This window comes from Streptomyces musisoli, assembly GCF_016741855.1.
In the GTDB taxonomy this organism is placed as follows: domain Bacteria; phylum Actinomycetota; class Actinomycetes; order Streptomycetales; family Streptomycetaceae; genus Streptomyces; species Streptomyces musisoli.
The window spans coordinates 1-57,671 of sequence record NZ_JAERRH010000024.1 but is presented as its reverse complement, the minus strand read 5'-3'; the positions used below and the strand labels follow the sequence as shown (position 1 = coordinate 57,671).

Here is a 57,671-nt window from a genome sequence, read left to right as displayed (position 1 = left end):
GCTGAGTCGGCGGGGTCGGCGGAGTCGTCGGCGTCGGCGGGGTCCGCCGCGCGGGCCTGGTCGAGGCGGGCGGCGAGGGAGGTGACGGTGGGGTGGCGGAACAGGTCGACCAGGGTGAGCCCGCCGTCCGCACCGGCCTCGCGCAGCGCCGCCAGCACGCGCAGCAGGCGCACCGAGTTGCCGCCGAGGTCGAAGAAGTTGTCGTGGACGCCGACCCGGTCCGTGGCCAGGAGGCGTGCCCACAGGTCCGCGACCAGCCGCTCGGTGGCGGTCCCGCCGGACGCCGCACCGGTGTCCGGGGTGCGGCGGGTGACGTCCGGCTCCGGCAGCCGGGAGCGGTCGATCTTGCCGTTGCCGTTGAGCGGCAGCGCCTCGAGGTGGACGAACAGCTCGGGGAGCATGAAGGCCGGCAGCCGCTCGGCGAGGTGGGCGCGGAGGGCGTCGTCGGCTGGTGGGGCGGCTCCCTCGCGGCACACCACGTAGGCGGCGAGCCGCTGTTCGTCGCCGGTGCCGCGGACGGCCGCCGCCGCGATCCGCACGTCCGGGTGGGCGGCCAGCAGCGACTCGATCTCGCCCAGCTCGATGCGCACCCCGCGCAGCTTGACCTGGAGGTCGCTGCGGCCCAGGTAGGTCAGCGCGCCGTGCGCGTCGACGCGTCCGAGGTCGCCGCTGCGGTACATGCGGGTGCCGGGGGCGCCGTAGGGGTCGGCGACGAACCGCTCGGCGGTCAGGCCGGGTTGCTCGATGTAGCCGCGGGCGAGACCGGCGCCGGTGATGTAGATCTCGCCGGTGACGCCGACGGGGACGGGGCGCAGCCACTCGTCCAGGACGTAGAAACGGCTGCCCGCGACCGAGCGGCCGAGCACGACGGGTTCGCCGGGGGTCAGGTCGGCCGTGTGGGAGTAGACGGAGACCTCGCTCGGGCCGTAGGCGTTCACGATGCGCCGGCCGGGTTCGTGCAGCCGCTCGACGAGTTCGGCGGGGCAGGACTCGCCGCCGACCGCGACGGTGCGCAGGTCGGGCAGCTGTCCCCGGACGTCGGGCAGCAGCATGGCGGCGGACGGCGGCAGGAAGACGTAGGTGATGCGGGAGTCGCGCAGCCGGTGCAGCAGTCCCTCGCCGATCCGTTCGTCCTCGGTCGGGACATGCAGTTCGGCGCCCGCGACCCAGGGGAAGAACAGGTCGGAGACGGCCACGTCGAAGCCGAACGCGACGAACTGGAGGACCCGGTCGTCGGCCGTCACCGGGAACGAGTGGCGGACGGCCGTGGTCAGGTTGACCAGGGAGCGGTGCTCGACGGCCACGCCCTTGGGGCGGCCGGTGGAGCCGGAGGTGAACAGGACGTAGGCGAGGTCGCGGGCGCCGGGGGCCGGGCCGTCGGTGACGGGCGCCGGCTCGGCCGGGCCGGTGCGGTCGACGCGCAGACAGGGCACGCCGAGTTCCGCGGCCCGCTCGGCGGTGGCCTCTGCGGTCAGCAGCAGGCCGGCGCCGGAGCAGTCGAGCATGTAGCGCAGGCGGTCGTCCGGGTGGGCGCGGTCGAGGGGCACGTAGGCGCCGCCCGCCCGCAGCACCGCGAGCGCGGCGATGCCCTGGTCCGCCGAGCGGGGCAGGAGCAGTCCGACCCGGCTGCCCGGGCGTACTCCGGCGGCCCGCAGCCGGGCCGCCAGCGTGTCGGCACGCTCCAGGAGCCGGCGGTAGCTCAGCCTCTCCTCGCCGTGCACCAGCGCGGTGGCGTCCGGGCGGGCCGCCGCGACCTCGGCGATCAGGTCGGGGACCAGACGGTCGGCGGGGGCGGCTTCGCGGAGCCGGTCGCTCTGGGCGACGAGCAGCCGCCGCTCGTCCTCGGCGACCGGGGCGAGGGTGGAGAGCGGGGCGTCGGGGTCGGTGAGGAGGGCGTCCAGGAGGACCGTGAAGGTGCGGGTCCAGCGGCGCACGGTCGCCGTCTCGAACAGGTCGCCGCGGTGGATGAACTGGGCGGCCAGGTCCTCGCCCCAGCGCTCCACGTGCAGATGGAAGTCGAACTTCGCGGTGTCCAGGTCGACTGCGAGCCGTCGCGTGCCGGCCCCGGCGAGGTCCAGGGTGAGGGCGGTGTCGTCGTCGTAGGAGAAGACGACCTGGACCACCGGGTCGTGGCCGGTCTCGCGGACCGGGGCGAGGGCGTCCACCACCGCCTCGAACGGGGCGTCCTGGTGCGCGGCGGCGGCCCGCAGGGCGGTGCGGACACGGGCGGTCAGCTCGTGGAAGGAAGGGTCGCCGCTCACGTCGACGCGCAGGGCCAGGGTGCCGGCGAGCATGCCGACGGTGTGCTGGAGGTCGGGGTGCTCGCGGCCGGACACCGGGTAGCCGATGACGAGGTCGTCGCGGCCGGAGAGCCGGGCGAGGAAGGCGGCGTAGGCGGCGAACAGCGCCATGAAGGGCGTCGCCCCGCGGGCACCGGCCGCCTCGGCGAGGCGGGCCCGGGTGGCGGCCGGCAGCGGGAAGCGCGCGGTGCCGCCGTCCGCGGAGCGCACGGCGGGCCGCGGACGGTCCGTGGGCAGCTCCAGGGTGGCGGGCGCGCCGCGCAGCGCCTCCACCCAGTGCCGCACGGCCGTGTCGTACTCCCCCGCCGCCCGGCGTTCGCGCTGCCAGACCGCGAAGTCCGGGAACTGGAGGGGCCGGCCCGGTGGGCTGTGTGGCCGTCCGGCCGCTTCGTCCCGGTAGGCGGCGCCCAACTCGTCCAGCATGATGCCGAGCGACCAGCCGTCGCAGACCAGGTGGTGGGCTACGAGCAGCACGCGGTGGGTGCCGTCGTCGACGGCGTACACGGTGCAGCGCAGCAGGGGCCCGGTGGCCGGGTCGAAGGGGCGGGCGGCCTCCTGCCGCAGCAGCATGTCCACCCGGCCGGCCGGGACCGCGTCCTCGACGGTGAGCGCGGCGCCGCCGGCGGCCCGCACGAGCTGGCTCTGCGTGCCGTCCGGTGCGGTGCGGAAGACGGTGCGCAGCGACTCGTGCCGGGCCACCAGCGTGTCCAGGGCACGGCCGAACGCGGCGACGTCGAAGGGGCCGGTCACGGCGAAGGCGGCCGGCACGTTGTACTGCGCGGTGCCCGGGTTCAGCTGGTCGAGGACGAGCAGCCGGCTCTGTGCGTCGGAGACGGGGAACTCGTACTCCTCGTCGGCGGCCGGCTGGTCGAGGGCAAGGGTGTCGCTGGTCATGGGTCACTCCCCCCGGAGGGTGGTTTCGAGGACCGCGGCGACGCGTGCCGCCTGGTCCGGCTGGAGTACTCCGCTGTGTGTGCAGGCGAGTTCGTGCACGTCGAGGGAGGCGGTGACGGGCCGCCAGGCCGCTGCCTTCTCCGCGGTGGTGGCGGGGGCCTGGCGGGTGGCGGAGAAGAGGGTGACGGGGCCGTCGTAGGGGGACGGGCGCCAGGCGCGGGCGAGGTGGATGTGGTGGACGCCCGCGTCGGTCATCGCGTGCATGACCCCGTCGTCGAGTGCGGCGAGCGGGCTGTCGGCGGTCCGGACCACCGCGAACGCCTCGGCGCGGCCGAATCGGCCGGGTGGTGCGGGCCGGTCCGGGGCGTGGCTGTTGAGCAGGAGCCGCAGCGCCTCCCGCTCGACCACGTCCCCTGGCAGCCGGGGGGTACCGGGCGGCCGGGGCATCGCGTCCAGCACGGCCAGCAGCCGCACCTCCTGCCCGGCCCCGCGCAGGCGTACGGCGATCTCGTGGGCGACGGGACCGCCGAAGGAGCGGCCGAGCAGGGCGTACGGGCCGTCCGGCACGAGTGCGCGGATGCGTTCGGTGTACGCCTCGGCCAGCGCGGCGACGCTCGCCGGGAGTCCGGCCGCCCCCTCGGTGAGCGCCGGGCTCTGGAGGGCGTGCACCGGGCGGTCCGGGTGGAGGTGCGGGAGGAGGGCGGCGAAGGACCAGCCGAGGCCGAGGCCGGGGTGGACGCAGAAGAGGGGGACGCGGTCGCCGCCCGGGCGGAGGGTGAGGAGGGGGGACAGGTCGGTGTCGGGGGCGGGGGCGGTGCGGGCGGCGAGGCGGGCCGGGGTCGGGGCCGCGAACAGGGCGGTCAGCGGAATCCGGGCCTTGGACGCCAGGCGCAGTGCGGTCAGGGAGTGGCCGCCGGCGGTGAAGAAGTCGGTGTCGGGGTGGACGTCGGGCAGGCCGAGCACCTCGGCGAACAGCGCGCACAGCCACCGTTCGCGGTCGTCGCGCGGGGCGCGCGTGCCCCGGACGCCGATCGCGTCGCCCGTCGGCTCGGGCAGGGCGGCCCGGTCCGTCTTGCCGTGGCGGGTGAGCGGTACGTGGTCGATGCGGGCCCAGACGGAGGGGACGAGGTGGGCGGGCAGCCGTCGGGCGGCGAACTCCTTGGCTCCGGCCAGGATCTCGGGCCAGCGGGCGTCCGTGGTCTCGGCCGGCACCAGCCATGCCGCCAGCCGCTTGCCGCCGGTGGCGTCCGGGCGGGCGGCGACGACGGCCCGCCGTACGCCGGGGCAGGCCGCGAGCGCGGTCTCCACCTCGGCGGGTTCGATCCGCACGCCGCGCACCTTGATCTGGTCGTCGACGCGGCCGCGGAAGTCGAGGACGCGGTCGCCGGTCCAGCCGGCCAGGTCGCCGGTGCGGTACATGCGGCTGCCCGGCGGGCCGTACGGATCGGCGACGAACCGCTCCGCCGTCTGCCCGGGCCTGGCGAGGTAGCCGTGCGCCAGGCCGGTCCCGGCCAGGTAGAGCTCGCCGGTGCCGCCCTCGGGCACCGGGCGCAGGAGGCCGTCCAGGACGTAGGCGCGGGTGTTGTCCAGGGGGCGGCCGACGGGGACCGGGCCGGGGCCGCCGCCGGTGGTGTGGGCGGTGGCGAAGACGGTCGCCTCGGTGGGGCCGTACCCGTTGACGACGGTGATGCCCGGGCAGTGTTCCCGGAGACGGGCCACGGTCGCGGGGGCGAGCACGTCGCCGCCCGCCCAGATCTCCGTCAGCCCGGCCGCCGACTCCGGCGCGATCTCGGCGACCGTGCGCAGGAGTTCGGGCGTCAGGAGCAGCGCGGTGATCCCTCGCCGGGGTATCACACCGCGCAGGACGTCCGGGGTGACGGGGCCGGGCGGCGCGACGACGACCGTCCCGCCGTTCAGGAGCGGGACCCACACCTCGTACGTCGCCGAGTCGAAGGTGTACGGGGCGTGCATGAGCACACGGCGGTGTCCGCCGCCCTGGAAGCGGGCGTCGGCGGCGAGTTCGACGATGCCGCGGTGCGGGACGACGACACCCTTGGGTTCACCGGTGGAACCGGAGGTGTAGAGGATGCAGGCGGGCGAGCCGGGGTGGGGTTCCGGGAGGGGCGCGGCGGTGGCCGGGGCGGGCTCCGGGGCGGGTGTGACGGTGTCCGGGCCGGGTTCCGGCAGGGAGGTGGCGGTGGCCGGGCCGGGTTCCGGGAGAGGTGTGGCCGTGGCCGGGCCGGGTTCCGGGAGGGGCGCGGCGGTGGCCGGGGCGGGTTCGTGGAGGGGCAGGGTGCGTATGCCGTCGGGCAGTTCGGCGTGTGTGGTGGTCAGGGCCAGCCGGACTCCCGCCGCTTCCGTCAGCCGGGCCAGGCGTGCGGCCGGCTGGGCCGGGTCGAGCGGGAGCCAGCAGGCGCCGGCCTTGAGGACGGCCAGCTGGGCCACGACGACGGCCGGGGAGCGGGTCGCCAGGAGGGCGACCGTGTCGCCGGGGGCCGTGCCCGCCCGGATCAGCCGGGCGGCCAGGGCGTCGGAGGCGGCGTCCAGGCCGGCGTAGGTGAGGGTCCCGTCGTCCGACTCGACGGCGGGGGCGTCGGGGGTCCGGGCGACGTGCGCGGCGAACCGGCCGGTGACGGTGGCGGGCCGGGCCTCGGGGCGCACCGGTCCGGCGGCGAGTCCGGTCAGCCGCAGCCGCTCTGCGGGCGGCAGCACCTCGATGCGGTCCGCCGGCCGGCCGAGGCCGTCCGCCAGCCGGTCCAGGGCATGGGCCATGCGGCCGGCCGTCGCGGACGCCGACAGGCCCCGGCGGCAGCCGACCGACAGCCCCAGCCGCTCGCCGGCGGTCACGGCCAGCGTCACCGGGTAGTGGGTGGCGTCCGTGACCTCCAGGAGGGTCAGCTCGTCCGGGCCTGCGTCGTCCTCGCCGCGCTGCGGGAAGTTCTCGAAGGCGAGCACGGAGTCGAACAACTCCCCCACTCCGGCGGCCCGTTGCACGTCGGCGAGCCGCGCGTGCTGATGGGCGACGAGCCGGGACTGCTCGTCCTGGAGTCGGGCCAGCAGCTCGGCCGCGGTCTCGCCGGTGCGCAGCCGGACCCGTACCGGGAGCGTGTTGACGAACAGGCCCACCATGCTCTCGACGCCGGGCAGGTCGTGCGGACGGCCGGAGACGACCGCGCCGAAGACCACGTCCCGGGCGCCGGTGGTCCGGGCGAGGACGAGTGCCCAGGCCGCCTGGACGAGGGTGTTGAGGGTGACGCCGGCCTCCGCGGCGCGGCGGGCGAGGGTGGCGGTCAGGCCGGCGGGCAGGTCGATCCGGGCACGGTCGCAGGAGGTGTCGCCGGCCGCGGCCGGCGGCGCGAGCGGCGCGGACCGGTCGAGGCCCTCCAGCGCCTCGGCCCAGGCCGTCTCCGCCTTGTACCGGTCCTGTCGCGCCAGCCACTCCAGGTAGTCGCGGTAGGGAGCGGCGGGCGGCAGCGGGCGGCCCGCGACCAGGGCGGCCAGATCCGCCTCCAGGACCGGCATGGACCAGCCGTCGAGCAGGATGTGGTGGAAGGACAGCAGCAGTTCGGCGCCCGTGTCGTGGCGGGCGAGGGTGGCCCGCAGGAGGGGCGGCCGTGCGGGGTCGAAGCGCCGGGCGGCGTCCGCCTCCAGCAGCCGTCGCATCCGTGCGGCCGTCTCGTCGGGGCCGAGCCCGGTGAGGTCGGTCTCCCGCCACGGCACCCGTACCGCGCGCGGAACGATCTGCACGGGCCGGTCGAGGCGCTCGTGGCGGAAGCAGGCGCGCAGGTTGGGGTGGCGCCGGAGCAGTTCCGTCACCGCGGCCCGTACCCGCCCCGGGTCGGTGCCGGGGCCGATCCGGAAGCGGGCCTGGACGAGGTAGGGGTCGGGTCCCGCCGTGTCCCGCAGGGTGTGGAAGAGGAGTCCTTCCTGGGCCGGGGACAGCGGCAGGACGTCCTGGACGTTTCCGCTCACCGGTCGGTCACCTCGCCGTCGAGCCGGTCGAGGCGGTCGAGCCGCTCAGAGCCGTCGAGCCGCTCAGAGCCGTCGAGCCGCTCAGAGCCGTCGCCGCGATCGAAGCGGTCGAAGCCGTCGGTGCGATCGAAGCCGTCGAGCCGGTCGAGGCCGTCGAGCCGGTCAGAGCCGTCGAGGCCGTCGCCGCGATCGGAGCCGTCGAGGTGGTCGAGGCCGTCGAAGTCGTCGCCGTCGTCCTCGAACTCCAGGTCGTCCTCGTACTCCATGAGCTGGTCGACGGTCAGGTCGACCAGCGGGAAGTCGGACGGAGTGTGGCCGGCGGCCGAGCCGTCCGCCGTGGCCGCCACGAGGGCCGTGAGTTCCTCGGTCCACAGCCGGGCCAGCTCGCGCACGTCGTCCCCGGTGAGCACACCCTCCGCGTACGAGAACGTGGCCTCCAGCCGCGGTTCGCCCTCCGCGCCCCGCGCCAGTACGTCGATCTCCAGGGCGTGGGCGACCGGCACCGCCTCCGGCCCGGAGTCCAGCAGCCGCCCGCCGGCCGCGTCGTCACCGGCGAAACGGCCCAGGTAGGCGAAGCGGACGTCGGGAGCGGGCAGCCCGGCCAGGACCGGACCGGCCCCGGGGTGGAGGTAGCGCAGCAGGCCCCAGCCGAGCCCGGCGGACGGCACCGCCCGCAGCTGCTCCTTGACCCGCTTGAGCGCCGCGGCACCGGTGTCCTCGCCGGGGTCGAGACGGACCGGGTACTGGGTGACGAACCAGCCGACGGTGCGCGAGACGTCGACGGGTGCCGACAGCGCCTCGCGCCCGTGCCCCTCCAGGTGCAGGAGGAGACCGGTGCCGGTGCCGCGCCGGCGGACGGCCGCCCGGACCAGGGCGGTGAGCAGGACGGCGTCGGTGCCGCAGTGGAACGCACCGGGGAGGGTGACCAGGGCGTCCCGGGTCAGTCCGGCGTCCAGCTCCACGGTGACGGCGGCGCGGCGCGGGGCGGGGGCCGACCCGGCGGACCGGCTCGTCCAGTCGTCCGGCCCGTCCGTCAGCCGGGCCTTCCCGGCGTCGGTCAGCTGGTCCGTCCACCAGTCCAGCTCGCCCACCGCACGCTCCGCCTCGGCGGGCAGCAGCCGCGCCCACCGTGCGAACGAGGCGCCCGGATCCGTCGTGGGCTCGCCGCCGTCCGCCAGCAGCCGCGCCAGCTCCTGCCCCAGCACCCGCCAGGACACCCCGTCGACCGCCAGGTGGTGCACGAGGAGCAGCAGCAGACCGGGCCGGTCGGGGCCGGCGTCGAACCAGACGGCCCGCAGCATCTCCCCCTGCTCCGGATCGAGCACGGCCGAGCGCGCCGACTCCTCCGCGAGGCCGTCCGGGAGGGTGCCGGCGGGTACGGCGATCCGTTCCGTGCGTACGGTGGCGGGGCCTGCCTCCAGTTCCCAGTCGGCGAAGTCGTCGTGCCGTATCAGCCGCATGCGGAGGGCGGCGTGCCGTTCGGCCAGGGCCGTGACGGCCGCGCGGATGCGGTCCGGGCCGACGCCGTGCGGGACGGGGAACGCCATGGACTGGATGAACGTGCCCAGCGGGGAGCCCTGTTCACGCCACCAGTGCATGATCGGGGTGAGGGGGAGGCGGCCCTCCGCCAGGTCGGGGCCGGCGGGCCGCTCGGGAGTCGCCGGGCGGGCCGACAGGGCCAGGCGGGCCGGGGTGCGCGCGGTGAAGACGTCCCTCGGGGCGAGGAGCAGACCGGCGGCCGCGGCGCGGGCGGCGAGCTGGATCGCCATGATGCTGTCGCCGCCGAGCCGGAAGAAGTCCGCGTCCACCTCCACGCCCGCGGGTCCGGTGCCGAGGACCTCGGAGTACAGGGCGCACAGGGTCTGTTCGGCGGGGGACAGGGCGCGGGCCGGGGCGGCGGACGCGACCGGGCCGCGGGGGGCGGGGGCCGGCAGTGCGGCCTTGTCGATCTTCCCGTTGGCGGTCAGCGGGAACGCGTCGAGGACGACCACGTCGGCCGGGACCAGGCCGGCGGGCAGACGTTCGGCCGCGTGGGTGAGCAGGGCGTCCGGGTCCGGGCGGTGGCCGGGGGCCGGGACGACGTAGCCGACCAGCTGCGGGCGGCCGGCCCCGCCCTCCCGGACCAGGGCCACCGACCGGCCGACGGCGGGGTGTTCGGCGAGGACGGCCGCGATCTCGGCGGGTTCCGCGCGCAGGCCGCGGAGCTTCACCTGGTCGTCGGTGCGGCCCAGGTAGTGGAAGGTGCCGTCGTCGTCCTGCCAGGCGAGGTCGCCGGTGCGGTACATGCGGGAGCCCGGGGGGCCGTAGGGGTCGGCGGTGAAGCGGGCGGCCGTCTGCCCGGGGCGGTGCAGATAGCCGTGGGCCAGGGGGCCCGCGAGGTAGAGCTCGCCCTGGGTGCCCGGGGCCGCCGGGCGGAGCCTGCCGTCGAGCAGGCGTACGTGCGTGCCGGCGAGGGGGCGGCCCAGGGGCGGGCGGGCCTGCCCGCGGGCGAGGGGCTCGGAGAGCGTCACCGCCACCGTCGCCTCGGTGGGGCCGTACACGTTCTGGAAGCGGCGGCCGTCCGTCGCCCAGCGCTCCACCAGCTCCGGCGGGCAGACCTCCGCGCCGACCGCCAGCACCCTCAGGTGGGGGTAGGCACCGGCGGGGACCGTCGCCAGCACGGACGGTGTCGTCATGACCGCGGACACCCGGCGGTGCGTCAGCACCCGCCCCAGGTCCTCCCCCACCAGCAGCCCGGCCGGCGGCAGCACCAGCGTCGCGCCGGAGCCGAAGGCCATGCACAGGTCGGCGACCGATATGTCGAAGGTCGGGGGGCCCAGCTGGAGCACCCGGTCCCCGGGGCCCAGGCCCAGCCCGCCCGCCAGGGACTCCGCGAGCGCGGCCAGTCCCGAGTGCGGGACGACGACCCCCTTGGGGGTGCCGGTGGAGCCGGAGGTGTGGATGACGTAGGCGGGGCCGGACGGGTCCGGGCAGGGGCCGGTCAGCGGCTCGCCCTCGTACGCCTCCGGGCCCAGGACGAGCACCGGCACGTCGCCGGCCGCCGGCACCTCGTCGTCCGCGACGACCAGCACCGGGCCCGCGTCGGCCAGCGTGCGCCGCAGGCGTTCCGCGGGGTACTCGGGATCGAGGGGGAGATACGCGGCGCCCGTCCGCTGGACGGCCAGCGCGGTCACCGGCCAGTCCGTGCCGCGGCCTCGAAGAACCGCCACGATGCTCCCGGGACCGGCCCCGCGCCGGGCCAGCGCACCGGCCAGCCGGTCGACCCGGTCGGCGAGTTGGCCGTACGACCAGACCCGCGCGCCGGTGTCGAGCGCGGGCGCGTCCGGGGTGCGGGCGGCGTGGCGGGCCACCAGCCCGGGCAGCGAGACCGGCTCCACCGCACCGGAGCCGGACGCCAGGCCGAGCAGGCGCTCGCGCAGGCCCGGAGGCACGATGGAGATGTCGCCCACCCGCAGTGCCGGGTCCGCGGTGACCTGCTTGAGCAGTTCGACGTAGCACTCGGCCCACCGCTGCACCGCCGCCGGCGAGAACGTGTCCGTGCGGATCTCGAAACTGCCGATCATCGCGTCGCCGCTGTCCTTCACCACGCCGACGAGGTCGTGCTCGCCGCCGGTGTGAATGCGTTCCGGTTCGGCGAACTCGCGTACGGCGGAGACGCTCGGCTGCTGGGTGAGGTGCATGAAGACCCACTGGAACAGCGGGGACCGGCCGATGCTGCGCTCGGGTGCGGCTGCCGCGACGATCCGGCCGACCGGCAGGTCCGCGTTGGCGACGAGGTCGGGGAAGTCGGCCGCGAACACGGCGACGAGGTCGGCGAAGGAGCCGTCGGGGCGCACCCGCCAGCGGGTGGGGACGGCGTTCATGACGTAGCCGATGACCCGCTCCAGGCCCTTGGCGGACCGGTTGGCGACGGGCGTGCCCAGGACCATGTCCTCGGCGCCGGTGACCCGGTGGGCGAGGACCGCGAACGCGGCCATCAGGACGCCGTAGACGGTGGTGCCGGAGCGGCGGGCCAGGGCGCGGACGGCGGCGGCGGTGGGCGGGTCGAGGTCGAAGCCGATGTGGACGACGGCGTCGGGGTCGCGGTCGGGCTCGTCGGCGGCGGACCCGTAGCCCGGGGCCGTGAGCGGGCCGGGCGGGTCGGCCAGGTAGCGGCGCCAGAAGGCGAGGCGCTCACCGAAGACGCCGGCCTCCTCCAGTTCGCCCTGCCAGGCGGAGAAGTCGGCGTACTGGATGGCGGGGCGCGTCGACCGGGGCTCCGTGCCCTCGCGGACGGCGAGGTAGGCCTCGGCGAACTCGGTCTGGAGGACGTCGAAGGACCACCAGTCGGCGATGGCGTGGTGCACGCTCAGCATCAGGGTCGTACGGCGGTCGTCGACGCGTACGAAGCGGCCGCGTATCAGCCTGCCCCCAGCCAGGTCGAAGGGGCGGCGGCGGAAGGCGTCGAAGGCCTGGTGGACGGTGGTTCCGGTGCCGCGCAGGTCGTCGTGCTCCAGGACGAAGGGTCCGGTGTCGGGGAAGTCGACGTGGGGTTCGCCGCCGGGGCCCTCGGTGATCCGGGTGCGCAGGATGTCGTGGTGCTCCTGGACGAGGGTGAGCGCGGCCTCCAGGTGGGCGGTGTCCACGGGGTCGTCGAAGTGGTAGGCGCAGCACAGGTTGAGGGCGGGGGTGCCGGGATACAGCGACTCGTACGCCCACAGGTCCTGCTGCGCGGGGCTGAGCCGGACCGGCCGGGCGGGGTCCCTCGGCGGGACGACGGCGGGCACGTCCCGCACACGTCCGCTCTCCACCAGTTTGCGCAGCAGCTTTACGCGCTGCTCGCCGCCGAGCGCGCTGAAGCGGTCGGCGAGGGAGGCGGCGGGCCGCGCCCCCTGACGGACGGGGGCGGTCATGACAGGCTCTCCTTCAGTTCGGCCAGCCGGTTCAGGCTGGTGAGCACGTCGTCGAGTCCGAGGCCGAAGTCGACGAAGCAGGCGACCTCGTCCACGCCCAGTTCCGCCAGATCGGCGAGCATCTTGGCGCAGTGGCCGGGCGAGCCCAGCAGGCTGCCCCAGCTCAGATAGCGCTCGAACGCGAACTCGGCGAGCAGCGCGGTCTTCTCCTCGGTGAGCGTGGCGGTACCGGCGTCGGCGGTGCGGTTGGCGGCGGTCTGCCGGAGGTAGGAGGCGAGGTACGTCTTCAGCGGGGCGGCGGCGAGGCGCCGTACCTCCGCGTCGTCCGCGCCGACGTAGGTGTGCGCCATGAGCGTCACGCGGCCGTGCGCGTCGGTGCCCCGCTGGTCGGGGGCGGCCGCGCAGGCGGCGCGGTAGCGGGCGATGCGGTCGGCGAGGTCGTCCCGGCTCTGTCCGACGGTCGCGCCGAGCACTCCGCAGCGCAGCCGGCCGGCCGCCTCCCACGTCTCCGGGTTGCCGGAGGTGGTGATCCACAGCGGCAGCGACTCCTGCACGGGCCGCGGCTGGGGCAGCACGCTCACCGGCTTGCCCGTGCCGTCCGGGAACTCGGCGCTCTCGCCCGCCCACAGCGCGCGCAGGACGGGGACGGTGTCCAGGGTGCGGGCGCGGCGGTCGGCGTAGTTGCCGGGCGCGAGCGCGAAGTCGGCGGAGTGCCAGCCGGTGGCGACGGACAGGCCCGCCCGGCCGTGCGAGAGGTTGTCCACGACCGCCCAGTCCTCCGCGACCTTCAGCGGGTGGTGCAGCGGCAGTACGACGCTGCCGGCCCGGATCCCGATCCGCTCGGTGGCCACGGCGAGCGCCGCGCTGAGCACCGGCGGGCTGGAGAACACCTGACCGACCTGCTGGAAGTGGCGTTCGGGCGTCCACAGGGCGTGGAAGCCGAGGCGGTCGGCGGCGCGGGCGACGGTGAGGATGTCCTCGTACGTGCGCTCGTGCCGCACCTGCCCGGTGGCGGTGCTGTCCGCACCGAAGAACATCACGCTGAGGTCCACTGCCTGTCCTCCTGCTTCCTGCCGCCGCGGTGGGGTGCGGCCGGCTCGGGTGTCTGGGGTCGCTGCGGTACGCGCGCCCTGCGGGGAATGGGTGCCATGGCGGGCTGCGGGCGGTCCGCGGCCTCCTCCAGTTCGGCGGCGAGGGCGGCGACGGTGGGGGTGGCGAACAGCTGTGCCGCGGTCACCGGCCGGTCGGGGGTGCTGAGCCGGGCGGCGACCCGTACGGCGCGCAGCGAGTTGCCGCCGAGGGCGAAGAAGTCGTCGTGGCGGCCGACGTGGGGCAGGCCGAGGACATCGCGCCAGACCGCGGCGACGCGCTCCTCGGACGGTGTGCCGAGGGCGGCCGTGCCGACGGCGGGCGCGGTGGCACGGGCCGGTGCCGCGAGGCGGTCGGCGGTGCCCGCCCGGCGGGGCGGTCGCGGCAGGTCGAGCGCGGAGAGGCGGGTTCCCGGGGCGGCCGCGGCGGCCTCCAGGGCCTTGGGGAGCGCCTCGGCCAGCCAGGCGACGAAGGACTCCTCCAGGGCCTCGGCCCGGTACTCGAGGGTGAGGGTGAGGCCGCCGGGTGTGCCGTTGGGGGCGGTCGTCTCGGACACGTCGACGAGCAGCTCGAACCGGGCGGACCCGGTGCGGACCAGCTCCACGCCGTCCTGGGCGCCGGGCAGCGTGACCTCGGCACGCGCGTTGTTCTGGAGCGCCAGGACCACCTCGGTGAACGGTTGCCGGCCGGGCCTGCGGGCCGGGTTGAGCGCGCCGACGACCTGCTCGAACGGGACGTCCTGGTGGGCGAAGGCCGCGAGGTCGGTGTCCCGGACGCGGGCCAGCAGTTCGGCCGCGGTGGGGTCGCCGGACGCGTCGGTGCGCAGGACCAGCAGGTTCACGAAGAACCCGACGACGTCCTCGACGTCGCTGTCCGACGCCCGTGCGGCCACGGGCGCGCCGACCGCCGTGTCGGGTCCGGCGCCGGCCCGCAGCAGCGCGGTGACCAGGGCCGCGTGCAGGGCCATGAAGAGGGTGGCGCCCTGGGCGTGCGCGGAGTCGACGAGCCGGGCGTGGGCCGCCGGATCCAGCCGCCGTACGACGACGCCGGCGGCCGGACCGGGTACGGCCGGCGCCTCCGGGCGGCGCGGCAGCAGCGGGCCGTCGGCGTCCAGGCCCGCCAGCCGCTCCGTCCAGTAGGCGAGCTGTGCGGCCGCCGGGGACTCGGGGTCGGCCGGGGAGCCCAGCCGGTCGAGGCGGCGGCGGGCGTGCTCGGCGTACGGGACGGCGAGCGGGCCGAAGCCGGGCGGGCGGCCCTGGACGCGGGCGGCGTAGGCCTGCGACAGATCGCGGAACAGCGGGCGCAGCGACCAGCCGTCACCGGCGATGTGGTGCACCAGCACGAGCAGCGCGTGCTCCTGCGGCCGCTCGCGAAGGGTGAACAGCACGGCCCGGACGGGAAGTTCGGCGCTCAGATCGAAGCGGTGCCGCGCCGCCCGCGCGATACGGGACGCCAGCTCCCGCTCCCCGGCGTGCTCGTGCGTGAAGGGCGGCCTGGCCCGTGTCCCGCGCACCACCCGCCGCACGGGGACGCCGTCGGTCTCGCCGAACAGTGTCCGCAGCACCTCGTGCCGGTCGGCCACGTCGGCCAGCGCGTCGGCGAGCGCGTCCGGATCGACGGTTCCGCGCAGCCGGACCAGCATGGGGAGGTTGTAGGCGGCGCCCGCGCCGGTCCGGTCGAGGAACCACAGGCGTTGCTGGGCGTCGGACACGGGCAGCGCGCCCGACGCGGCGACGGGCTCGGGCGGCGTTGCGGCGGCGGGGGCGCGGTCGACGAGCGGGGCGAGCCCGGCCGGGGTCGGCGCCTCGAAGAGCGTCCGGAGGTCCAGCTCCACACCGAGCGCGGAGCGGACACGGCCCGTCAGGCGGGCGGCGAGGAGGGAGTTGCCGCCGTGGCGGAAGAAGTCGTCGTCGGGGCCGAGGGGGACCGAGAGGACCTGGGAGAACAGGGCGCAGAGGGTGCCGACGGTCCCCTCGGCCGCGGCGCCGGTCCCACCGGCCGCCGCGTCGGTCCGCGCGGGGGCGGGGCCCGGCTCGGGCAGTGCCTGCCGGTCCAGCTTGCCGCTCGGGGTGAGGGGCAGCGCGTCCAGGGTCACGAAGGCGGCCGGTACCAGGTGGTCGGGGAGGGTGGTGCGGGCGTGGTCGCGCAGGTCGTCGGCCGAGGGCGCCGGCGCTCCGCGGGGGACGACGTACGCGACCAGCTGCCGGTCCCCCGCCGGATGGGCGTGGGCGACCACGGCGGCCCGGTCGACGCCCGGGTGCGCGGTGAGGACCGTCTCTATCTCGCCGGGTTCCACCCGGAAGCCCCGGATCTTGAGCTGGCTGTCGGCGCGGCCGAGGTGCTCCAGGACGCCGTCGGGGCGGCGGCGGACCAGGTCACCGGTGCGGTAGAGGCGCTCGCCCGAGGGGGCGGCGACGAACCGTTCGGCGGTGAGGGCGGGCCGGCCGGTGTACTCGCGGGCCAGGCCGGCACCGGCCGCGTACAGCTCTCCGGTGCCGCCGTCGGGGACCGGTCGCAGCCGTTCGTCGAGGACGTACAGGCGTTTCCCGGCGAGCGGGCGGCCGATCGGGAGGGGGCCGCCGGTGCGCAGGTCCTCGGGGGTGACCGGGTGGGTGGTGAGGAAGACCATGCACTCGACGGGGCCGTAGCCGTTGCTCAGCCGGAGGCCGGGCCGGCGTGCGAGGGCGCGGGCGACGTGCGGGGGCGACAGCGCCTCGCCGCCCACGAGGAGTTCGCGCAGGCCGTCGAGGGCGTCGGGGTACTCGTCGACGACGACGTTGAACAGGGATGCCGACAGGTACATCGACGTGACGCCGTGTTCGGCGATCAGGCGTGCCATCGCGAGGGGTTCGGGGCGGCCCGGGGGGTGCAGCACGCAGGTGCCGCCGTTGACGAGCGGGCCCCACAGTTCGAGGGCGAACGCGTCCCAGGACAGCGGCGCGCACTGGAGCCAGACCGAGCCTTGGCCGAAGGAGGCGAAGTCCTGGCCGGTGAGGGTGGCCGTGACCGCCTCGTGCGGGGCGGCGACGCCCTTGGGGCGGCCGGTGGAGCCGGAGGTGAACATCACGCAGGCGCGGTCGGCGGGGCGTACGGGAACCGTGCCGTGCGGCAGCGGGACCTCGGCCTCGGCGTCCTCGGGGTGGACCACGGGCGCCCGGAGAGCGGTGAGGGGCCGGCCGCGGGGTGCGACCACGGCGGTGACGGCCGCGTCCGCCGCCATCGTGCCGAGGCGGGCCGCCGGGAAGCCGGGGTCGAGGATCAGATAGGCGGCGCCGGCCTTGAGGACGCCGAGGACGGTCACGACCAGCTCGGCCGACCGCTCCAGATGGACGCCGACCGTGTCGCCGTGCCGTACGCCGTGCCGGGCGAGCAGTGCGGCCGACCGGGCGGCGCGCGCGTCGAGCTGGGCGTACGTCAGCCGGTCCGTGCCGTCGATCAGCGCGATGGCGTCGGGTGCCGACCGCGCCTGCTCCTCGACGAGTTCATGCACGCACTTCATCCCGGACCCCTTCGTCTTCCCGGACGTCCCGCGTGTCGTCCGCGTCGGGCATCACCAGGTCGATCTCGCGGATGTTCCGGCTGGCCAGCCCCCACAGGGAGACTCCGATGCCCGCCAGGCCGGCGAGGAGGAACATCCCGGCCATGCCGCTGCCGGGCCGGTCGCCGAAGAGCGGACCGAGGACGGTGAACAGGCCCGTGCCGTGGGCGGCCTGCGGTTCGAAGACGTGGTCGGCGAGCGGGCCGGACAGGACGGTGGCCAGCGGGACGGAGATGTAGCCCAGGAACATCACCGCGCCGAAGACGCGGCCCTGCCACTCCTGGGGGACCTTGGTCTGCACGATGGCGTGCATCTGGGAGTTGACGACCGTCATCAGCAGGGCGCCGATCAGCACGGCCACCGACCAGCCGGCCACCCCGTCGGCGAACGCCATGCCCACCAGCGCGGACAGGCACATGCCGATGACGCCGAGCATCATGCCGCGGCCCCGGTCGCGCGGCCCGCCCCAGGCGGCCATCAGCAGGCCGCCGGTGACCCCGCCGACGCCGATCGCGGTGTTGACCGCGGCCAGCGCGGTGCTGTCGGCCCGCAGCAGCACCATGGGCTGGATCAGGGCGAACCCGAAGACCATGACCAGGTTGACGACACAGAAGTTGACGATCAGGTCGCGCAGGCCGGGCGTGCGGAACAGATAGCGCAGGCCCTCCGCGGACTCCGCGGTGATCCTGCGGCGCGGCCCGGACGGCGGCGCGGGCCGGTCCCCGGTCAGCCGCACCAGACGTACGCCGACCAGGGCGACGGCGTAACTCGCCAGGTCCACCAGGAGGGTCGGACCGATGCCGAAGAGGGTGAGCAGGATCCCGCCAAGGGCCGGCCCGCCGATGCCGGCCGCGCTCTTGGCGCCGCTCAGCAGGCCGTTGGCGCGGCCGAGCTGGTCCTTGCGGACGAGCAGCGGCACGGCCGAGGACAGGGCCGGGAACTGGAAGGCCGAGCAGGCTCCGAGCAGCGCGGTGGCCACGTAGATCTGCCAGGAGTGGAGCTGGCCGAGGTAGTGCAGCAGTGCCAGGCAGCCCACGACCAGCAGTCCGCCGGCGTCCGCCAGCTGGAGCGCGTTCCGCTTGCGCATCCGGTCGACGATTGCGCCCGCAATGGGACTGAGGAGTGCTTGTGGGAGCAGCGCGCACAGTGAGAGCGCGGTGACGGCGCTCGCCCGCTGCCCGGTCGACCAGACGTCGACGACGAAGGCGAACCGGACCGCCGCGCTGCCGACGAGCGAGACGGCCTGGCCCGACCAGACCAGCATGAGCGGGCCCAGGCCGGTGAAACGGCCGGGGCCCGAGTCGGTTGGAGTTGCTGTCACTGCGCTGCCCCCAGGACGGTCGCGTGCGGTCAGGGCACCGGTTTCGTGGGTCCGGGTCCGCTGTCGAATGCCCGTCATGGTGCGGGGGCCGATTACCGCCGCGTTCCCATCGCGAACGTTCGGGCAGGACCGGGACGGGAACGGATCGGGAGCCGTCCGCGCGACGGTCCCGTGGTCGTTGTCTGCACAACCCGCAGAAGGAGTACTGCCGTGAGAGAGCCGCGGGACCGATCTCCGGACAGGACGGAACTGGCCCACGCGTTGCAGGACCTGTCCTCCGTGGAGCGATGGGCGGAGCGGGCGGCCGCCGACGGCAAGGCATCGCCGTACGCCGTCCACGGCCCCGTGGACGGACCCAGGTTCAGCGTCGACACGGAGACGGTGGACGGGATGCACAACGTGGCGCGGATCGCCCCGTCCCCCTCGGACGAGGCCGAGCGGGCCGCCATGCGCTCGCTCGTGCGGTCCCTGCTCGACCTGGCCGGCCACGAGTCGGGACCGGCCCGCACCCAGGTGGTGCTGACTCCCGCGGGACTTCGGGTGGTGGCGTGCAGTCTGAGTGAGTAATCACAGGTCAAAGGCGTGCCCCGGGTGTTCCCGGGGCCGTTCCCCATGCGTTCCCGCGGGCCGGTAACGCACGAGGAACCCACTGGGAACGGCCCCCAGGAAAGTCAGTGGCGTCAGGAAGCGGAAAACACCGCGAACCGCACAGACACCACAAAAGGGGCAGACAATGGGACGCAAGGTTGCTAGGTTCTTCGCTGTGATCGCCGCCACGCTGGTCCTCGGTTACGGTGCTCAGGCCGTCGAGTCCGGCGTGTCGCAGGCGGACAGCCAGGACCGCACCGGCGTCTCCTCCGTCCTCGCGGACAACCAGAAGCCGACCAAGACCACCGTCCTGCTGGCCGACAACCAGAAGCCCACGGTCATCGTCGCCGACTGAGCCCACGCCCCAGGCTGTACGTCTCGCGACAGCGCCCCGCCCGGAACCTCCGGGCGGGGCACTGCGCCGTTCCCGCGCCCGTTCCCGCTTTCCGGGCCGTTCAGCTGCGGAAACCTTTTTGCAGAGGTGCTCGGACGTTCAGCGCCGCCGCCGGTCCTCCGGGACCCCCATCCGCGCGAACAACTCCTCGGCCGCGGCCCGGTGCCGCGCGGCGGCCCGGGCCTCGTCCTCGGCGTCCGCCAGCCCGGACAGCGCGTACGCCTCCTCTATGCGATAGCTCATCGCGACGGCCAGTTCGAGCGCGTCGGCATGCAGTTCACGGGCGGCCCGCCGCTCGCCCTGCCGCCGGCGCAGCCGGCCCACGATGTTCTCCACCTTGGCCCGGCGCAGCGGCGAGACGTGGGAGGCCACCAGTTCCAGGGCCTGCTCCGCCAGGTCGGGACTGCGCACCGGCCGGCCCAGGTGCTGGTCGACGTCGGCCGACAGGGCCAGGGCCAGGGCCACGTTCCCCTGGTCCGCCCGGTCGTCGACGAGGCCGCGGGCCTGTTCCAGGCTGCGGGCCGCCTCCTCGTACTCACCGAGACCGGCCTGGGCGAAGGCGAGGTCGGTCAGCGCGGTGAACTGCTCCTCCAGCAGGCCCGGTCCGCTCTGGAGCTCCACCGCGCGCTGGGCCGCCGCCTTGGCCTCCTCGTGGCGTCCCCACTGCTCGTAGAGCGTGCTGATCAGGGTGAGGCTGTCGCACTCCGACCAGGGGGTGCCCAGCTCCCGCTCGTAGGCGGTCGCGCGCTCCAGGTGGACCAGCGCCTCGGGGAAGTTGCCGAGCAGGCTGTTGAACTGGCCGAGCGTGGCCTCGCTGTGCGCCTCGGTGTGCCGGTCACCGAGCTGCGCGGCGACGTCCCGTCCCTCCCGGGCGGCCTCCAGTCCCTCCTCGAACCGGCCCAGCCGCCAGCACGCGACCCCCAGGTTGGACAGGCTCACGCCCAGCAGGGCGAGGTCGCCGAGTCGTTTCGCGGCGGCGACCGAGGCCCGCCCCAGCGATCCGAACTCCTCCAGCTGCCCACGCGCACTGAGCTGGAAGACGAGGTTGCGGCTCAGGCAGACGACATACCGGTCCAGGCCCCGCCGTTCGGCCAGGGTGACCGCGGCGAGCAGCGCGTCCTGTTCCCGGGTGAACCACGCCTGGGCCCGCCCGGCGTCACCGAGGGCGGGCAGGTCGGCCGTGGACTTCTCGATGCCGGTGGGGCGGTGGCGGCGGCCGGGGTAGAGGACGTCGCAGGCCGCCTCGGTCGCCGTGAGGTAGTAGCAGAGCAGGCGTTCCACGGCGGCCGCCGCCTCGTCACCGTTCTGGTCGGCGGCGTCGAAGAGACTCTGGGCGAAGCTGCGCACCAGGTCGTGGAAGGAGTACAGCCCGATCTCCGGCTGCTGCACGAGGTGCACGTCGAGCAGGCGTTCCAGCACGTCCTCGGCATCCCACAGGCCGGAGCCGAGCAGCGCGGCCGCCGCATGGACGTTGATGTCGCCGCCCGGGTGCAGGGAGAGGATCCGGAAGGCCGTGCGGCTCTCCTCGTCCAGGGCCTGGTACGACAGGCGCAGGGTGGCGGAGACGCTGCGGGCGCCGGAACTCAGCTCGTCGAGCCGGCGGGTCTCGTCCCGCAGCCGTTCGGCCAGGTACTGAAGGGTCCAGCGGGGCCGGTTGCGCAGCCGGGCGGTGGCGATGCGCAGGGCCAGCGGGAGGTGGTCGCACAGCCGGGCCAGTTCGGCGGCGGCCTCGGGCTCGGCGGCGACGCGTTCGGTGCCGAGGGTCTCGGCGACCAGGGCGGCGCTCTCGCGTGGCGACATCACGCCGAGGGAGATCCACTGCGCGCCGTCCAGGTCGACGAGGCGGCCCCGGCTGGTGAGCAGGACCAGGCAGCCGGAGGTGGTGGGCAGCAGCGGGCGGATGCCGGCGGCGTCGGCCGCGTTGTCGAGCAGGATCAGCAGCCGCTTGCCGCCGAGCGTGGCCCGCCACAGGGCGGTGCGGCCGGCCGTGTCGTCGGGTATTCGGTCGCCGGGGATGCCGAGTGCCCGCAGCAGGCTGTCCAGCGCGGTGCCGGCGGACACCGGCTGGTCACCGGGGGTGTATCCACGCAGGTCGATGTGGAGCTGGCCGTCCGGGTACTCGGGTACGAGCTGGTAGGCGGCGCGCACCGCGAGGGAGGTCTTGCCGCTGCCGCCCATGCCGTCGAGGGCGACGATTTTCGGCCCCTGCTCCCCCTTCTGCGTCGCGCAGCGCAGCAGTTCGGCCATCTCGACCTCGCGGCCGGTGAAGTCGGCGAGGTCGTAGGGCAGGGTGCAGGGCGGCTCGGCCGGGAGCGGGACGGGAACGGGCGCCGGGGCGGCGGGCTCCGGGCCGGCCAGTTCGGGGCTCTCGCGCAGGATGCCCTCGTACAGCCTGGTCAGCTGTGGTCCCGGGTCGACGCCGAGTTCCTCGACGAGCAGTTCACGGACCTTACCGTACTCCTCCAGCGCCTCGGCCTGCCGTCCGGAGCGGTACAGGGCGAGCATCAGCTGGCCGCGCAGGGTCTCGCGCAGCGGATGCTGGGCGGCCAACTCCCGGAGATCAGGAATGAGTTCCCCGGACTCACCCAGGCCGAGACGGAGGGCCAGGTGCTCTTCCCATACCGCCAGCCGGCGTTCCTCAATACTGGTGGCCGCCGCCTCGATGACCGGCCCCCCCAGGCCGGACAGTACCGGGCCGCGCCACAATGCCAGGGCCGCCCGCAGGACTTCGGCGGCCTCGGAGAGTCGGCTTTCGGCCACGGCCGCTTTTGCAGTGCGTACCAACATTCCGAATTCGGACAGGTCATTCTGGGACTCGTCGATCAGGATCCGGTAGCCGGGCCCCTCCGTGAGGAGCACGTCGGCACCGCCCGGTATCCGTCTGCGCAGGTCGGCAACCGCCTTGCGGACCTGGTGGGACGCGGTCGCCGGCGGGTCCTCGTCCCAGGCGGCCTCGACCAGCCGGGAAACCGGCAGTACCTTTCCCGCTTCCAGTAGCAAAGTGGCCAGAACTCGCTCGTGAATGACTCCACCGAGTTTCAGCCGTACTCCATTCGACCACCCTTCCATCGGGCCGAGGACATTGAACCGAAGCTGATCTCCTGACGCCGCCGTCACCGACAGCCTCCCCCCTGGGTCACCGCTGCCCTTAAGCAGTCCGCTTCGCGCGGAGAAGATCGTAACGGTATGCGGAACGCTGCGGTACTGCGACGGGAATCGTTCGGGAAGCAGTTCATGCAGTCTCTTCCCCGTAGGCAGGCAGCTCGTCGACTCGGGTCGCCAACCTGGCACGTGGCAAAGAATCCGAGGATAAGGGGGAACACCGATGAATTCCGAGTCCACACCCGGTCTCGATGTGCTGCTGCAGAATGCACGGCGGCGGGCGGGGCTCACCCAGGCACAGCTCGCCGGGCTTGCCACGGTGAGCGTGCGCGCCATCCGGGACCTGGAGCAGGGACGCGTACGGAACCCCCGCAAAGAAACACTCAAATTGCTGGCCAATGCCATGCGTATGAGCGACGCCCGGCGCGTGGAGCTCGAATTGGCCGCCGACGCCCACGCGGCGGGCCGGGTCCTTCAGTCCCTCTACAGCGCCGACCTGGCCGCGCCGCCCACCCCGTTGCGCCCGCTGATCGGCCGCCGCGGTGAACTGGAGGCCCTCACGGACCGGCTGGACAACCGGCACGACCGGCTGCTGACCCTGGTCGGCCTCCCCGGAGTGGGCAAGTCCCGGCTGGCCCAGGAGGCCGCGCTGGTGCTGCACGCCCGGGACCGGATGCCGGTGCTGTGGGTCCCCATGGACCGCGCCCCGGACGCCGGCCCGGAGCTGGGCCCGCAGGCACCGCTGGCCGAGTGGGTCCGCTCGCTGATCCGCGACGGCGACCGCTTCGAGGAGCTGACCTCGGTCATCGGGTCCAAGCCGACCCTGATCGTGCTGGACGGCCTCGACGACTCGGCGCCCGCGGTGCCGGTCCTGCTGAACCTGCTGCGCTCCTGCGAGCGGCTGAAGACCGTCGTCACCTCGCGGCGGGTGACCCAGCCCCCGGCCGGACGGCTGCTGCCGCTGGCCCCGCTGCCGGCACCGGCCGAGCACCCCGCCGGCTCCGTGCTGCCGGGCGACTCGCTGGTCGCGGGCCGGCCCGCCGTCGAGCTGATGCTGTCGTTCGTCAGCCACATGCGTCCCGACCTGCTGCCCACCGACGCGGTCACGACCGCCCTCGCCCACATCTGCCACCGCCTGGACGGCATCCCGCAGGCCCTGGAGGCCGCCGCCTCCTGGCTGCTTCTGTACTCGCCGGACCAGCTCCTCGAGATCGCCCGCTCGACCCCGCTGCTCCTCGTCGACGGCGTCACGCCGGCGACCTCGGCCCCGGGCGCCACGCTCGGCGAGCGGCTGGGCGACGCCCTGACCGAGCTGGACGCCCGCACCGCCGACCTGCTCACCGCGCTGGCGGCCCTGCCCGAGCCGTGGACGGTGGACGCCGCCGCCCACGCGGTCGGCAGGCCGCTGACCGAGACCGCGCGGGACGTGCACGGCCTGCTGCTGCGGGGCCTGATCCGCCAGCACGCGACGGAGCCGGGCGGGCCCGTGGGGTTCACCGTGCTGAACCTGGTCCGCGAGCTGATGGCCGCGCGGCGGCCGACGGCGGACCTGGTCGGCGCCGCCGACTGAGGCACCCGCCCCGCCCGCGGCCACATCCGGCCGGGGGAGCACCCGCCCCTCCGGATCCGGGAACCATCCTCTCCACGAAAGGCACCCCACCCATGCGCAACCTCATCTCCCTCGCCGACCTGACGCCCGCCGAACTGGACCGGATCGTGCGGCGGGCCGTGTTCTTCGGCCGCGAGGGTGTCGACCGCAGGTCGCTCGACGGCAAGCAGGTCGGCGTCTACTTCCGCAAGTCCTCGACGCGTACCCGTACGTCGTTCTGGAGCGCGGCGACCCGGCTGGGCGCCGACGTCGTCACGTACGGCCCGGACGAGCTCCAGCTGTCCACCGGCGAGACCGTCGAGGACACCTCGCGCGTGCTCGGGCAGTACCTGGACGCGCTGGTGGTGCGCACCAACGGGGACGTGGAGGAGATACGGCGGCTCGGCAGCAGCCCGGACCTGGCCGTCGTCAACGCGCTGAGCCTGGACGAGCACCCCACCCAGGCGATCGCGGACCTCGCCACGCTCACCGAGCGGTTCGGCTCGCTGGACGGGCTGCACCTCCTCGCCGTCGGCGAGGGCAACAGCTCCGGCGCCGCCCTCGCGCTGGCCGCGGCGCTCAGCCCGGGTCTGCGGCTGACCCTGCTGTGCCCGAGCGGCTACGAGGTGCCGAAGGACAAGCTGGACCTCGCCGACGAACTCGCCGGCGGCAAGGCCCCGGTCACGCAGGTCACGAGCCTGGACGAGGTCGACGGGCCGGTCGACGCGGTGTACACCAGCCGCTGGCAGACGATGGGCGTGCCCAAGGCCGACCCGGACTGGCTGAAGGACTTCGAGGGCTTCCGGATCGACGACGCGTTCCTCGACCGGTTCGGCGGCCCGGACGTCGTGTTCCTGCACGACCTGCCGGCCGTACGCGGCCAGGAGGTCACGGACGAGGTGCTGGACGGGCCGCGCAGCGTCGCCTGGCGGCAGGCGTACCACAAGATGACGGCCGCGATGGCGGTGCTGGAGTGGTGCGTGGTCTCCTCCGGGAACTGAGCGCACCGAAAAGGGGCCGGGCGGGCTGGAGAATTCCAGCCCGCCCGGCCCCTTTTCCGGGCTTCAGCCCGCCAGCGCCGCCACGACCGATCGCGGGCGCATGTCCGTCCAGCTGGCCTCGATGAATTCCATGCATTCCTGCTTCCCGCTCTCTTCCTTCACGAGTTCCCAGCCGGCCGGCTGCTCGATACGGGCGGGCCAGAGCGAGTGCTGCCCCTCGTCGTTGACCAGCACGACATAGCGGCCGTCGGCGTCCTCGAACGGATTCGTTGCCATGGTGTCCACCTCTGCGAAGTCGGGTTGTGGAAAAGACGCTAGATGTGCACGGCCGCCCTGCCAGGCAGCAGACCGGGCAGTTGGGCGGCAACCGGGCTCCGGTGTGCGCTCGTGACCGCGATCCCGGTGGCGACGGTGGCCGCGCGCACCGAGGCGAGCGCCTCGCGCAGCAGCTCCGCGCGCTCCGAGGGAGCCTCCGCGAGCCGTGGCCGGCTCGCCCGCACCAAACTCAACGCGGCTTCGAAAACGGCCACTTGGGCTTCACCGAGAGCCTCGCTGCGGTCGATGCCCGCGCGTGCCCGGTCCAGCACGTCCTCCAGCGCGTCCGTCATGTCCTCACTCCTCACTCGGCGTGTCGTGCACCCAGTGTCGGGCCGCGGGGAGACCGGCGGCGGCAGACGTCCGCCAACTGCTGCCGGGCTGCCTGTCGGTTGCCGCCGGGGACGCCGGAAACAGCCACGGCTCGAATCTACGGTGATGTCCGAAAGGGAGTTCCGGGACCACCGGAGCCTCTTTCTCCCCTGTCACCCCATGATGTGGACGAAGCGAACAATGAAGCCTGTGGAACGGGCGGATCGCCCTCGATCCGGGCCGCTGGACGTCGTCGTTACCGGACTGCCGTCCGATGCGCACACCTGGAATCTGGTATTCATCCAGCTGTTGCTCGAAGACCTCGGGCACAAGGTCGTCAACCTGGGTTCGTGCGTTCCCCAGGACGAAATCGTGGAATCCTGCTGCAAATTCGAGCCGGACCTGCTGGTCGTCAGCAGTGTCAACGGGCACGGCTTCAACGACGCCCGGCCGCTCATCGAGGCGGTCAGGTCCCGCTGGGAGCTGGCGTCCCTGCCGGCCGTCATCGGCGGCAAGCTCGGCGTCGGCGGCGGTGAGCAGGAGCAGGCCACCGAGCTGATGCGGGCCGGCTTCGACGCGGTGTTCCAGGACGGGTCCGGCGACCGGCCCGGCTTCGCCGCCTTCACGTCCTTCGTCGGTTCCCTGGCGGTGACACGGTGACCGCACTGCACCGGCGGCCGCGCTCCTTCGGCCGGTTCGTCGCCGAGGCGCAGGCCCGCGGGGCACTCGTGGTGCAGCCGCGGATGGGATTCTCGGACCCGGCGCTGATGCGGGCCGGTCTCCAGGCCACCAAGGGGGCGGCGGACGCGGTCGTCGGCACCGTCACCATCGACAGCTACACGCGGGTGGGCGACGAGCCCTCGGCGGTGCGGGCGCTGCACGAGCGGGTCCCGCTCAACGGCTTCCCGATCACCTCCTACAGCCCGCACACCTCGGCCTGGGTGCTGGACGGCGTGCGCGACGCCGCCTTCCCGGTGCAGGTGCGGCACGGCTCGGCCCGGCCCCAGGGCATCATCGCCGCGCTCGCCCGGCTCGGCCTGGACGCCACCGAGGGCGGCCCGGTGTCGTACTGCCTGCCCTACGGCCGCACCCCGCTGCTGGACTCGGTGCGCAACTGGCAGGAGAGCTGCGAGGCGCTGGCGGCGCTCCGGGCGACCGGCGCGGAGCCGCACCTGGAGACGTTCGGCGGCTGCATGCTCGGCCAGCTGTGCCCGCCCGGGCTTCTGGTGGCGCTCAGCGCGCTGGAGGCACTGTTCTTCCACCGCGCGGGCCTGCGCAGCATCTCGCTCAGCTACGCCCAGCAGACCAGCCACGCCCAGGACCGCGAGGCGGTGCACGCGCTGCGCCGGCTGGCCGGCGACCTGCTGCCCGGCACCGACTGGCACATCGTCCTCTACACCTACATGGGCCTGTACCCACGCACCCCGCGCGGCGCCCTGGACCTCCTCGAGCGTTCCGCCGAGCTGGCCGTGGAGACGGGCGCGGCCCGGCTGATCGTGAAGACGACGGCCGAGTCGCACCGGATCCCGACGGTGGAGGAGAACGTCGAGGCGCTGCGCGTCGCGTCCCGGGCGGCCGCCCGGCACGTCACGGCGGCCGCACCCCGCGCCGACCTCGCCGACAACCCCGTCTACGCGGAGGCCCGCGCCCTCGTGGACGCCGTGCTCGAACTGGACGCGGATCCCGGCCGGGCGCTGCTGAAGGCGTTCGCCCGCGGACTGCTCGACGTCCCCTACTGCCTGCACCCCGACAACGCGGGCCGCTCCCGCAGCGCCATCGACCACGACGGCCGGCTCGTGTGGACGGAGATCGGGGCGATGCCCATCGGCCACGTGTCGCGGCGCGGCCGCCGGCTGACGGCGGCGGGCCTGTACGACGCGCTGTCGTTCGTGCAGCGCCGCCATGACACCCCTCAGACCCAGGAGGTAGCAGCATGACCAGCACGCTCGCGTTCCCGTCCTCGCCCGACCAGCACCTGATGCGGGAGAGCACGCGCGCCACACTGCGGGTCCAGTCCCGCATGCTGGCCGCGACCCGCGCGTTCCTGACCGGACGCGGGTTCCAGGAACTGCTGCCGCCGGTGATCGGTCCGGTCACCGACCCGGGCATCCGTGGTTCCAAGCAGGTCGACGTCGACTTCTACGGCCACAAGTACAAGCTGATGACCAGCGCGATCCTGTACAAGCAGGCGTCGCTGCTCGCCTTCGACAAGATCTTCTACATCGCGCCGAACGTCCGTCTGGAGCCGCTCGAGACAGCGGTCACGCACCGCCATCTCGCCGAGTTCCACCAGATCGACGTGGAGATACGGGACGCCCGCCGAGAGGACGCGATGGAGGTCGCCGAGCAGCTGGTGGCGTACGTCGTCGACGAGGTGGTCCGGGCGCTGCCGGACGACCTGGAACTGCTGGGCCGGGACACGGACGCGTTCCGCGAGGTGGTCCAGGGCGTCTTCGGCCGCACCACCCACCAGGAGGCGACCGCCGACCTGGTGGCGCTGGGCCACCCGCAGGACCCGGGCGCCGAGATCGACTGGCAGGGCGAGGAGATCATCTCCGCGAAGAGCAGCCGGCCGTTCTTCGTGGTCGACTACCCGAAGGGCTCGCGCGGCTTCTACGACCGCGAGGACCCCGAACAGCCGGGGGTGCTGCGCAACTTCGACCTGATCGCGCCCGAGGGCTACGGCGAACTGGCCAGCGGCAGCGAGCGCGAGTACGACTACGCGGCCCTGGTGACCCGGATGCGGGAGACGGGCGAGAACCCGGCCAAGTACGGCTGGTACCTGGATCTGGCCCGGCGCGGCATTCCCGCCAGCTCCGGGTTCGGCATCGGCCTGGAGCGCTTCACCCGCTACGTCACCGGCCGCACGGCCGCGTGGGAGGCCAGCGCCTACCCGAAGGTCCCGGGAGTGGTGTCGGCATGAGCACCGTGCTGAGCGCCACCGGCTTCCCCGAGGAGCAGGTGCGGTACCGGGCCCGGCACGGCGCGGCCGCCGCCTTCCCCGCCCTGGAGGGCTACGGCACCGGCCTGCTCGGTGCCGTCCCGGCCGGGCAGGACCCGGGCGACCTGCTGGAGCGGGGCCGGATCGTGCCGCCGGTGTTCATGCCGGAGCGGCTGAAGAAACTGATCGAGCTGGCCCGCGAGCCGCTGTACACGGACGTCGAACTGGACGCCGTGGTCGGCGGGTTCGCCTCCCGGCTGCCGCTGTACGTGTCCGCGTTCGGCTCCACCCAGGTCGCCAGCCACGACCTCGGCGAGGCCGCGGGCCGGCAGGCGGGGCGGCTCGGCATCCCGATGGTCATCGGCGAGAACGTCGTCCCGGTCAACGGCTACCGTTCCGCGGCCGAGGCCGAGGTCTCGCCACTGCTCGGCCGGATCGCCGCGTACACGCGGGCCGCCGCGTCGAGCGGCAACGAGGAGTACGGCGGTGTCGTCGTCCAGCAGTCCACCGAGGACGCGGACGCCGAGGTGTGGAACCTCGTCTACAGCGACCCGGTCTGCGAACCCCTGCTGGCCACCGGCCGGCTGGCCTTCGAGCTGAAGGTCGGCCAGGGCGCCAAGCCGGGGCTGGGCGGGTTGACCGTCCTCGGCCGCGAGGCCGCCGGGAGGGTCGCCGAGCAGTACGCCACCGACGAGGTGTTCGGTACCGGGGGCGACCGCGTGCTGCGGATCAGCAGCCCCGGGACCTTCACCGAGGAGATCCTGCGCCAGCAGATCCGGTTGATGCGCAACAACTTCCCGCGGGCGAAGGTGTGGGTGAAGCTCCACCCGGGCCGCGATGTCGCGCTCGCGGCGGCCACCGCGTGGGCGGCCGGCGCGGACTCCGTCACGGTCGACGGCGCCGAGGCCGGCACGGCCTGGGCGCCCAGCGGGTTCCTCGGCCAGGTCGGCCTCCCGCTCGGCGAGTGCCTGACCCGGATCGGCCGCACCGGCAACTGCCTGCTGGCCAGCGGGCGGATGTGGGAGGGCACCCGGGCCGTCAAGGCCCTGGCGCTCGGCGCCCACGCCGTCGGGCTCGGCCGGGCCGCCCTGCTGGCGGTCGACGAGGACGCCGAGGACGGCCTCGTCCGGCTCGTCGAGAGCATCGCGCTGGAGCTGCGGCTGCTGATCAGCGCGGTCGGCAAGTACCGGGTGGACGCGCTGGACGCGAAGGACGTCCTGCTGCCGCCCGCCTGACCGCCCCAGGCACACCCGAATCAACCAGCACCGCCCCGTTTCGTCCACGTCGTGGCTCCCGTCGGTCTCCCGGCCCGCCGCGAGACCAGCCAACCGAGCTTCCCGAGAAGGTGTCGAGATGTCCCAGCAGCAAGCCGAACCGGCTCTCTCCACGGGCGCCGACGGCGTGCCCGCGCACATCGCCGCGTACAACGACACGGCGGTGGCCCTCCCCGCCGGCGCCCTGCACGAGCTGTTCGCCGCGCAGGCCGCACGCACCCCCGACGCGGTCGCCCTGGTGAGCGGGGAGCGCGCGCTCACCTACCGGGAGCTGGACGGCGCCTCCGACGCCCTGGCGCACCGGCTGATCGACGCGGGCGTGGGCCCCTCGGACGCGGTCGGCCTGCTCTTCGACCGCTCTTCGGCCTACGTCGTGACCGTGCTGGCCGTCCTCAAGGCGGGCGGCGTGTACGTTCCGCTGGACCCGCGCCAGCGGGACGAGCGGCAGAGCTGGATCCTCGACAACACCTCCGCCGTGCTGCTGGTGACGGACCGGCAGACGCCGGAGGAGACCGCCTTCGCGGGGGAGCTGCCCGCCCTGCGGGTGAGCGACGCGAGCCTGCTCTCGTACGACCCCGCGCCCGCGCCCCAGGTCCAGGTCCACCCGGACCAGGCGCTGTACGTGATGTTCACCTCCGGCTCCACCGGCACCCCCAAGGGAGTCGTCAACACCCACCGCAACGTGGTGGAGCTGGCCCTGGACCCCGGCTTCGGCACCGCGGCCCACGAGCGGGTCCTCGCCTACTCGCCGCTGGCCTTCGACTCCTCGACGTACGAGCTGTGGGTGCCGCTGCTGCGCGGCGGGCTGGCCGTGATCCTGTCCGCCCCGAAGATCGACATCGGCGAGCTGGCCGAGGCCATCGCCCGGCACGACGCGACCGCCGCCTACTTCACCACGGCCCTCTTCGACGCGATGGCCGGCGAGGCGATCGGGGGCCTGGCCCGGCTGCGGGAGATCTGGACCGGCGGCGACGTGCTGTCGGCGACCGCACTCCAGAAGGTCCTCGACCACTGCCCGGACACCACGGTCGTGCACGTCTACGGCCCGACCGAGGCCACCGTCTTCTGCAGCTACCAGGCGTTCACCCCCGAGGTGCGCACCCTGGACCGCCTGCACCTGGGCGTCCCGATGGCCAACACCGCGATGTACGTCCTGGACGCCGGCCTGCGCCACACGGCCCCCGGCGAGACCGGGGAACTCTATGTCGCCGGACCGCACCTGGCGCAGGGCTACAGCCGCCGTCCGGGCACCACCGCCGAACGCTTCACCGCCGACCCGTACGGACCGGCCGGCAGCCGCATGTACCGCACCGGCGACCTCGCCGCCTGGAACGAGCACGGCGAGATCGTCTTCCAGGGACGCGCCGACCAGCAGATCAAGCTGCGCGGCAACCGCATCGAGCCGGGCGAGATCGAGACGGTGCTGACCGGCCACCCGTCCGTGAACCAGGCCGCGGTGATCGTCCGCGAGGACCGCCCCGGCGACAAGCGCCTGGTGGCGTACGTCGTCCCGGCCGTCGAGGGGGTCGTCGACACGGCCGAGCTGCTGCGCTACGCCGGCCGGGAACTGGTCGAGTACATGGTCCCGTCGGCGATCGTCCCGCTCGGCACGCTGCCGCTGACCCCCAACGGCAAGCTGGACCGGCGGGCGCTGCCCGCGCCCGGCGCCGGGACGAAGGCGAACGGCCGGGTGGCGCGCAACGGCGTCGAGGAGGTGTTGAGCGGCCTGTTCGCGCACGCGCTGGGACTGCCCTCGATCGGCATCGACGACGACTTCTTCGCCGTCGGCGGCCACTCGCTGCTCGCCACCCGCCTGGTCAGCCGCGTCCGCACCACGCTCGGTGTCCAGCTCACCCTGCGGGAGTTCTTCAAGCACCCGACGGTGGCCCTGCTCGCCGGGTACATCGCCACCGACGGCGGCGAGTCCGGGCGCCCCGAGCTGACGGCCGCCGAGGAGCGGCCCCGGCTGCTTCCGCTGTCGGCGGCCCAGCAGCGGCTGTGGTTCCTGGACCAGCTGGAGGGCCCCTCGGCGACGTACAACATCCCGCTGACCGTGCGGATCAGGGGTGCACTGGACGTCCCCGCGCTGGAGTCGGCGTTCACCGATGTGGTGGGCCGGCACGAGAGCCTGCGCACGGTCTTCGGCACGGAGGGCGGCCGGACCCATCAGCGGGTGCTGCCCGCGGACGCGGTGCGCGTGCGGCTGCCGGTCACCGCGGCGAGCGAGGCGACGGTGCCGGGCCTGCTCGCGGCCGAGGCGGCGCGGACCTTCGACCTGGCCGGCGAACTCCCGGTCCGCGCCTCGCTGTTCAGCCTCGGCGAGCGGGAGCACGTGCTGCTGGTCGTGATGCACCACATCGTGTCGGACGGCTGGTCCTACCAGCCGCTGATGCGGGACCTGAGCACCGCCTACACGACCCGCTCGCGCGGGCAGCGCCCGGTCTGGGAGCCGCTGCCGGTGCAGTACGCCGACTACACCCTGTGGCAGGAGAAGCTGCTGGAGGGCTGCGAGGAGGTCCAGCTGGACTTCTGGCGGTCGGCCCTGGCCGGCCTGCCGGAGGAGGTCACCCTGCCGGCGGTCCGGCCGCGGCCCGCGGTCGCCTCCTACCGGGGCGCCACGCACACCGTGCACTGCCCGCCCTCGGTGCACGCGGCGCTGGCCGGGCTGGCCCGCGAGTCCGGGGCGTCGGTGTTCATGGTGGCGCAGGCGGCGGTGTCGACCCTGCTCTCCCGCTCCGGCGCCGGCCACGACATCCCGCTCGGCTCACCGATCGCCGGCCGCACGGACCAGCAGCTCGACGACCTCGTCGGCTTCTTCGTCAACACCCTCGTCCTGCGCACCGACCTGAGCGGCGGCCCGAGCTTCCGCGAGCTGCTGACCCGGGTCCGCGAGACCGACCTGGCCGCCTGGGCCCACCAGGACCTCCCCTTCGACCGGCTCGTCGAGGTCCTCAACCCCGAGCGGTCCGCCTCCCGGCACCCCCTGTTCCAGGTCATGCTGACCCTGACCGACGCGGCCACGCCCACCCTGGCCGCCGAGGGCCTCGACACCCGCGCCGAGTTCACCTGGCTCGAGGCCGCCAAGTTCGACCTGACCTTCTCCTTCGCCGAGCACCGGGGCGCGGACGGGCGGCCGGACGGCCTGGACATCACGGTCGAGTACGCGACCGACCTGTACGACGCGGGCACGATCGAGGCGTCCGCGGCCCGGCTCGTGCGCCTGCTGACGGCGGTGGCCGAGGCGCCCGACCTCCCGGTCACGGAGCTGGAGCTGCTCTCCCCGGGCGAGCGGCACCTGCTGCTGGAGCAGCGGGCGGGCACGGTCACCGCGGGCGCCGGCGCCGGGCTCGGGGAGCTGTTCGCCGCTCAGGCCGCCCGGACCCCGGACGCCGTGGCCGTCGTCCACGGCGACCAGGAGCTGACGTACCGGGAACTGGACGAGCGGGCGAACCGGCTCGCCCACCGGCTGATCGCGGAGGGCGTCGGCGCCGGCAGCCGGGTCGCGCTCTTCCAGGAGCGGTCGGTGAACGCGGTCGTCGCCACCCTGGCCGTGGTGAAGACGGGCGCCGTGTACGTCCCGCTCGACACCCGCTACCCCGTGGACCGCATCCAGCTGATCGTCGCCCAGTCGAGCATCGGCCACTTCCTCACGGACACGGACATCGCCGGCCTCCAGCTCCCGGCCGACGCCCGCCTGCTGCACGTCGCCGGCCTGGACGGTGCCGGCACGGACACGGGCGATCCGGGCGTGCGGGTGCATCCGGACCAGCCGGTGTACGCCATGTTCACCTCCGGCTCGACCGGCGTCCCCAAGGGCGTCGCGGTCACCCACCGGAACGTGGCCGACCTCGCACGCCAGCGGATGTACGCGAACGGCAACCACGACCGCGTCCTGTTCCACTCGCCGATGGCCTTCGACGCCTCCACCTACGAGATGTGGGTGCCCTGGCTGACCGGTGGAACCCTGGTCGTCGCCCCCGCCGGGCACCTCGACACCGCCGCCTACCAGCAGCTCATCGCACGGCACGGCATCACCGCCCTCTGGCTCACCGCCGGACTCTTCCGGCTCATCGCCGAGGAAGCCCCCGAGACCTTCGCGGACGTGCGGGAGGTCTGGGCCGGCGGCGACGTCGTACCCCCCGAGGCCGTACGACGGGTACTGGACCACAACCCGCGGCTCACCGTGGTCAACGGCTACGGGCCCACCGAGACCACCACCTTCGCCGCCACCCACCACGTCACACACCCCTTCAACGCGGCAGGCCCGGTCCCGATCGGCGAGGCCCTCGACAACCACCGCCTCTACGTCCTCGACCCCGCGCTGCGCCTGGTACCGCCGGGCACCCCCGGAGAGCTGTACATCGCCGGTGCCGGCCTCGCCCAGGGCTACCTGGACCGGCCCTCCCTCACCGCCGACCGCTTCGTCGCCGACCCGTTCGGGGCGCCGGGGTCGCGGATGTACCGCTCCGGGGACCTGGTCCGCTGGAACGACCGGGGCTCCCTGGAGTACCTCGGCCGCGCCGACCAGCAGGTCAAGCTGCGCGGCTTCCGGATCGAGACCGGCGAGATCGAGAGCGTCCTGGCGGGACACCCGGCCGTCGGCCAGGCCGTCGTCACCGTCCGCGAGGACCGCCCCGGCGACAAGCGCCTGGTGGCGTACGTCGTGCCCGCCGAGGACGGGATCGACCTGAACGACCTCCGCCGCCGGGCCGCGGGTGCCCTGCCGGAGTACATGGTCCCGTCCGCGTTCGTCGTCATGGACGCGATCCCGCTGACCAACAACGGCAAGGTGGACCGCAAGGCCCTGCCCGCGCCTTCCGCCGGCCAGGACGCGGCCGTCGGACGCGCGCCGCGCAACCCCGGCGAGGAGGTGCTGTGCGGTCTGTTCGCGGAGATCCTCGGGCTGGCGCACGTCACCATCGACGACCACTTCTTCCACCTCGGCGGCCATTCCCTGCTCGCCACCCGGCTCATCAGCCGGATCCGGCAGGCCTTCGGCGTGGGCATCACCGTCAAGGACCTCTTCCAGGGGCCGACCCCGGCCGCGCTGGCGGAGCTGGTGGAGCTGCGGGGCGGGGAGGACGCACAGCGGCCGGTGCTGCGGGAGGTGGGCCGGCCGGAGCGGGTGCCGCTGTCGTTCGGGCAGCGCAGGCTGTGGTTCCTGGACCAGCTGGAGGGCCCGTCGGCGACGTACAACATCCCGCTCGCGCTGCGGCTCACCGGTCCCGTCGACATCGACGCGCTGCGGCTCGCGCTGACCGACACCGTCGTCCGCCACGAGAGTCTGCGGACGCTGTTCTCGGCGGCGGACGGGGAGGCCGGGCAGGTGGTGCTGCCGGCCGGGGAGATCCGCCTGGACCTGCCGGTCGTCCCGGCCGACGAGCACACCCTGGACGCCCTGCTCGGCGCCGAGGCGGCCCGCACCTTCGACCTGGCTGCCGAACTCCCCCTCAGGGCGACCGTGTTCACGACCGGAGCGCAGGACCACGTGCTCCTCGTCGTCATGCACCACATCGTCTCCGACGGCTGGTCCACCGCCCCCTTCCTGCGTGATGCGGCGACCGCCTACACCGCCCGCGTCGAGGGCCGGGCGCCCGAGTGGGAGCCGCTGCCCGTCCAGTACGCCGACTACACCCTCTGGCAGGAGGAGCTGCTCGCCGCGGACGGGGAACGGCAGGCCGAGTTCTGGCGGCAGACGCTGGGCGAGCTGCCCGAGGAGGCCACCCTGCCGGCCGACCGGCCGCGGCCGGCGACCGCGAGCTTCAGGGGCCGTACGCACGCCGTGCAGTGCCCGCCCGCGCTGCACGAGGCGCTGACCCGGCTGGCCCGGGAGACCGGGACGACCCTGTTCATGGTGGCGCAGGCCGCGGTGGCGACCGCGCTGGCCCGCTCCGGTGCCGGCACGGACATCCCGATCGGGGCGCCGATCGCGGGCCGCACCGACCAGCGCCTCGACGACCTGGTGGGCTTCTTCGTCAACAGCCTGGTGCTGCGCACCGATGTCGGCGGGGACCCGTCCTTCCGCGAGCTGCTCGACCGGGTCCGGGAGACCGACCTGGCCGCCTGGGCCCACCAGGACCTGCCCTTCGACCGGCTCGTCGAGATCCTCAACCCCGAGCGCAGCACCGCCCGCCACCCGCTCTTCCAGGTGGCCCTCACCCTCCAGGACGCGGCCAAGCCGGTCCTCGAACTCCCCGGGGTGCACACCGAGTCGGGCTTCACCCCGCTGGAGATCGCCAAGTTCGACCTGACCTTCTCCTTCCACGAGCACCGGACGCCCGACGGCCGTCCCGACGGCCTGGACCTGGCCGTCGAGTACGCGACGGACCTGTATGACGCCCGGACCGTCGAAGGGCTCGCGGACCGTCTGGTACGGCTGCTGGAAGCGGCCGTCGCCGCGCCGGAACTGCCCGTCGGTGAGCTGGAGTTCACCGGACCCGAGGAGCGGGAGCGGCTGTTGGGGCTGGGCGCGGGCCCGGTCACCGACGGCGCCCTGCCGGACGCGGGCATCGCGGAGCTGTTCGCCGCGCAGGTGGCCCGTACGCCGGACGCGGTCGCCGTGGCGTCCGAGGAGCGCACCCTCACCTACGCCGAACTGGACGCCGAGGCCGACCGGTTCGCGCAGCGGATCACCGGCCTCGGGGTCGGCCCCGAATCCGTCGTGGCCCTGATGATGGAGCGCTCGGCCGATCTCCTGGTCGCCATGCTCGCGGTCGTGAAGGCGGGCGGCGCCTACGCGCCCCTCAACCCGGCCGACCCGGACGCCCGCCACATCCAGATCCTCGACGAGCTCGACGCGCCGGTGCTGATCACCGACCGGGCGCTGGCCGACCATCCGCTGGTCACCAGGGCACAGGCCCGGGACCTCGTCGTCGACCGCAAGGAACTCGACGGCCGCCCCGCGACGGGGCACACCGCCGCCACCCACCCCGACCAGTGGCTGTACGTCATGTTCACCTCCGGCTCGACCGGTGTCCCCAAGGGTGTCGCCGTCACCCACCGGAACGTGGCCGACCTGGCCCGCCAGCGGATGTACGCGGGCGACGGCCACCAGCGGGTCCTCTTCCACTCCCCGCACACCTTCGACGCATCCACCTACGAGATCTGGGTGCCGTGGCTGACCGGCGGCACGGTCGTCGTGGCGCCCCGGGGCCACCTGGAGACCGACACGCTGGGCGAGCTGCTCGCCCGGCACTCGATCACGAGTCTGTGGCTGACGGCGGGGCTGTTCCGGGTGATGGCCGAGGAGGTGCCGGATGCCTTCGCCGGGGTCCGGGAGGTGTGGGCCGGCGGTGACGTCGTCTCACCGGAGGCGGTGCGGCGGATCCAGGAGCACTGCCCGGACACGACCGTCGTCAACGGCTACGGGCCGACCGAGACCACCACCTTCGCCGCCACCCACCGCATCCGCCGCCCCTGCGACCACCCCGGAACGATCCCGATCGGCGAGGCACTCGACAACCACCGCCTCTACGTCCTCGACCCCGCGCTCCGCCTCGTGCCGGCCGGCGCGCCCGGCGAGCTGTACATCGCCGGGGCCGGTCTGGCTCGCGGTTACGTGGGCCGCCCGTCGCTCACCGCCGAGCGGTTCGTCGCCGACCCGTACGGCGGGCCGGGCTCCCGGATGTACCGCACCGGCGACCTGGTGCGGTGGAACCACGAGGGCTCGCTGGAGTACCTCGGCCGGGCCGACCAGCAGGTCAAGCTGCGCGGCTTCCGTATCGAACTCGGCGAGATCGAGGGCGCGCTGACCGCGCACCCGGCGGTCGTCCAGGCCACGGTGATCGTCCGCGAGGACCGGCCCGGGGACAAGCGGCTCGTCGCCTACCTCGTGCCCGCCGGGGACAGCGTGGACCTGGGCGACCTGCGCCGGCACACCGCCGCGGCGCTCCCCGAGTACATGGTCCCGTCGGCGTTCGTCCTCCTCGACGCGATTCCGCTCACCGCCAACGGCAAGATCGACCGGCGTGCGCTGCCCGCCCCGCAGGTCATCCACGACGTCATCGGACGCGCCCCGCGCAACCCGCAGGAAGAGGTCCTGTGCGGCCTGTTCGCGGCGGTCCTCGGACTCCCGTCGGCCACCATCGACGACCACTTCTTCCACCGGGGCGGCCACTCCCTGCTCGCCACCCGCCTCATCAGCCGGATCCGCCAGGCCTTCGGCGTGCAGCTCGGCGTCAAGGACCTGTTCCGGCACGCGACCGTGGTCGCGCTGTCCGAGCGGATCACCGAGCGCATCGCCGAGAGCAACGGCGAGCTGCCCCGGGCCGCGCTGACCCGTGCGCAGGAGCGCCCCGAGCGCGTCCCGCTGTCCTCGGCGCAGCAGCGGCTGTGGTTCCTGGACCAGATGGAGGGCCCGTCGGCGACGTACAACATCCCGATGGCGCTGCGGCTCACCGGCCGCGTGGACGTCGACGCCCTGCGGCAGGCCCTCACCGACCTCGTCACCCGCCACGAGAGCCTGCGCACGGTCTTCCCGGTCCACGACGGCAAGGCCTACCAGTCGGTGCGGGCGCCGGAGCCGGTGGACCTGCCGGTCCTCCCGGTCACCCCGGACACGCTCGCCGCCCGGCTGGCCGAACTCTCCGCCACCGCCTTCGACCTGGCATCCCACATCCCGCTCCGGGCCGGGCTGCTGCGGCTGGACGAGCACGAGCACGTCCTGCACCTGGTCATCCACCACATCGCCTCCGACGGCTGGTCCAACGCGCCCCTCTTCCGCGACCTGTCCGCCGCCTACGCCGCCCGCACCGAGGGCCGGGCACCCGGCTGGGAGCCGCTGCCCGTCCAGTACGCCGACTACGCGCTCTGGCAGCAGCAGCTCATGGCGGACGACGAGGAGCGCCAACTCGACTTCTGGCGGCAGTCGTTGAGCGACCTGCCGGAGGAGGCCACCCTCCCGGCCGACCGCCCGCGGCCGGCGACCGCCTCCAACCGGGGCAGCACCCACACGGTCCACGGGAGTGCCGGGCTGCACACGGCGCTCACCGCGCTGGCCCAGGAAACCGGGACCACCCTGTTCATGGTGGCCCAGGCCGCCGTGTCCGCCCTGCTGGCCCGGTCCGGCGCCGGGTACGACATCCCGCTCGGCTCCCCGGTCGCCGGCCGCACCGACCAGCAGCTCGACGACCTCGTCGGCTTCTTCGTCAACACCCTCGTCCTGCGCACCGACCTCACCGGCGACCCGAGCTTCCGGGACCTGCTGCACCGCGTCCGGGAGACCGACCTCTCGGCCTGGAACCACCAGGACCTGCCCTTCGACCGGCTGGTCGAGATCCTCAACCCGGAGCGCACCCCGGCCCGGCACCCCCTCTTCCAGGTGATGCTCACGCTCGGCGACACCGAGGCCGACGCGCCCGAACTCCCCGGCCTGGAGACGGCGTACGAGTTCTCCGAGGTGGAGATCGCCAAGTTCGACCTCACCTTCGGCTTCGCGGAGCACCGGGGGGCGGACGGGCAGCCGGACGGCCTGGACATCACGGTCGAGTACGCCACCGACCTGTACGACGCGAGCACCATCGAGGCGACCGCGGACCGTCTCCTCCGACTGCTGGAAGCCGTCGCGGACGACCCCGGGGTCCCGGTGACCGGAGTGGAGCTGCTGTCCTCGGACGAGCGGCACCTGCTGCTGGAGCAGCGGGCGGGCACGGTCACCGGCAGCGCCGGCGCCGGGCTCGGGGAGCTGTTCGCCGCGCAGGCCGCCCGGACCCCGGACGCCGTGGCCCTCGTCCACGGCGACCAGGAGCTGACGTACCGGGAACTCGACGCGCTGGCCAACAGCGCGGCGCACCGGCTGATCGCGGAAGGAGTCGTGGCCGGCAGCCGGGTCGCCCTCTTCCAGGAACGGTCCGTGAACGCGGTCGTCGCCACCCTCGCGGTCGTCAAGGCCGGTGCGGTGTACGTGCCGCTCGACACCCGGTACCCGATGGAGCGCGTCCAGCTCATCGTCGAGCAGTCCGCCGTCGACTTCTTCGTCACGGACCGCGAGCCCGGAGCGGTACGGCTGCCCGAGGGCGCCAAGGTGATCCCGAGCGGGGCGGCCTCCGAGAACCAGGGCGACCCCGGGGTGCGGGTGCATCCGGACCAGCCGGTGTACGCCATGTTCACCTCCGGCTCGACCGGCGTCCCCAAGGGCGTCGCGGTCACCCACCGGAACGTGGCCGACCTCGCGCAGCAGCGGATGTACGCGAACGGCAACCACGACCGCGTCCTGTTCCACTCCCCCATGGCCTTCGACGCCTCCACCTACGAGATGTGGGTGCCCTGGCTGACCGGTGGAACCCTGGTCGTCGCCCCCGCCGGGCACCTCGACACCGCCGCCTACCAGCAGCTCATCGCACGGCACGGCATCACCGCCCTCTGGCTCACCGCCGGACTCTTCCGGCTCATCGCCGAGGAAGCCCCCGAGACCTTCGCGGACGTGCGCGAGGTCTGGGCCGGCGGCGACGTCGTACCCCCCGAGGCCGTACGACGGGTGTACGAACACTGCCCGCGGACGACCGTCGTCAACGGGTACGGACCGACGGAGACCACCACCTTCGCGGCCACCCACCACGTCGGGCGGCCCTTCGCACAGGCCGGCCCGGTCCCGATCGGCGAGGCCCTCGACAACCACCGCCTCTACGTCCTCGACCCCGCGCTGCGCCTGGTACCGCCGGGCACCCCCGGAGAGCTGTACATCGCCGGTGCCGGCCTCGCCCAGGGCTACCTCGACCGGCCCTCCCTCACCGCCGACCGCTTCGTCGCCGACCCCTACGGCCCCCCGGGCGGCCGGATGTACCGCACGGGCGACCTGGTCCGCTGGAACGACCGGGGCTCCCTGGAGTACCTCGGCCGCGCCGACCAGCAGGTCAAGCTGCGCGGCTTCCGCATCGAGACCGGCGAGATCGAGAGCGTCCTGGCGGGACACCCGGCCGTCGGCCAGGCCGTCGTCACCGTCCGCGAGGACCGCCCCGGCGACAAACGGCTCGTCGCCTACCTCACAGCACAGGGCGACGCGGGCGTCGACGTCGAGGACGTGAAGCGGCGGACGGCGGGGCTGCTGCCGGAGTACATGGTGCCCTCGGCGCTGATGCTGCTGGACGCGATCCCGCTGACCGGCAACGGCAAGGTGGACCGCAAGGCCCTGCCCGCGCCGGCGGCCGCCGAGGACGCCACCGGCGGGCGCGCGCCCCGCACACCCAAGGAAGAAGTGCTGTGCGGGCTCTTCGCCGAGATCCTCGGCCTGCCCTCCGTCACCATCGACGACCACTTCTTCCACCTCGGCGGACATTCCCTGCTCGCCACCCGGCTCGTGGGCCGGATCCGCACCGTGCTCGGGGTCGAGGTCTCCCTGGCGACCCTCTTCGAAAACCCGATCGTGGCAACGCTCGTCGAGAAGCTCGACGGCGCCGAGGCCGCAAGGCCCAAACTGCGGCCGATGCGCCGGATGGGAGCGACCAAGTGATCCCCTTGTCCTTCGCCCAGCAACGTCTGTGGTTCATCGCCCAGATGGAGGGCCCCTCGACGACCTACAACATCCCCCTGGCCGTCCGGCTGACCGGTGGACTCGACCGGGGAGCACTGAAGTCGGCGATCACCGATGTGATCGGCCGGCACGAGAGCCTGCGGACGCTGTTCCCGGACCGGAACGGGACGCCGTACCAGCACATCCTCGACGAGCAGGAGGTGGAGTTCGAGCTGCCGGTGGTGCCGGCGACCGGTGAGACGCTGGCGGCCGTACTCGCCGAGGAGTCCGCGCAGGTCTTCCACCTCGCGGCCGACCTGCCGATACGGGCGCGGCTCATCGCGCTGGGCGAGCGGGAGCACGTGCTGCTGGTGGTGATGCACCACATCGTCACCGACGGCGGCTCGACCGGCCCGCTGCTCGCCGACCTGGCCACCGCCTACGGGGCGCGCGCCCAGGGACTGGTCCCCGGCTGGGAGCCGCTGCCGGTGCAGTACGCCGACTACACCCTGTGGCAGCAGGAGCTGCTCGGCGAGGCCGACGACCCGGAGAGCACCGGTGCGCGGCAGCTCGCCTTCTGGCAGGAGGCGCTGGAAGGGCTTCCCGAGGAGGCCACGCTCCCCGCCGACCGCCCCCGCCCGGCCGCCGCCTCCTACCGCGGCGGTCTGCGCACCGACCACCTGCCGGCCGACCTGCACACCGGGCTCACGCACCTGGCGCGGGAGTCGGGGGCCACCCTGTTCATGGCGGTGCAGGCGGCGGTCGCGACCGTGCTGTCCCGCTCCGGCGCCGGGCTCGACATCCCGCTCGGCTCACCGGTCTCCGGGCGGATCGACGAGGCGCTGGACGGTCTGGTCGGCTTCTTCGTCAACACGCTCGTGCTGCGCACCGACCTGAGCGGCGACCCGAGCTTCCGCGAGCTGCTCGACCGGGTGCGCAAGACCGACCTGGCCGCCTGGAACCACCAGGACCTGCCCTTCGACCGGCTGGTGGAGGTGCTCAACCCGGAACGGTCCGCGTCCCGGCACCCCCTGTTCCAGGTCATGCTCACCCTCGGCGAGGCCGGTTCGGACACGGTCGGCTTCCCCGGTCTGGACGCCCGGACCGAGTACAACGAGCTTCAGATCGCCAAGTTCGACCTCACCTTCGGATTCGCCGAGCACCGCACCCGGGACGGGCGCCCCCACGGCCTGGACATCACCATCGAGTACGCCACCGACCTGTACGAGGACCGCACGATCGACGCCCTCATGGCCCGGCTGCGGCGGCTCCTGGAGTCGGTGCTGACCTCGCCGGACACCCCGCTGTCCGTCCTCGACCTGCTCGGCGAGCACGAGCGCCGGCAACTCCTCGAGGAGTGGGCGGGCCCGGCCACCGGCACCCCGGACGCGAGCCTCGCCGAGCTGTTCTCCGCGCAGGCCGCCCGCACCCCGGACGCGGTCGCGATGGTCGACGAGTACCAGGACTTCAGCTATGCCGAGCTGGACGAACTCACCAACCGCTACGCCCACCACCTGGTCGGCCTCGGGATCCGGCGCGGTGACGTGGTCGCCGTCCTGATGGAACGCTCGGCCGGGCTGCTCACCGCACTGCTGGGGGTGGTGAAGGCGGGCGCGGTGTACGCGCCGCTGAACACCACCGACCCGGACACCCGTCTGATGCAGATCCTCACCGACACCGGGGCCCCGGTGCTGCTCACCGACGAGGCGCTGGCCGACCACCCGGTGGCCGCCGCCACCTCGGCCCGCGTCGTCGTCCTGGACGGCACCTCGGTCCCGGAGGGCCTGCCCGCCACCGCGCCGGTGCCCGCCGCCCACCCTGACGAGCCGGTGTACGCCATGTTCACCTCGGGCTCGACCGGCATCCCGAAGGGCGTCGCCGTCACCCACCGCAACGTCGCCGACCTGGCCGCCCAGTCCCGGTACGCGGGCGGCCACCACCGCCGGGTGCTGTTCCACTCGCCGGCCGCGTTCGACGCGTCGACGTACGAGATCTGGGTGCCGTGGCTCAACGGCGGCACCCTCGTCGTCGCACCGCCCGGCCACCTCGACCCGGCGGGCTACCGGCGGCTGATCGACACCTACGGCATCACGAGCCTGTGGCTGACGGCGGGCCTGTTCCGGGTCATGGCGGAGGAGGCACCCGACGCCTTCGCCACCGTCCGGGAGGTGTGGGCGGGCGGCGACGTCGTACCGCCGGAGGCCGTGCGCCGTATCCACGAGCACTGCCCGGACACGACCGTCGTCAACGGCTACGGCCCGACGGAGACCACCACCTTCGCCGCCACCCACCGCATCCGCCGCCCCTTCGACCACCCGGGCACCGTCCCGATCGGCGAGGCACTCGACAACCACCGGCTGTACGTCCTGGACCCCGCGCTGCGGCTGGTGCCGCCCGGCACCCCCGGCGAGCTGTACATCGCGGGCGCGGGCCTCGCCCAGGGCTACCTCAACCGCCCCCAGATGACGGCGGAACGCTTCGTCGCGGACCCGTACGGCCCCTTGGGCCAGCGCATGTACCGCACCGGCGACCTGGTCCGCTGGAACCACGAGGGCTCGCTGGAGTACCTGGGCCGGGCCGACCAGCAGGTCAAGCTCCGCGGCTTCCGCATCGAACCGGGCGAGATCGAGAGCGCGCTGACCGCGCACGCCTCCGTCGCCCAGGCCACGGTCGTCGTCCGCGAGGACCGGCCCGGCGACAAGCGGCTCGTCGCCTACCTCGTCGCCGCCCAGGACGAGCGGCTGGACGGGGAGGAGGTGCAGCGGGAGATCTCCGCCGCCCTGCCCGAATACATGGTCCCGTCGGCGTTCGTGGTCCTCGACGCGCTGCCGCTGACCACCAACGGCAAGATCGACCGGCGAGCGCTGCCCGCGCCCAGGCAGAGCGCGGACAGCGGGGGACGGGCTCCCCGCACCCCGGCCGAGGAGGTGCTGTGCGGGCTGTTCGCGGCCGTGCTGGGGCTGCCGTCGGCCACCATCGACGACCACTTCTTCCGCCGCGGCGGGCACTCGCTGCTCGCCACCCGGCTCATCAGCCGCATCCGTGCCGTGTGGGACGCCGAGATCACCATCCGCGACCTGTTCCAGTACCCGACGGTCGCCCTGCTCGCCGAGCGGCTCACCGCGGCGAACGGTGACACCCGGCGGCCGGCCCTCGCCCCGCAGGAACGCCCGGAACGGGTGCCGCTGTCCTCGGCCCAGCAGCGGCTGTGGTTCCTGGACCAGATGGAGGGCCCGTCGGCGACGTACAACATCCCGATGGCCCTGCGCCTCACCGGCGAGCTGGACCGGGAGGCCCTGCGCCAGGCGCTCACCGACCTCGTGGCCCGGCACGAGAGCCTGCGCACGGTCTACCCGGTCCACGAGAACAGCCCGTACCAGCACGTCCTGCCGGGCGCCCCGGTGAGGCTGCCGCTCACCGCCGCCACCGAGCAGGACCTGACCGGGCTGCTCCACGCGGAGGCCGCGCGCACCTTCGACCTCGCCGGCGAACTCCCCTTCCGGGCACACCTGTTCCGGCTCGGCGAGCAGACGCACGTGCTCTCGCTGGTGATCCACCACATCGCCTCCGACGGCTGGTCCAACGCCCCCCTCTTCCGTGACCTGTCCGCCGCCTACGCCGCCCGCACCCAGGGGCAGGCACCCGACTGGGAGCCGCTGCCCGTCCAGTACGCCGACTACGCGCTGTGGCAGCAGCAGCTCATCGACACGGACGAGGAACGCCAGCTCGACTACTGGAAGACCGCCCTGGCCGAGCTGCCGGAGGAGGCCACCCTCCCGACGGACCGGGCCCGCCCGGCGACGCCCTCCAACCGGGGGACCACGCACACCGTGCACGGCGACGCCCGGCTCCACCGGGCGCTCACCGCCCTGGCCCAGGACACCGGCGCCACCCTGTTCATGGCCGCCCAGGCCGCCGTGTCGGCGCTGCTCTCCCGCTCCGGCGCCGGCCACGACATCCCGCTCGGCTCCCCGGTCGCCGGCCGCACGGACCAGAAGCTCGACGACCTCGTCGGCTTCTTCGTCAACACCCTCGTCCTGCGCACCGACCTGAGCGGCGGCCCGAGCTTCCGCGAGCTGCTGACCCGGGTCCGCGAGACCGACCTGGCCGCCTGGGCCCACCAGGACCTCCCCTTCGACCGGCTCGTCGAGGTCCTCAACCCCGAGCGCACCACGGCCCGGCACTCCCTCTTCCAGGTCATGCTCACCGTCGGCGACGCCGCCGCCGAGGCGCCCCGGCTCGGCGAACTGGAAGGACGGTTCCTGTTCCCGTCGGCCTCGGTCGCGAAGTTCGACCTCACCTTCGCGTTCGCCGAGCACCGGGACGCGGCGGGCGAGCCGGGCGGCCTGGACATCACCGTCGAGTACGCCACCGACCTGTACGACGCCCGCACCGTCGAGGCGACCGCCGACCGTCTCGTCCGGCTGCTGGAGGCCGCCGTCGCCGCCCCCGAAGTACCGGTGGCGGAGCTGGAGCTGCTGTCCGGGGACGAGCGCCGGCGGGTGCTGGAGTGGAGCGGTGCGCCCACCCCGGCCCCGGCCCTCGGCCTCGACGGACTCTTCGCCGGGCAGGCGGCCCGCACCCCGGACTCCCTCGCGCTGGTCCACGAGGAGCAGCGGCTGACGTACGCCGAACTGGACACGTGGTCCAACCGGCTGGCCCGGCACCTCACCGCGCGCGGAGTCGCACCGGGCAGCCTGGTCGCCCTGCACCTGGAGCGCTCCCCGCACCTGATCGCCGCGATCCTCGCGGTCCTGAAGGCCGGCGCCGGATACACCGTGCTCGACCCGCAGTTCCCGGCCGAGCGCCTCACCACCGTGCTGGCCCAGACGCGGCCGTCCGCCCTGGTCAGCCAGAGCCACCTGGTCGCGCTGCCCACCGAGGCGCCGCTGATCGACCTGACCGTGGACGCGCCCGCGATCAGCGCCCTGCCGGGCACGCCCGTCGAGACCGGCGGGCACCCGGAGGCCACCGCCTGCGTCATGTTCACCTCGGGCTCGACCGGGACACCCAAGGGGGTCGCGGCCTCGCACCGGGCGCTCGCGGCCACCTTCCTCGGACCGGACTACCTCGACTTCGGTCCCGAGCAGACCTATCTCCAGAGTTCACCGGTGTCCTGGGACGCGTTCGCGCTGGAGGTGTTCGGGCCCCTGCTGCACGGCGGGGTGTGCGTGCTGCAACCCGGTCAGCACACCGACCCGCACCGGATCGCGGAACTCGTCGAGAAGCACCGGATCACCACGTTGCAGATGTCGGCGAGCCTGTTCAACCACATGCTCGACGAGCACCCGGCCGTCTTCGCCCAGGTGCGGGAGGCCATGACGGCCGGCGAGGCGGCCTCCCCCGCGCACACCGCCAAGGCCCTGGCCGACCACCCCCACCTCCACCTGGTCAACGGCTACGGCCCGGCGGAGAGCATGGGCTTCACCACCGCCCACACCATCACCGCGGCCGCGCCCGCCATCCCCATCGGCCGGCCCGTCGCCGGCAAGCACGCCTACGTCCTCGACGAGAACCTGCGGCTGCTGCCGCCGGGCGTACCCGGGGAGCTGTACGTCGCCGGGCACGGCCTGGCCCACGGCTACATCGGCCAGCCGGTGCTGAGCGCCGAACGCTTCGTGGCCGACCCGCACGGGGCGCCGGGCGCACGGATGTACCGCACCGGGGACCTGGCCCGCTGGAGCCAGGACGGCGCACTGGAGTACCTGGGACGGGCCGACCAGCAGATCAAACTGCGCGGGTTCCGCATCGAGCCCGGCGAGATCGAGTCCGCGCTGCTGCGGCACCCGTCGCTCGCCCAGGCCGCGGTGCTGATCCGGGAGGACCGGCCGGGCGACAAGCGGCTGGTGGCGTACGTGGTGGCCGCCGACGCGAAGGCGGACCCGGTGGACCCGGCCGAGCTGCGCCGGCACGCGGCCGCCGCCCTGCCCGAGTACATGGTGCCCGCCACCGTCGTCGCCCTCGACGCCCTGCCGCTCACCGTGAACGGCAAGCTGGACCGGCGCGCCCTGCCCGAGCCGCCGCGGACCGGGACGAGCGGCGGACGGGCGCCGCGCACCCCCGCCGAGGAGATCCTGTGCGGCCTGTACACGGCCGTGCTCGGCGTCCCCTCGGTCACCATCGACGACCACTTCTTCCACCTGGGCGGGCACTCCCTGCTCGCCACCCGGCTCATCGGCCGGATCCGCGCCGTCTGGGACACCCCGGTCACCATCCGGGACCTGTTCCAGCACCCGACCCCCGCCCTGCTCGCCGAGCACATCGGCGAGAACGCGGGCGGTGACCCGCTGGAGACGCTGCTGCCCATCCGGGCCGCGTCGGACACCGACGAGCCGCCGCTGTTCTGCGTCCACCCGGTCTCCGGGATGAGCTGGTGCTACGCCGGACTGCTCAGGCACCTCGGCGACCGGCCGCTGATCGGCCTCCAGGCACGGGAGTTGACCGACCCGGCGCTGCGGCCCGGGAGCATGGCGGAGATGGCCGACACCTATGTGGCCGAGATCCGCTCCGTCCAGCCGCACGGCCCGTACCACCTGCTCGGCTGGTCCTTCGGCGGACTCGTGGCGCACGCGATCGCGGCCCGCCTGGAGGCGCTCGGCGAGGAGGTGGCCCTGCTCGGGCTCCTGGACGCCTATCCGCTGCCCGACGGCTTCACCGCCCCGGCCGTCGACGGACGCGAGGTCCTCACGGCGTTCCTCGGCACCCGCGGCGCCGAAATCGACGTCGCATGCGCCGGCTCGGCGCCGGACCCGGCCGAACTCGCCGGCGTGCTGCGGCGCGAGGACCCGATCCTGGGCGCCCTGGACCCGGCCCAGGCCGCCGCGGTCGTCGAGGCCACGACCGCGCATCTGCACCTGCGCTACCGGTACGTGCCCGAGCTGCGGTTCGGCGGCGACGCGGTGTTCTTCAACGCCCTCCGCACGCCGGCCGCGGCCACCGGCGCCGACTCCTGGGCGCCGTACATTTCCGGCCACATCGAGGAGTACGACATCGACTGCGAGCACTGGGAGCTGACCGGCGCCGAGCCGCTCCGGGAGATCGGCAAGGTGCTGGGCGAGCAGCTGCGGGGCGCGCGCCGCTGACCCCGCCGCACCGGGAGTGCCCGGACCTGCCGTCACGGCGGGTCCGGGCACTTTCGCGCGCCCGGGACACGGCTCCGCCGCCAACCGCCCACAACCTGCCGCCCTTGCCGCCGGAAGGCGGGTTCCGGCCTCCGTAGCGTGATGGTGTCCGCAGGTCACGGCTACACCGGCAACAGAGGGTCAAGGACATGGTGGTTCATTCCGACTGGCGTGTCGGGGTAGCTTCGGCCCCCGTCCATCACGGCGAGATTCTGCAAGGTGTCTTCACCGGACGCGACGGGCTCGTGCGCGGACTCGTGACGCTGCCCTGCACCATTCACACCACGCGGGCGACCTTCACCCCGGCGCCCGGCACCGGGGTCACCGTGTCGCCGGACTGGAAGGGCAAGGCCCGGCGGGCGGCCGAACTGGCCGTGCGGGCGGTGGTCCCGGCGGGCGCCGGACCGGTCGGCGGCCATCTGGAGCTGGCCGGGGACGTGCCGTTGTGCCGGGGCTTCGGCTCCTCCACCAGCGATGTGCTGTCGGCCATCTGGGCCGTGAAGGACGCGTTCGCCGATCCGCTGCCGCCGCGGGAGGTGGCCCGGCTCGCCGTGCGCGCCGAGACCGCCTCCGACTCGCTGATGTTCGAGGACTCCACCGTGCTGTTCGCGCAGCGCGAGGGCACCGTCATCGAGGACTTCGGCTACCGGATGCCGCCCCTGCGGGTCCTCGGCTTCGGCTCGCGCCCCTCCAACCGCGGCCAGGGCATCGACACGCTGACCCTGACGCCGGCCCGCTACGACGGGGCCGAGATCGAGCGGTTCGCCACCCTGCGGGACATGCTGCGCGACGCCATCCAGATGAAGGACGTCGCTCTGCTCGGCTCGGTGGCGACGGCGAGTTCGGAGATCAACCAGCGGCATCTGCCGGTCCCCGGCTTCGACCGGATCCGGGACATCGCGCGCACCTCGGGCGCCGTGGGCGTGCAGGTGGCCCACAGCGGGGACATCGCGGGGCTCCTCTTCGACCGGGACGACCCCGAGGTCGAGGCGCGCACCGCACTGGCGCAGGACCTCCTGCGGAGCACCGGTATCGACGAGCAGTGGAACTACACAACGGGTGACTGACATGACGACGACCCTGCCCAAGGCTCACTCCTCGATCGTGGAGGCCACCGAGCTGCCACGGATCATCAAGGTGGGCGACAACCTCTACGCGACCGCCTTCAGCCTGATGAAGCTGCTGCCCGCCCGCTTCATCATCGACCGGGCCGAGGCCGCCGGGGTGCTCACCCCGGGCACCCCGGTCATCGAGACCTCCTCCGGCACCTTCGCACTGGGCCTGGCCATGGTGTGCGGGCTGCGCGGCTACCCGCTGACCATCGTCGGCGACTCCGCCATCGACCAGGAACTGCGCACCCGCCTGGAAATGCTCGGCACGACGGTGGAGATCGTCGAGTACACCGGCCAGCCCGGAGGCATCCAGGGCGCCCGGCTGGCCCGGGTCGCCGAGCTGTGCCGGCAGCGGCCCGACGCGTTCGTCCCCGGCCAGTACGACAACCCCGACAACCCGGGGGCGTACAGCGTCGTCGCCGACCTGATCGACGAGACCGTCGGCACCGTCGACTGCCTGGTCGGGCCGGTCGGTTCGGGCGGCTCGACGGGCGGGCTCGCCGCCTCCCTGCGGCCCCGCAACCCGCAGCTGCACCTGGTCGGCGTCGACACCCACGGCAGCATCATCTTCGGCACCCCCGACGCCCCGCGCACCCTGCGCGGCCTGGGCAGCAGCATCCACCCGGGCAACGTGCGGCACGCGGCGTACGACGAGGCGCACTGGGTGACGGCCCCCGAGGCCTTCCACGCGACCCACGAGCTGTACCGCAGGCACGGCCTGTTCATGGGACCGACCAGCGGCGCGTCCTTCCAGGTCGCGTCCTGGTGGGCGGCGCAGAACCCCGACAGCACGGTCGTGATGGTGCTGCCCGACGAGGGCTACCGCTACCAGTCGACCGTCTACAACGACGCCTGGCTGCGCGAGCAGGGCATCGACCCGGCGCCCGCACCCGGCGGCGCCCCCGTCACCGTCGGGCACCCCCTGGACGCCCCGCCGGTCTGGTCCCGGCTGCTGTGGGCGCGCCGCGGCTTCGACGACGTGATGATGCCGGAGATCGCGTCGTGAGCGGGCGGCTGCTGCTCCTGGTGGAGTCCAACACGACCGGCACCGGACGGCTGTTCGCCCGCCGTGCCGCCGAACTCGACGTGACCCCCGTCCTGCTGAGCAAGGACCCGGCCCGCTACCCGTACGCGGCCGAGGACGGGCTGCGGACCGTCGTCGTCGACACCTCCGACGCGGACCGGCTGTGGGAGGCGGCCGGCCGGCTGGCCGCCGAGGCCCCGGTCGCCGGCGTGCTGACCAGCTCCGAGTACTACGTCCCGGCCGCCGCCGCGCTGGCGTCCCGCCTCGGCCTGCCCGGTCCCTCGGCGGACGCGGTGCGGGCCTGCCGGGACAAGGCCGAGCAGCGGAGGATCCTCGCCGCCGCCGGGGTGGGCGTGCCGGGCTTCGCGGTGGTGTCCACGGCTGACGCCGCGGTGTCGGCGGCGGCGACCCGGCTGCCCGTCGTCGTCAAACCGGTACAGGGCTCCGGCAGCCTGGGCGTACGGCTGTGCTCGGACCTCGACGAGGTCGCCGGGCACGCGGGCGCCCTGCTGGCCGCCACCACGAACGAGCGCGGGGTCGCGACCCCCGGGCGGATCCTGGTCGAGGAGTACCTGACCGGCGCCGAGTTCTCCGTCGAGGTGTTCGGCACCGAGGCCGTGGTGACCGTCACCAAGCACGTCGGCCCGCTGCCCGCGTTCGTCGAGGTCGGCCACGACGTGCCGGCGGCACTCCCCGCCGGCCTGGAACGCGAGCTGCGGCAGACCGCGGTACGGGCCGTGACGGCGCTCGGCCTCGGCTGGGGCGCGGCCCACGTGGAACTCCGGCTCGACGGTCCCGTCGCCAAGGTCATCGAGGTCAACCCGCGGCTGGCCGGAGGCATGATCCCCGAACTGGTCCGCCGGGCCTGCGGGATCGACCTGGTCCGCGCCCAGGTCCTGGCCGCCCTGGGCCGGGCCGCGCACCCCGAGCGCGCGCTGTACGGACGCGCCTCGATCCGCTTCCTGACCACCGACCGCGACGGCATCCTGGCCCCCGACCTCACGGTGAGCCTCACACGGGCCGGTGCCGTCCCGGGCGTCGTCGAAGCGGTCCTCTACCGCGCCCCCGGCGAACCGGTCGGCCCCGCCACCGACTTCCGCGACCGCCTCGGTCACGTCATCGCGGTCGCGGACCATCCGGCCGAGGCGGCCGGCGCCGCGGACCGGGGCGTTGCCGCCCTCGCGGGGGCGATCGCCGCCACGCCCCTGGACCGGCAGGAGGCGCTGACATGACCGCCGTACGGATCCGCCGGGGCACGACCGCCGCTCGGCGCCGGCCCGGCACCCCCTCCCCGCGCCCCTCCGGGTGCCGGGGACTCCGGCCGCTCCCCACCCCCGAGGACCTCTCATGACCACCGCCCCCGCGCGCGACGGCGTCCACACCGGCCGGCTCACTTCGGCGCTGGATCCCGAGGCCCACGCCATCGTCTACGACCAGCGCGTGTCCGCGGACGCGGCGGATCCGCTGGGCGGTGAGCTGCGCCGGATCAGCCAGGTGGACCGCGCCCACCTGGTCATGCTCACCGAACGCGGTGCCGTGGACCCCGGCCGGGCCGCCGCCCTGCTGCGGGCCGTGGAGGAACTGCGCGCCGCCGACTTCGCCCCGGTGCGCGGACGCCCGATGCCACGCGGGGTGTACCTGGCCTACGAGGGCTGGCTCATCGAGCAGCTGGGCGACGAGACCGGCGGCATCCTGCACACCGGCCGCTCCCGCAACGACCTGAACGCCACGACCGCCCGGCTGAAGGCCCGCACCCCCTACCTCGGCCTGCTGGACGCCGTGGACCGGCTCGCCGCCGTACTCCTCGCGCAGGCCGACCGGTACGCGGACGTCACCATGCCGGCGTACACGCACGGCCAGCCCGCCGTGCCGATCACCTACGGCCACTATCTGGCGGGCGTCGCGGGCGCGGTGCTGCGTGCCTACGGCCAGCTCCTCGACGCGGGCCGCCAGCTGGACGTCAATCCGCTCGGCGCCGGCGCGATCGGCGGCACGTCGGTCCCCGTCGACCCCGAACGCACGGCCCTGCTCCTCGGCTTCACCGGGGCCGTCCCCAACTCAGTGGACGCCGTCGCCTCCAGGGACTTCGCGCTGAGTCTCCTCTCCGCCTCCGCGACGCTCGGCGTCACCCTGGCCCGGGTCGCCCGCGACCTGAGCGTGTGGACCTCGGAGGAGGCGGCGCTGCTGCGGGTCGCCGACACACTGGTCGGCTCCAGTTCGATGATGCCGCAGAAGCGCAACCCCTTCCTGCTGGAGCACATCCAGGGCCGCTCCACCGCGAGCCTGGGCGCCTTCACGAGCGCGGCCTCGGCGATGACCACCGCCGGCTACACCAACGCCATCGCCGTCGGCACCGAGGCCATGCGCCATCTGTGGCCGGGCCTGAGCGACACGACCGACGCGGTGACGCTGCTGCGGCTGGTCGTCGCCGGCATCGAGCCGCGGCCCGAGCGCATGACCGAGCGCGCCCGGGAGGGGTTCACCGCGGCGACGTACCTCGCGGAACGCCTGGTCGCGGACGGCATGCCGTTCCGCGCCGCGCACCACAAGGTCGGCGAGACCGTGCTGGCCGCCCTCGGCTCGGGCCGCTCGCTGGAGGAGACGGCCGGCTTCGAGAACGACCTGGCCCCCGACCGCGTGGCCGCCGCCTGCGTCCACGGCGGCGGCCCGGGGGCCGACGGGCTCCCGCCCCTCCACCGTCAGCTGGCCGCCCACCGCGCCGAGTCCGCCGCGCGCCGCGGCCGCTGGTCGGACGCCGAGGAACTGCTGGGCGACGCCGTACGGAAGGCGGTGCGGGCATGAGCGAAGACGTCTTTGTCCGCACGGCACCGGCCCCCGTCCCGCCGCGCCCTCCCCTCTCCCGCCACCGCGACTTCCGTCTCCTCTGGCTCGGCGAGACCACCAACCGGGTCGGCATCAACATCACCACGGTGGCCATGCCCCTGGTCGCCGTGGTCACCCTGAACGCCAGCACGCTCAGCGTGAGTGTGCTGGCCGCCGCGCCCTGGCTGCCCTGGCTGCTGATCGGCCTGCCGGCCGGCGCCTGGGTGGACCGGATGCGCCGGCGCCCGCTGATGCTGGTGTGCAACTTCTCCTCGGTGCTGCTGCTCGCCAGCGTGCCGGCGGCCGCGTGGCTCGGAGTGCTCACCATGACCCATCTGCTGGTGGTGGCGCTGCTCAACGGCCTGGCCGCGGTGTTCTTCGGGATCTCGTACAAGGTGTACGTGCCGTCCATCGTGGACCGGGACCAGCTCCAGGACGCCAACGCCAGGCTCCAGGGCAGCGAGTCGGTCGCCCAGGTGGCCGGCCTGGGCGGCGGCGGTCTGCTCGCCCAGGGCTTCGGCGCGGTCTCCGGCCTGCTGGTGAACGCCGGCACCTTCCTCTTCTCGGCGCTGTGCCTGCTCGGCATCCGCAGCCGGGAGCCCCTGCCCGAGCCCTCCCACGAGCGCACCCCGCTGCGCCGGGACATCCGCGAGGGCCTCCAGCACACCGTGCGCGACCCGTACCTGCGTGTGCTGACCGCCTACGGCACCGTCACCAATCTGCTCCTGACGGCCTACCAGGCGATCCTGCCCGTGTTCGTGATCCGTCAGCTCGGCGTGCCGGAGGGCGCGACCGGCTGGCTGCTGGCCTCCAGCAGCATCGGCGGGATCCTCGGCGCGGCCGGTGCGAAGCGGGTGACCGCCCGCTGGGGCACCGCACGCGGGCTGCTGGTGGCCACCGCCGCCACGGCCCCCTTCGCACTGCTGATCCCGATGGCGGGGAAAGGACCGATGCTGGCCGCACTCGTGGCCGGCAGCGCGCTCCTCGCCCTCGGGGTGGTGCTCGCCAATGTGATCCAGGGCGCGTTCCGCCAGCGGTACTGTCCGCCACACCTGCTCGGCCGCATCACGGCCTGCATCTCGGTGGCGAACTTCGGCGCCATTCCGTTCGGTTCCCTGCTCGGCGGCGTGCTCGGCACGGCGCTCGGGCTGCGGCCGACGCTGTGGCTGCTGACCGCCGGTCTCGCGGTCAGCCCCCTGTTGCTGCTGATCGGGCCCCTGCGCGGCAGGCGCGACCTGCCCGCCGCGCCCGGTGGATCATGACGCCCGGTCGGCTCCTTCGAGTACGAACAGGAGAGACCCCGTGGAAGGAACACTGCCGTGGGTCGCCCGTGAGCTGCCACCCCCCGGCTCACTCGACCTCTGGCTCCTGAGGGTCTCGGATGTCGCCACCGGCATCCTGGACGAGGCGGTGCTCGACGCGACGGAACGCCGCCGCGCCGCCGCCCTCATGCACGCGGCCGACCGCACCCGGTTCACGGCCGCGCATGTCGCACTCCGCCGGCTGCTCGGGTCGTACCTGCGCCTCCGCCCCGAGGAGATCCACTTCGGCCGGGACACCTGCCCCTGCTGCGGCGGCCCGCACGGGAGGCCCACCGTGCTCGGCACGGGCCGCGACGACCTGTTCTTCTCGCTCTCCCACCGAGGCGACCTCGCCCTCGTCGGTACGGCCGCGGCGCCGATCGGCGTCGACGTGGACCTGGTGTCGGACCAGACGGCCTCCGCCGAACTGGCGTCGATGCTGCACGTGGCCGAGCAGGAGGAACTGGCCGCACTCGAACCGGCGTTGCGGCCCCGCGCGCTGGCCAGACTGTGGACCCGCAAGGAGGCCTACCTCAAGGGCCTCGGCTCCGGACTGGGACGCGATCCGTCCCTCGACTACGTCGGCTCGGGGGCGCCGGGCGGGCCCTACCCGCCGTCCGGCTGGACCCTGCTGGACGTGCCGGTGGACCGGGGCTACGCGGCGGCGGTGGCGGTACGCGGCGAACTCACCGTCACCGGCCCGACCGTCACCCGGCTCTACGGCCCGCAGGCCGCCGACCTGGTCCGCGCCGCCCCGCCCGTACGCCTGACGGGAGGGACCTCGATCTGACTCCACACACCTTCAGGACCACTCACCCACCCCTACGAACCTTGGGAACCGACCATGCCGAACACTGTGCAAGAGGCCCCCGCGGCCCGCCTGCCACGGATGCGCGCCGCCGACGAGACCGTGACCGGCGCCCAGTCCCTGATCCGCTCCCTCGAAGAGGCGGGCGCGGACACCGTCTTCGGGATCCCCGGCGGCGCGATCCTCCCGGCGTACGACCCGATGATGGACTCGGCGAGGATCCGCCACGTCCTGGTCCGGCACGAGCAGGGCGCCGGCCACGCGGCCACCGGCTACGCGCAGGCCACCGGCAAGGTCGGTGTCTGCATCGCGACCTCCGGGCCGGGCGCGACGAACCTCGTGACGCCGATCGCCGACGCCCACATGGACTCCGTGCCGCTGGTGGCGATCACGGGCCAGGTGTCGTCGAAGGCGATCGGCACGGACGCCTTCCAGGAGGCGGACATCGTCGGCATCACCATGCCGATCACCAAGCACAACTTCCTGGTCACCGACGCCGAGGACATCCCCAGGACGATCGCCGAGGCGTTCCACCTGGCCTCGACCGGCCGCCCCGGACCGGTCCTGGTCGACATCACCAAGGACGCCCTCCAGGCGCGGACCACCTTCGTCTGGCCCGGGGCGGCACACCTGCGGGGCTACCGCCCGAAGACCCGCCCGCACCCGCGGCAGATCCGCGAGGCGGCACGGCTGATCACCTCGTCCGAACGCCCCGTCCTGTACGTCGGCGGCGGTGTCCTCAAGGCCGGGGCGACCGCCGAACTGCGCGACCTCGCCGAACTGACCCGCGTGCCCGTGGTGACCACGCTGATGGCGCTCGGCGCCTTCCCCGGGAGCCATCCGCAGCACATGGGCATGCCCGGCATGCACGGTGACGTGTCCGCCGTGGCGGCCCTCCAGAAGGCGGACCTGATCGTCGCCCTCGGCGCCCGCTTCGACGACCGGGTCACCGGAAGGCTGGACACCTTCGCCCCGCACGCCAAGGTCGTGCACGCCGACATCGACCCGGCGGAGATCTCCAAGAACCGCTACGCGGACGTGCCGATCGTCGGCGACGCCCGCGAGGTGATCGGCGCGCTGGCGGCCGCCGTCCGGGAGGCGGGCGGGGCCGGCGACCACGACGCCTGGTGGCGGGACCTGAACCGCTGGCGGGACACCTACCCCCGCGGTTACGACCTGCCCGCCGACGGCACGCTCTCCCCGCAGCTGGTCATCGAACGCATCGGCCGGCTCGCGCCCGAGGGGACCCTCTTCGCCTCCGGGGTCGGGCAGCACCAGATGTGGGCGGCGCAGTTCCTGCCGCACGACGAGCCGGGCACCTGGTTCAACTCCGGCGGCGCCGGAACGATGGGCTACGCGGTCCCGGCCGCGATGGGCGCCAAGGCCAGCCGGCCCGACCGCACGGTGTGGGCGATCGACGGCGACGGCTGCTTCCAGATGACCAACCAGGAACTGGTCACCTGCGCGCTGAACAACATCCCGATCAAGGTCGCCGTCATCAACAACGGCGCCCTCGGCATGGTCCGCCAGTGGCAGAACCTCTTCTACGGCGCCCGGTTCTCCAACACCGTGCTGCACGACGGCGCGACCAACGCCGCGACCGGCTCCACCCGGGGCGTGGGCTCCGCGGCCAACCGGGGCACGCGAGTCCCGGACTTCGTCCACCTCGCCGAGGCGATGGGCTGCGTGGGCCTGCGCTGCGAGTCCCCGGACGAACTGGACGCGGTCATCGACAAGGCCAACTCGGTCACCGACCGTCCGGTGGTGGTGGACTTCATCGTCCACGAGGACGCGATGGTGTGGCCGATGGTCCCGGCCGGCACTTCCAACGACGACATCATGGCCGCCCGTGACGTGCGTCCCGACTTCGGCGACGCCGCGGACGACTGAGAGGACCCTCCGACATGTCCCAGCACACGCTCTCCGTCCTGGTCGAGAACACCCCCGGCATCCTGGCCCGGATCGCCGCCCTGTTCTCCCGTCGCGGCTTCAACATCGACTCGCTCGCCGTGGGCACCACCGAGCACCCGGACCTCTCCCGCGTCACGATCGTCGTCCGCGTCGACGACGAACTCTCCCTGGAGCAGGTCACCAAGCAGCTCAACAAGCTCGTCAACGTCCTGAAGGTCGTCGAGCTGGAGGCCGCGGACGCGGTCCAGCGCGAACTCGTCCTCGTGAAGGTCCGCGCCGACAACACCACCCGCTCGCAGGTCCTGGAGATCGCCGAGCTGTTCCGCGCCCGCACCGTCGACGTGGCCCCGGAGGCGGTGACCCTGGAGGCCACCGGCGCCGGCGACAAGCTCGACGCGATGCTGCGGATGCTGGCGCAGTTCGGCATCAAGGAGCTGGTCCAGTCCGGCGCGATCGCCATCGGCCGCGGCTCCCGCTCCCTGACGGAACGAGGCGCCCGCGAGACCCGCACGCTGCGCATCACCTCGGCCGCGGCCCGCCCCGCACAGACCGCCTGAGTCTTCGGACCACCCCGTTACCCACCACCCTTAAGGAGTCAGTCCCA

The 57,671-nt window shown here is 74.0% G+C and carries 27 protein-coding genes (1 of these 27 running past the window's edge); 18 read left to right on the top strand and 9 right to left on the bottom strand.

Annotation, left to right across the window (positions count from 1 at the left end; translation table 11 throughout):
• The 6 genes in view from JK361_RS35485 to JK361_RS35460 are tightly spaced (at most 3 nt apart) and all read right to left on the bottom strand, a layout consistent with a single transcriptional unit that may run on beyond the window.
• Window positions 1-3,194 carry the 5' portion of a non-ribosomal peptide synthetase gene (locus tag JK361_RS35485; protein ID WP_201826305.1) on the bottom strand. The gene continues 76 nt to the left of window position 1, outside the view, so the window shows 3,194 of its 3,270 coding nt (coding positions 1-3,194); its start codon is at window positions 3,192-3,194; its stop codon lies beyond the left edge, outside the window.
• Window positions 3,195-3,197: 3 nt separating this feature from the next.
• A complete protein-coding gene (locus JK361_RS35480) occupies window positions 3,198-7,166 on the bottom strand; it encodes a non-ribosomal peptide synthetase (RefSeq protein WP_201826303.1) in 3,969 nt (1,322 codons plus the stop codon).
• Entirely contained in the window at window positions 7,163-12,058 is a 4,896-nt protein-coding gene (locus JK361_RS35475; RefSeq protein ID WP_201826301.1) for a non-ribosomal peptide synthetase, read from the bottom strand. The genes JK361_RS35480 and JK361_RS35475 overlap by 4 nt, the downstream gene beginning before the upstream one ends.
• Window positions 12,055-13,110: a MupA/Atu3671 family FMN-dependent luciferase-like monooxygenase gene (locus tag JK361_RS35470; RefSeq protein WP_201826299.1), complete on the bottom strand. Its 1,056-nt coding sequence runs from the start codon at window positions 13,108-13,110 to the stop codon at window positions 12,055-12,057. The genes JK361_RS35475 and JK361_RS35470 overlap by 4 nt, the downstream gene beginning before the upstream one ends.
• A complete protein-coding gene (locus JK361_RS35465; RefSeq protein ID WP_201826296.1) occupies window positions 13,095-16,646 on the bottom strand; it encodes a non-ribosomal peptide synthetase in 3,552 nt (1,183 codons plus the stop codon). The genes JK361_RS35470 and JK361_RS35465 overlap by 16 nt, the downstream gene beginning before the upstream one ends.
• Window positions 16,630-18,006, bottom strand: coding sequence for an MFS transporter (locus JK361_RS35460; protein WP_201826294.1), 1,377 nt, complete (start codon window positions 18,004-18,006; stop codon window positions 16,630-16,632). The genes JK361_RS35465 and JK361_RS35460 overlap by 17 nt, the downstream gene beginning before the upstream one ends.
• A 210-nt stretch (window positions 18,007-18,216) precedes the next feature.
• On the opposite strand from JK361_RS35460, the gene JK361_RS35455 reads away from it, so the two are divergent.
• Together JK361_RS35455 and JK361_RS35450 are read left to right on the top strand one after the other, a co-directional pair.
• Complete coding sequence (locus tag JK361_RS35455; RefSeq protein WP_201826292.1) at window positions 18,217-18,573, top strand: hypothetical protein; 357 nt, start codon at window positions 18,217-18,219, stop codon at window positions 18,571-18,573.
• 166 nt (window positions 18,574-18,739) lie between these two features.
• Entirely contained in the window at window positions 18,740-18,949 is a 210-nt protein-coding gene (locus JK361_RS35450; protein WP_201826290.1) for a hypothetical protein, read from the top strand.
• A 138-nt stretch (window positions 18,950-19,087) separates the two neighbouring features.
• On the opposite strand, the gene JK361_RS35445 is transcribed toward JK361_RS35450, so the two are convergent.
• On the bottom strand, window positions 19,088-21,988 hold the full coding sequence (locus JK361_RS35445; RefSeq protein ID WP_307787402.1) for an AfsR/SARP family transcriptional regulator: 2,901 nt from the start codon (window positions 21,986-21,988) through the stop codon (window positions 19,088-19,090).
• 325 nt (window positions 21,989-22,313) lie between these two features.
• On the opposite strand from JK361_RS35445, the gene JK361_RS35440 reads away from it, so the two are divergent.
• Both JK361_RS35440 and JK361_RS35435 read left to right on the top strand, forming a co-directional pair.
• Window positions 22,314-23,660 carry an AAA family ATPase gene (locus JK361_RS35440; RefSeq protein ID WP_201826286.1) on the top strand — a complete coding sequence of 449 codons (1,347 nt, stop codon included), beginning with the start codon at window positions 22,314-22,316 and terminating at the stop codon, window positions 23,658-23,660.
• Between the two features lie 92 nt (window positions 23,661-23,752).
• Window positions 23,753-24,679, top strand: coding sequence for an ornithine carbamoyltransferase (locus tag JK361_RS35435; protein ID WP_201826285.1), 927 nt, complete (start codon window positions 23,753-23,755; stop codon window positions 24,677-24,679).
• 63 nt (window positions 24,680-24,742) lie between these two features.
• On the opposite strand, the gene JK361_RS35430 is transcribed toward JK361_RS35435, so the two are convergent.
• Together JK361_RS35430 and JK361_RS35425 are read right to left on the bottom strand one after the other, a co-directional pair.
• Window positions 24,743-24,955: an MbtH family protein gene (locus JK361_RS35430; RefSeq protein WP_201826283.1), complete on the bottom strand. Its 213-nt coding sequence runs from the start codon at window positions 24,953-24,955 to the stop codon at window positions 24,743-24,745.
• 38 nt (window positions 24,956-24,993) lie between these two features.
• Window positions 24,994-25,287 (bottom strand): hypothetical protein, encoded by a 294-nt coding sequence (locus JK361_RS35425; RefSeq protein WP_201826281.1) that lies wholly within the window; start codon window positions 25,285-25,287, stop codon window positions 24,994-24,996.
• A 229-nt stretch (window positions 25,288-25,516) separates the two neighbouring features.
• Here JK361_RS35425 and JK361_RS35420 point away from each other — a divergent pair, with 229 nt between their 5' ends.
• The 14 genes from JK361_RS35420 to ilvN all read left to right on the top strand — a co-directional run bounded on the left by JK361_RS35420 (window position 25,517) and on the right by ilvN (window position 57,624).
• Window positions 25,517-25,966 (top strand): cobalamin B12-binding domain-containing protein, encoded by a 450-nt coding sequence (locus JK361_RS35420; RefSeq protein ID WP_251094768.1) that lies wholly within the window; start codon window positions 25,517-25,519, stop codon window positions 25,964-25,966.
• 5 nt (window positions 25,967-25,971) lie between these two features.
• Window positions 25,972-27,243, top strand: coding sequence for a methylaspartate mutase (locus tag JK361_RS35415; RefSeq protein WP_236054176.1), 1,272 nt, complete (start codon window positions 25,972-25,974; stop codon window positions 27,241-27,243).
• Window positions 27,240-28,229, top strand: a complete 990-nt coding sequence (locus JK361_RS35410) for an asparagine synthetase A (protein WP_201826277.1) — start codon at window positions 27,240-27,242, stop codon at window positions 28,227-28,229. Before JK361_RS35415 ends, JK361_RS35410 begins: the two co-directional genes overlap by 4 nt.
• Window positions 28,226-29,482, top strand: coding sequence for a glutamate synthase-related protein (locus JK361_RS35405; protein WP_201826275.1), 1,257 nt, complete (start codon window positions 28,226-28,228; stop codon window positions 29,480-29,482). The genes JK361_RS35410 and JK361_RS35405 overlap by 4 nt, the downstream gene beginning before the upstream one ends.
• 118 nt (window positions 29,483-29,600) lie before the next feature.
• Window positions 29,601-40,967 (top strand): non-ribosomal peptide synthetase, encoded by an 11,367-nt coding sequence (locus JK361_RS35400; RefSeq protein ID WP_201826273.1) that lies wholly within the window; start codon window positions 29,601-29,603, stop codon window positions 40,965-40,967.
• A complete protein-coding gene (locus JK361_RS35395) occupies window positions 40,964-48,049 on the top strand; it encodes a non-ribosomal peptide synthetase (RefSeq protein WP_201826271.1) in 7,086 nt (2,361 codons plus the stop codon). Before JK361_RS35400 ends, JK361_RS35395 begins: the two co-directional genes overlap by 4 nt.
• Window positions 48,050-48,237: 188 nt before the next feature.
• Window positions 48,238-49,155 (top strand): GHMP family kinase ATP-binding protein, encoded by a 918-nt coding sequence (locus JK361_RS35390; RefSeq protein WP_201826269.1) that lies wholly within the window; start codon window positions 48,238-48,240, stop codon window positions 49,153-49,155.
• A gap of 1 nt (window position 49,156) precedes the next feature.
• Window positions 49,157-50,206 carry a PLP-dependent cysteine synthase family protein gene (locus JK361_RS35385; RefSeq protein WP_236054167.1) on the top strand — a complete coding sequence of 350 codons (1,050 nt, stop codon included), beginning with the start codon at window positions 49,157-49,159 and terminating at the stop codon, window positions 50,204-50,206.
• The gene (locus JK361_RS35380) at window positions 50,203-51,456 is read left to right on the top strand and encodes an ATP-grasp domain-containing protein (protein ID WP_307787401.1); all 1,254 of its coding nucleotides are present in this window, start codon (window positions 50,203-50,205) and stop codon (window positions 51,454-51,456) included. The genes JK361_RS35385 and JK361_RS35380 overlap by 4 nt, the downstream gene beginning before the upstream one ends.
• 115 nt (window positions 51,457-51,571) lie before the next feature.
• The gene (locus JK361_RS35375) at window positions 51,572-53,026 is read left to right on the top strand and encodes an argininosuccinate lyase (RefSeq protein ID WP_201826265.1); all 1,455 of its coding nucleotides are present in this window, start codon (window positions 51,572-51,574) and stop codon (window positions 53,024-53,026) included.
• Window positions 53,023-54,309 (top strand): MFS transporter, encoded by a 1,287-nt coding sequence (locus JK361_RS35370; RefSeq protein ID WP_201826263.1) that lies wholly within the window; start codon window positions 53,023-53,025, stop codon window positions 54,307-54,309. Before JK361_RS35375 ends, JK361_RS35370 begins: the two co-directional genes overlap by 4 nt.
• Before the next feature lie 40 nt (window positions 54,310-54,349).
• Window positions 54,350-55,138 carry a 4'-phosphopantetheinyl transferase family protein gene (locus JK361_RS35365; RefSeq protein ID WP_307787400.1) on the top strand — a complete coding sequence of 263 codons (789 nt, stop codon included), beginning with the start codon at window positions 54,350-54,352 and terminating at the stop codon, window positions 55,136-55,138.
• Between the two features lie 54 nt (window positions 55,139-55,192).
• On the top strand, window positions 55,193-57,046 hold the full coding sequence (locus JK361_RS35360) for an acetolactate synthase large subunit (RefSeq protein ID WP_201826261.1): 1,854 nt from the start codon (window positions 55,193-55,195) through the stop codon (window positions 57,044-57,046).
• A gap of 14 nt (window positions 57,047-57,060) precedes the next feature.
• The gene (gene ilvN, locus JK361_RS35355; RefSeq protein ID WP_201826259.1) at window positions 57,061-57,624 is read left to right on the top strand and encodes an acetolactate synthase small subunit; all 564 of its coding nucleotides are present in this window, start codon (window positions 57,061-57,063) and stop codon (window positions 57,622-57,624) included.
• The last annotated feature ends 47 nt before the right edge of the window (window positions 57,625-57,671 follow it).

Excerpts from the sequence above, each read along its gene's own strand:
- JK361_RS35475 (WP_201826301.1), bottom strand. The coding sequence starts at position 12,058 with ATGACCGCCCCCGTCCGTCAGGGGGCGCGGCCCGCCGCCTCCCTCGCC.
- JK361_RS35465 (WP_201826296.1), bottom strand. The coding sequence starts at position 16,646 with ATGAAGTGCGTGCATGAACTCGTCGAGGAGCAGGCGCGGTCGGCACCC.
- JK361_RS35450 (WP_201826290.1), top strand. The coding sequence starts at position 18,740 with ATGGGACGCAAGGTTGCTAGGTTCTTCGCTGTGATCGCCGCCACGCTG.
- JK361_RS35440 (WP_201826286.1), top strand. The coding sequence starts at position 22,314 with ATGAATTCCGAGTCCACACCCGGTCTCGATGTGCTGCTGCAGAATGCA.
- JK361_RS35435 (WP_201826285.1), top strand. The coding sequence starts at position 23,753 with ATGCGCAACCTCATCTCCCTCGCCGACCTGACGCCCGCCGAACTGGAC.
- JK361_RS35430 (WP_201826283.1), bottom strand. The coding sequence starts at position 24,955 with ATGGCAACGAATCCGTTCGAGGACGCCGACGGCCGCTATGTCGTGCTG.
- JK361_RS35425 (WP_201826281.1), bottom strand. The coding sequence starts at position 25,287 with ATGACGGACGCGCTGGAGGACGTGCTGGACCGGGCACGCGCGGGCATC.
- JK361_RS35410 (WP_201826277.1), top strand. The coding sequence starts at position 27,240 with ATGACCAGCACGCTCGCGTTCCCGTCCTCGCCCGACCAGCACCTGATG.
- JK361_RS35405 (WP_201826275.1), top strand. The coding sequence starts at position 28,226 with ATGAGCACCGTGCTGAGCGCCACCGGCTTCCCCGAGGAGCAGGTGCGG.
- JK361_RS35400 (WP_201826273.1), top strand. The coding sequence starts at position 29,601 with ATGTCCCAGCAGCAAGCCGAACCGGCTCTCTCCACGGGCGCCGACGGC.
- JK361_RS35390 (WP_201826269.1), top strand. The coding sequence starts at position 48,238 with ATGGTGGTTCATTCCGACTGGCGTGTCGGGGTAGCTTCGGCCCCCGTC.
- JK361_RS35385 (WP_236054167.1), top strand. The coding sequence starts at position 49,157 with ATGACGACGACCCTGCCCAAGGCTCACTCCTCGATCGTGGAGGCCACC.
- JK361_RS35375 (WP_201826265.1), top strand. The coding sequence starts at position 51,572 with ATGACCACCGCCCCCGCGCGCGACGGCGTCCACACCGGCCGGCTCACT.
- JK361_RS35370 (WP_201826263.1), top strand. The coding sequence starts at position 53,023 with ATGAGCGAAGACGTCTTTGTCCGCACGGCACCGGCCCCCGTCCCGCCG.
- JK361_RS35360 (WP_201826261.1), top strand. The coding sequence starts at position 55,193 with ATGCCGAACACTGTGCAAGAGGCCCCCGCGGCCCGCCTGCCACGGATG.
- ilvN (WP_201826259.1), top strand. The coding sequence starts at position 57,061 with ATGTCCCAGCACACGCTCTCCGTCCTGGTCGAGAACACCCCCGGCATC.